General features: G+C 69.4%; 45 protein-coding genes. 16 read left to right on the forward strand and 29 right to left on the reverse strand.

Going from position 1 to position 42,516, the window contains the following annotated elements; genetic code table 11:
• Positions 1-51: 51 nt before the first annotated feature.
• Together BIU91_RS12575 and BIU91_RS12580 are read right to left on the reverse strand one after the other, a co-directional pair.
• Positions 52-1,923, reverse strand: coding sequence for an amidase family protein (locus BIU91_RS12575; protein ID WP_071405726.1), 1,872 nt, complete (start codon positions 1,921-1,923; stop codon positions 52-54).
• The gene (locus BIU91_RS12580) at positions 1,920-2,729 is read right to left on the reverse strand and encodes a hypothetical protein (protein ID WP_071405727.1); all 810 of its coding nucleotides are present in this window, start codon (positions 2,727-2,729) and stop codon (positions 1,920-1,922) included. Before BIU91_RS12580 ends, BIU91_RS12575 begins: the two co-directional genes overlap by 4 nt.
• A gap of 139 nt (positions 2,730-2,868) precedes the next feature.
• Between BIU91_RS12580 and BIU91_RS12585 the strand changes: the two genes are divergently transcribed.
• On the forward strand, positions 2,869-3,480 hold the full coding sequence (locus BIU91_RS12585) for an HD domain-containing protein (protein ID WP_071405728.1): 612 nt from the start codon (positions 2,869-2,871) through the stop codon (positions 3,478-3,480).
• 272 nt (positions 3,481-3,752) lie between these two features.
• Positions 3,753-4,040, forward strand: coding sequence for a hypothetical protein (locus BIU91_RS12590; protein WP_017887091.1), 288 nt, complete (start codon positions 3,753-3,755; stop codon positions 4,038-4,040).
• A 162-nt stretch (positions 4,041-4,202) separates the two neighbouring features.
• Here the strand turns inward: BIU91_RS12590 and BIU91_RS12595 are convergent, their stop codons facing one another.
• Both BIU91_RS12595 and BIU91_RS12600 read right to left on the reverse strand, forming a co-directional pair.
• Positions 4,203-4,667 carry a phage tail protein gene (locus tag BIU91_RS12595; RefSeq protein ID WP_071405729.1) on the reverse strand — a complete coding sequence of 155 codons (465 nt, stop codon included), beginning with the start codon at positions 4,665-4,667 and terminating at the stop codon, positions 4,203-4,205.
• A 213-nt stretch (positions 4,668-4,880) separates the two neighbouring features.
• A complete protein-coding gene (locus BIU91_RS12600; protein ID WP_071405730.1) occupies positions 4,881-5,114 on the reverse strand; it encodes a hypothetical protein in 234 nt (77 codons plus the stop codon).
• A 383-nt stretch (positions 5,115-5,497) separates the two neighbouring features.
• Here BIU91_RS12600 and BIU91_RS12605 point away from each other — a divergent pair, with 383 nt between their 5' ends.
• Positions 5,498-6,013 carry a hypothetical protein gene (locus BIU91_RS12605; RefSeq protein WP_071405731.1) on the forward strand — a complete coding sequence of 172 codons (516 nt, stop codon included), beginning with the start codon at positions 5,498-5,500 and terminating at the stop codon, positions 6,011-6,013.
• A 157-nt stretch (positions 6,014-6,170) separates the two neighbouring features.
• Here BIU91_RS12605 and BIU91_RS12610 read toward each other — a convergent pair whose 3' ends face one another.
• Together BIU91_RS12610 and BIU91_RS12615 are read right to left on the reverse strand one after the other, a co-directional pair.
• The gene (locus BIU91_RS12610; RefSeq protein WP_071405732.1) at positions 6,171-6,629 is read right to left on the reverse strand and encodes a hypothetical protein; all 459 of its coding nucleotides are present in this window, start codon (positions 6,627-6,629) and stop codon (positions 6,171-6,173) included.
• Between the two features lie 25 nt (positions 6,630-6,654).
• Positions 6,655-6,972, reverse strand: coding sequence for a hypothetical protein (locus tag BIU91_RS12615; RefSeq protein WP_139196587.1), 318 nt, complete (start codon positions 6,970-6,972; stop codon positions 6,655-6,657).
• A 213-nt stretch (positions 6,973-7,185) separates the two neighbouring features.
• Here BIU91_RS12615 and BIU91_RS18940 point away from each other — a divergent pair, with 213 nt between their 5' ends.
• Entirely contained in the window at positions 7,186-7,323 is a 138-nt protein-coding gene (locus BIU91_RS18940; RefSeq protein ID WP_171907831.1) for a hypothetical protein, read from the forward strand.
• A complete protein-coding gene (locus BIU91_RS12620; RefSeq protein WP_071405734.1) occupies positions 7,320-7,601 on the forward strand; it encodes an HNH endonuclease in 282 nt (93 codons plus the stop codon). The genes BIU91_RS18940 and BIU91_RS12620 overlap by 4 nt, the downstream gene beginning before the upstream one ends.
• Positions 7,602-7,646: 45 nt before the next feature.
• Here BIU91_RS12620 and BIU91_RS18560 read toward each other — a convergent pair whose 3' ends face one another.
• The 3 genes from BIU91_RS18560 to BIU91_RS12630 form a co-directional block, all read right to left on the reverse strand.
• Positions 7,647-7,829, reverse strand: a complete 183-nt coding sequence (locus BIU91_RS18560; protein WP_139196588.1) for a hypothetical protein — start codon at positions 7,827-7,829, stop codon at positions 7,647-7,649.
• 634 nt (positions 7,830-8,463) lie between these two features.
• Positions 8,464-9,537, reverse strand: coding sequence for a redox-regulated ATPase YchF (gene ychF, locus BIU91_RS12625; protein WP_027464533.1), 1,074 nt, complete (start codon positions 9,535-9,537; stop codon positions 8,464-8,466).
• Positions 9,538-9,596: 59 nt separating this feature from the next.
• Complete coding sequence (locus tag BIU91_RS12630; RefSeq protein ID WP_071405735.1) at positions 9,597-10,166, reverse strand: hypothetical protein; 570 nt, start codon at positions 10,164-10,166, stop codon at positions 9,597-9,599.
• Between the two features lie 74 nt (positions 10,167-10,240).
• Between BIU91_RS12630 and BIU91_RS12635 the strand changes: the two genes are divergently transcribed.
• Complete coding sequence (locus tag BIU91_RS12635; protein WP_051596555.1) at positions 10,241-10,876, forward strand: exonuclease domain-containing protein; 636 nt, start codon at positions 10,241-10,243, stop codon at positions 10,874-10,876.
• Positions 10,877-11,049: 173 nt separating this feature from the next.
• Positions 11,050-11,808: a GntR family transcriptional regulator gene (locus tag BIU91_RS12640; protein WP_071405736.1), complete on the forward strand. Its 759-nt coding sequence runs from the start codon at positions 11,050-11,052 to the stop codon at positions 11,806-11,808.
• A gap of 141 nt (positions 11,809-11,949) precedes the next feature.
• On the opposite strand, the gene BIU91_RS12645 is transcribed toward BIU91_RS12640, so the two are convergent.
• From BIU91_RS12645 to iolC, 11 genes are all read right to left on the reverse strand, one after another.
• Positions 11,950-12,357, reverse strand: a complete 408-nt coding sequence (locus BIU91_RS12645) for a tautomerase family protein (RefSeq protein ID WP_071405737.1) — start codon at positions 12,355-12,357, stop codon at positions 11,950-11,952.
• Positions 12,358-12,418: 61 nt separating this feature from the next.
• Entirely contained in the window at positions 12,419-13,612 is a 1,194-nt protein-coding gene (locus BIU91_RS12650; protein ID WP_071405738.1) for a Gfo/Idh/MocA family oxidoreductase, read from the reverse strand.
• A gap of 218 nt (positions 13,613-13,830) precedes the next feature.
• Positions 13,831-14,943 carry a transaldolase family protein gene (locus tag BIU91_RS12655; protein ID WP_071405739.1) on the reverse strand — a complete coding sequence of 371 codons (1,113 nt, stop codon included), beginning with the start codon at positions 14,941-14,943 and terminating at the stop codon, positions 13,831-13,833.
• The gene (locus tag BIU91_RS12660; RefSeq protein ID WP_071405740.1) at positions 14,940-15,809 is read right to left on the reverse strand and encodes a sugar phosphate isomerase/epimerase family protein; all 870 of its coding nucleotides are present in this window, start codon (positions 15,807-15,809) and stop codon (positions 14,940-14,942) included. The genes BIU91_RS12655 and BIU91_RS12660 overlap by 4 nt, the downstream gene beginning before the upstream one ends.
• A gap of 3 nt (positions 15,810-15,812) precedes the next feature.
• On the reverse strand, positions 15,813-16,886 hold the full coding sequence (locus BIU91_RS12665; protein WP_017887102.1) for a Gfo/Idh/MocA family oxidoreductase: 1,074 nt from the start codon (positions 16,884-16,886) through the stop codon (positions 15,813-15,815).
• A 44-nt stretch (positions 16,887-16,930) separates the two neighbouring features.
• On the reverse strand, positions 16,931-17,884 hold the full coding sequence (locus BIU91_RS12670) for a sugar phosphate isomerase/epimerase (RefSeq protein ID WP_071405741.1): 954 nt from the start codon (positions 17,882-17,884) through the stop codon (positions 16,931-16,933).
• Between the two features lie 33 nt (positions 17,885-17,917).
• Positions 17,918-19,807, reverse strand: coding sequence for a 3D-(3,5/4)-trihydroxycyclohexane-1,2-dione acylhydrolase (decyclizing) (gene iolD / locus BIU91_RS12675; protein WP_071405756.1), 1,890 nt, complete (start codon positions 19,805-19,807; stop codon positions 17,918-17,920).
• A 17-nt stretch (positions 19,808-19,824) separates the two neighbouring features.
• Complete coding sequence (gene iolB, locus BIU91_RS12680) at positions 19,825-20,748, reverse strand: 5-deoxy-glucuronate isomerase (protein ID WP_071405742.1); 924 nt, start codon at positions 20,746-20,748, stop codon at positions 19,825-19,827.
• Between the two features lie 8 nt (positions 20,749-20,756).
• The gene (locus BIU91_RS12685; RefSeq protein ID WP_027464521.1) at positions 20,757-22,268 is read right to left on the reverse strand and encodes a CoA-acylating methylmalonate-semialdehyde dehydrogenase; all 1,512 of its coding nucleotides are present in this window, start codon (positions 22,266-22,268) and stop codon (positions 20,757-20,759) included.
• On the reverse strand, positions 22,265-23,254 hold the full coding sequence (locus BIU91_RS12690; protein WP_035807563.1) for a class I fructose-bisphosphate aldolase: 990 nt from the start codon (positions 23,252-23,254) through the stop codon (positions 22,265-22,267). Before BIU91_RS12690 ends, BIU91_RS12685 begins: the two co-directional genes overlap by 4 nt.
• Positions 23,247-24,287: a 5-dehydro-2-deoxygluconokinase gene (gene iolC, locus BIU91_RS12695; RefSeq protein WP_071405743.1), complete on the reverse strand. Its 1,041-nt coding sequence runs from the start codon at positions 24,285-24,287 to the stop codon at positions 23,247-23,249. Before iolC ends, BIU91_RS12690 begins: the two co-directional genes overlap by 8 nt.
• A gap of 190 nt (positions 24,288-24,477) precedes the next feature.
• Between iolC and rmuC the strand changes: the two genes are divergently transcribed.
• Both rmuC and BIU91_RS12705 read left to right on the forward strand, forming a co-directional pair.
• Entirely contained in the window at positions 24,478-25,740 is a 1,263-nt protein-coding gene (rmuC, locus tag BIU91_RS12700; protein WP_071405744.1) for a DNA recombination protein RmuC, read from the forward strand.
• A gap of 23 nt (positions 25,741-25,763) precedes the next feature.
• The gene (locus BIU91_RS12705) at positions 25,764-26,864 is read left to right on the forward strand and encodes a DUF1266 domain-containing protein (protein WP_071405745.1); all 1,101 of its coding nucleotides are present in this window, start codon (positions 25,764-25,766) and stop codon (positions 26,862-26,864) included.
• A gap of 141 nt (positions 26,865-27,005) precedes the next feature.
• On the opposite strand, the gene BIU91_RS12710 is transcribed toward BIU91_RS12705, so the two are convergent.
• The 7 genes from BIU91_RS12710 to glpX form a co-directional block, all read right to left on the reverse strand.
• Positions 27,006-27,632: a hypothetical protein gene (locus BIU91_RS12710; RefSeq protein WP_071405746.1), complete on the reverse strand. Its 627-nt coding sequence runs from the start codon at positions 27,630-27,632 to the stop codon at positions 27,006-27,008.
• Between the two features lie 192 nt (positions 27,633-27,824).
• The gene (locus BIU91_RS12715; protein WP_071405747.1) at positions 27,825-28,604 is read right to left on the reverse strand and encodes an ankyrin repeat domain-containing protein; all 780 of its coding nucleotides are present in this window, start codon (positions 28,602-28,604) and stop codon (positions 27,825-27,827) included.
• Positions 28,605-28,825: 221 nt separating this feature from the next.
• Entirely contained in the window at positions 28,826-29,365 is a 540-nt protein-coding gene (locus BIU91_RS12720) for an RNA 2'-phosphotransferase (protein ID WP_071405748.1), read from the reverse strand.
• A gap of 3 nt (positions 29,366-29,368) precedes the next feature.
• Positions 29,369-29,734, reverse strand: a complete 366-nt coding sequence (locus BIU91_RS12725) for a hypothetical protein (protein WP_071405757.1) — start codon at positions 29,732-29,734, stop codon at positions 29,369-29,371.
• Between the two features lie 47 nt (positions 29,735-29,781).
• On the reverse strand, positions 29,782-31,344 hold the full coding sequence (locus tag BIU91_RS12730; RefSeq protein ID WP_139196589.1) for a putative T7SS-secreted protein: 1,563 nt from the start codon (positions 31,342-31,344) through the stop codon (positions 29,782-29,784).
• Between the two features lie 68 nt (positions 31,345-31,412).
• On the reverse strand, positions 31,413-32,309 hold the full coding sequence (locus BIU91_RS12735) for a hypothetical protein (RefSeq protein ID WP_071405750.1): 897 nt from the start codon (positions 32,307-32,309) through the stop codon (positions 31,413-31,415).
• A gap of 83 nt (positions 32,310-32,392) precedes the next feature.
• On the reverse strand, positions 32,393-33,382 hold the full coding sequence (gene glpX, locus BIU91_RS12740; RefSeq protein ID WP_017886722.1) for a class II fructose-bisphosphatase: 990 nt from the start codon (positions 33,380-33,382) through the stop codon (positions 32,393-32,395).
• Between the two features lie 159 nt (positions 33,383-33,541).
• On the opposite strand from glpX, the gene fbaA reads away from it, so the two are divergent.
• Both fbaA and BIU91_RS12750 read left to right on the forward strand, forming a co-directional pair.
• A complete protein-coding gene (fbaA, locus tag BIU91_RS12745; protein WP_017886723.1) occupies positions 33,542-34,570 on the forward strand; it encodes a class II fructose-bisphosphate aldolase in 1,029 nt (342 codons plus the stop codon).
• A gap of 105 nt (positions 34,571-34,675) precedes the next feature.
• The gene (locus BIU91_RS12750) at positions 34,676-35,935 is read left to right on the forward strand and encodes a M18 family aminopeptidase (RefSeq protein WP_071405751.1); all 1,260 of its coding nucleotides are present in this window, start codon (positions 34,676-34,678) and stop codon (positions 35,933-35,935) included.
• 219 nt (positions 35,936-36,154) lie between these two features.
• Here the strand turns inward: BIU91_RS12750 and BIU91_RS12755 are convergent, their stop codons facing one another.
• Together BIU91_RS12755 and BIU91_RS12760 are read right to left on the reverse strand one after the other, a co-directional pair.
• Positions 36,155-36,901, reverse strand: coding sequence for a DUF6264 family protein (locus BIU91_RS12755; RefSeq protein ID WP_071405752.1), 747 nt, complete (start codon positions 36,899-36,901; stop codon positions 36,155-36,157).
• Entirely contained in the window at positions 36,898-37,956 is a 1,059-nt protein-coding gene (locus BIU91_RS12760) for a 4-hydroxy-3-methylbut-2-enyl diphosphate reductase (RefSeq protein ID WP_071405758.1), read from the reverse strand. Before BIU91_RS12760 ends, BIU91_RS12755 begins: the two co-directional genes overlap by 4 nt.
• Positions 37,957-38,088: 132 nt before the next feature.
• Between BIU91_RS12760 and xseA the strand changes: the two genes are divergently transcribed.
• From xseA to BIU91_RS12785, 5 genes are all read left to right on the forward strand, one after another.
• Positions 38,089-39,324, forward strand: a complete 1,236-nt coding sequence (xseA, locus tag BIU91_RS12765; protein WP_071405753.1) for an exodeoxyribonuclease VII large subunit — start codon at positions 38,089-38,091, stop codon at positions 39,322-39,324.
• A gap of 71 nt (positions 39,325-39,395) precedes the next feature.
• A complete protein-coding gene (locus BIU91_RS12770) occupies positions 39,396-39,641 on the forward strand; it encodes an exodeoxyribonuclease VII small subunit (RefSeq protein WP_071405754.1) in 246 nt (81 codons plus the stop codon).
• Positions 39,638-40,273 carry a DUF4245 domain-containing protein gene (locus BIU91_RS12775; protein WP_071405755.1) on the forward strand — a complete coding sequence of 212 codons (636 nt, stop codon included), beginning with the start codon at positions 39,638-39,640 and terminating at the stop codon, positions 40,271-40,273. The genes BIU91_RS12770 and BIU91_RS12775 overlap by 4 nt, the downstream gene beginning before the upstream one ends.
• Positions 40,274-40,329: 56 nt before the next feature.
• Positions 40,330-40,944 (forward strand): carbonic anhydrase, encoded by a 615-nt coding sequence (locus BIU91_RS12780; protein WP_027464510.1) that lies wholly within the window; start codon positions 40,330-40,332, stop codon positions 40,942-40,944.
• Positions 40,945-41,070: 126 nt separating this feature from the next.
• Complete coding sequence (locus BIU91_RS12785; protein ID WP_084741224.1) at positions 41,071-42,474, forward strand: class II fumarate hydratase; 1,404 nt, start codon at positions 41,071-41,073, stop codon at positions 42,472-42,474.
• Positions 42,475-42,516: the final 42 nt, after the last annotated feature.

Consider the following 42,516-nt stretch of genomic DNA (forward strand, 5'->3'; position numbering starts at 1 on the left):
GCACCGGGCCTCCCGTCAGTTCCTGTGGTCGCGTCACGCGACCCGCTCAGCTCAGCCGAGCGCCGGGTACAGCGCGGGCGTGGTGCGCGCGTGCGTCTCCTGCTCGAAGGCGTAGCCGAGGCCGATGACCGTGCTCTCGTCGAACGAACGGCCGAGGAACTCCAGGTTCACGCCGGCACCGGTGATGGTGTTGTCGGCAGCGGTCGCCTGGCCCATCGGGACGGTGATCGCCGGCATGCCGGTGTTCGGGCTGAGGCGCATGTTCGTCGACTGCGTGCCGTACGGCGTGCCCGACGGGTAGACGAGCGCGTCGAGGTCCTGGTCGTCGAGCATCTGCGTCACGAGCTGCTTGCCGGTGGCGAGCTGCGTCGTGTGCGACCCCGTCGGTCCGGCCCACGCCTGGTACTGCGTGTCGGTGATCAGGTCGCGCGACTGGTAGGTGCTCTTGCGGCTCGGCACGTACTCACCCGAGGCCAGGATGCCCTGCAGGGAACGCGCGGTGACGTCGGGGTCGAGGTGCTTCGCGACGTACTCGTCCAGGTCGTGCTTGAACTCGTTCGTGCTGCCGCTGCCCTCGGACAGGACCCGGTTGAAGGCCGTCGTCGCGGTGATCGGGACGACGGTGGCACCGGCGGCCTCGAGCTTCGCGACGGAGGCGTCGAACAGGCGCTTCGTCGTGGCGTTCGTGCCGACCATGCTCGTCACGTAGCCGATGCGGGCTCCCCGCAGGGAGTCGGCGTCGAGCGACGACGTGTACGACGTCGGCACCTTGCCGGCCTGCGCACTCGTCGCCGGGTCCGCCGCGTCCACGCCGGTGACGGCGTCGAGCGCGACCGCCGCGTCGGTGACCGAGCGCGTGATCGGGCCGCCGGTGTCCTGCGACAGGGCGAGCGGGATGATCCCGTCACGGCTGGTCAGGCCGACCGTGGGCCGGATGCCGACGAGCTGGTTGTACGTCGACGGCACGCGGATCGACCCGCCGGTGTCGGTGCCGAAGCCGATGCCCGCGAGGTTCGCGGAGATCGCCGCACCGGTGCCGCCGCTCGAGCCACCGGCCGTCTGCGCCGTGTTGTACGGGCTGGCGACCAGGAGCGACGAGCCGGCGGGCTGGTTCGACGAGAACTCGGAGACGAAGCCGAAGGCGAACTCGTCGAGGCTGGCCTTCGCCAGGATCACGGCGCCGGCGTCGCGGAGGCCGGTGACCATGGCGGCGTCGGTGTCGGTCTGGTTGTCGTCCCAGCAGCCGCAGCCACCGGTGGTCGGCATGTCCTTCGTGTCGTAGTTGTCCTTCACCGCGATCGGCACGCCGAGCAGCATGCTCGTCATCCCGTGCTCAGCGCGCTCGGCGTCCGCGGTCTTCGCGGCGGCCAGAGCGTCGGCGTTGGTCGTGACGATAGAGTTGAGCGGGCGCCCGGTCGACGCGGTGTCGACCGTCGTGCGGTCGTACGCGGCGATGCGGTCGAGGTAGTCCTCCGTGATCGCGACCGACGTCGTGACGCCAGCGTTCATCGCGGCCTGCATGTCGATGGTCGACGCCTCGACGAGCTGGAACGGGCCGTCGTCGTAGATCATCCGCTGGGACAACCCGGCCAGGTCGGCGACGGTGATGGTGCCGTCGGCGTCGGTGTCCGCGGCGCTGACCGTCGTCCAGTCGGTGCTCGCGGTCGTCGCACCGAGGTGGTCGGTGAGCACGGCGAGGTCGGCCTTCGTCACCTGGTCGTCGCCGGTCAGGTCGAGGTCCGTGTAGTAGGGCGCGAGCATGGCGGCCGGGCTGGCGTCGACGGCTGCGGGTGCTGCGGCGGCCGTGATCGCGGGGGTCGCGGCGAGGACGGTGCCGACGAGGGCGATGAGCGATCCGCCGGCGACGGTGGTGCGCTTCTTGCTGGAGGCCCGCTTCGTGGCGGCCTGCTTCGTGGCGGTCATGCGGAGGCTCCGGTGCGGTCGCGGCGGGCACGACGGGCCCGCAGGGTGATCAGGGTGCCGCCGGCTGCGAGCAGGGCGATGGACGCGGCGATCCAGGGCGCGACGTCGGCGCCGGTCCAGGCGAGGTCGCCGCCGGTCGGACGGTCGCCCCCGCCGACTCCCGCCACGGCGGTGGCGCCGCTGGTCGGGTCGGTGCCCGGGGCGGTCGGGTCACCGGGGGCAGTGGGTGCATCCGTTCCGCCACCGGCACCGGGCTGTGTGGTCGCTCCCGGGGTCGGCGTGGCCGTCGGGGCGGTGGTCGCGGCCGCGGCGACCACGACGGTGGTGCTCGCCGGGTCGTCGAGGGTCGTCGACGTGCCGTCGGAGCCGACGAGGGTGATGCTCGTGACGTCGAGGTCGACGCTGCCGACCGCGGTCGGGGTCAGCGAGATCGAGGTGGTCAGGTCGCCGTCGAGTGCCGGCGAGGTGCCGAAGCGGGTGTGCACGATCGTCAGGGCGTCGCCGTCCTGCTCGACGGTGTCGAAGCCGCCGTCCGGGCCGGTGACGCTGTCGTCCCGGTACTCCACCGAGTCGGCCTCGAGCGTGATCTCGTACGCGTAGACGTCGGCGGTGTCCGGGATCGTCAGGTCGACGTCGAACGCCGTGCCGACGGTGACGGTGGCCGGGGCGTCGATGGTGGCGGTGGTCGCGGTGGGCGCTGCCTGGGCCGGAGCGGCCGTGAGGACGGCGAGGCCGAACGCCCCGGCGGCGACGAGCGTCGAGGAGACGATCGTCGCGCGTGGGCGCAGCCGTGGTCGGTGCTGCATGGGCGCAGTTCCTTCGGGTGGGGTGGAGGGGTGCTGAGCGGGTACTCAGTGAACCGAAAGCTAACGGGGCGCTGTTTCCGGTTCTGGCCCGGCACGTTTCCGCCCCGTTACGGCTCGTCCCTGCCGCTACTGTCGTGCCATGTCGGTCGACGTCGAAGCCCTGCTCACCCCGCCCTCCCCCGTCGCTGCGCGCGCACTGGACGTCGTGCGGGCATGGTCCGAACCGGCCCTCGTCAACCACTGCCTGCGCTCGTGGGCCTGGGCGGTCCTGCTCGCCCCGACGGTCGACCTCGAACCGGACCCCGAGCTGCTCTTCGTCGCGACGATGCTCCACGATCTCGGCGTGACCCCGTCGTTCGACGCCCACCGGGTGCCCTTCGAGGACGCCGGCGGCGCCGTCGGTTCCGTCTTCGCGCTCGGCGCCGGGTGGGACGCCGTGCGAGCGCGTCGGGTCGGGGAGATCATCGAGCGGCACATGTGGCGGTCCGTCGACCCGGAGCTCGACGCCGAGGGGCACCTGCTCGAGGTCGCGACCTCGCTCGACGTCTCCGGCGTGGGCTTCGACAGGTGGTCGTCGGACGACCTGCGGGTCGTCACGGCCGCGGTGCCCCGTCTGGACTTCTCGGCGTCGTTCGACGGGCTGATCCACGAGCAGGCTTCGCGCAAGCCCTCGTCGGCCGCAGCCCGCCTCGACGGATCGGGCAACGTGGCCGCCGGCGGAGACCGCTGGACGGCGTTCCTGGCGTCCTGACACTCGGTCCGGTCGCTCGCTGGACTTCTCGGCAGGGTGGGCGTATAGTGTCTGGTTGGTGCACTGCAGCGAACCCATCTGACTCGCGCACACCAACCTCTCGACACCGACTCACCCGAGTCGCATTCCACTCGAGACACCGCTCGATCCGAACGGACGAGCTGCACGTTGAAACTCGACGTGCGCGCCCCGCACTCGATGCGTCGCGCTGGACTGAGACGTCCGCCGACACCGAGTCGCCCTGGCGCCGAATGACCAGGAAGTACAGCACCATGACCAGCAACGAACGAATCACCGTGTTCGGGACCGCACTCGCGGCCCCGACGATCACCCCCGACCGCATCGCCGAGTTCCCGGTGCGCGACGACCGCTCGCAGCGCGAGTACCTCGTCCGCATCGCAGCCGACGACCTGGGGACCTTCGTCACCCGGGGCACCCGGCTCGACGCCGTCGGTGAGGCCGGCTGGACCGTCCCGGGCCGCTCCTGGGCGGGCGAGGCCAGCCGCACCCTGCTGCAGGCACAGTCCGTGCAGGCGGGCGAGATGGCCCTCGCGGCCTAGGTCCCACCAGAACCACCACGAAGCGCCGCCGAGCACCTGCTCGGCGGCGCTTCGTCGTGCGTGGGCCGCGGTGCCGCGCTTCGGTGCGAGGTTCCGTGCATGGTGCGGGGCCGCGAGCGTCGCACCATGTACGGAACCTCGCACCGTTCGCGCCGTCCGACGTCAGTACTCGCCCTTCACGACGAAGAACGAGCCGCGGATCGTGCCGGCGAGCTTCGACTTCTGCCGTGCGAACTTGAACTTGTCGGCGAGCTCCTCGGGGACCTCCATGCCGTCGGAGAGCTTGAAGCCGACCGCTCGCTTGCCGCCCGGCCCGAGTGTGTACAGCACGTTGATCGCGAGACCGGATTCGTAGAACACGTACGTCCAGCGCATGCCGTCGACGAGCGCTTCCGTCGCTTCGAGCGGTGGCGACGCGATGACCAGCCCGCGCTCCTCCTCGAGCACCCGCCGCACGTAGGCGACGAGATCCGGCACATCAGCCGCGGCGTGCGTGGTGAACACGTGGTCGTACTTGTTCGCGAAGTACCGTGCCTCGTTGGCCCGGAGCCCGGCGAGTGCTTCGGCGACCGGCGAGGACTCGAGGCCCACCGTGGACACGTTCACGAAGTCGACGACGTACGACATGGGGGCCTCCTCGGGCGCTCGGACGGTCTGAATCTAGCCCTTCGATTCCCGCCCGAAGCCGCCGCGGTCCACCTACAGCCGATGATCGTGACGGAAGTGACGACGCGAATCGACCGTGCCACGGAACTGATCCGCGCTACTCGCGAGGACATCGGGTTCTCGCAGTCCGACCTCGCCGACCCCGCCCAGAGGTGATGCTTCGCAGCGGGCGTGTTACGCCGGGGTGTCGCCCGAAGACGGGTCGGCCGGGCGCGGCCCACGCTTGCCGTCTGTCATGTACCGCCACTCCCCGGTCGCCTCGTACCGGCGGACGGTCTTGTAGTGCGCGTTCATGCCCTGCGTAACGGCTGCGCGGATCAAGACGAACGAAATCGTCAAGCTGACGGCAATGATCAGTATGGTGAACATGAGGCTGCCGAGACCGCTCGTGCCGGAGTTTTCGTACATGGTGGTTCCCCCTTGGAGTCCATCAGACGCTACTAATTTCGCGGGCGAGGGCGCGGCCCCCAGAACTAGGGAAAGCCTTGCCCCTCGCATCGAGGGGCAAGGCTTTGATGTGTCGGAGCGAGAGCCCTCCTCGACCTCCCGAAGGAACCTAAGGGGGTCCGTGGTCTGGCCCCGGGTTGATGAGCGGTGGGCTACCGGCGGTGACGACCGCACCCGCGACATGCCGTGAGAATTGACTTGACAAGGATCGCCGGGCTTCTTGATCGACTTGCGTCGACACCGCATGCCCGCCCGAGATGGCGGGCTTCTGCTTCGCGGAAATCCCGTCAACGATCACTCCTTGCCGGTGGAAGAACGATGCCAATCGGGACTAACGTCGGGTCATGAAGCGATTCGTCGACGCGGTCCGCAGTGCGATCAGTGACAAGAACTACTACGCGGCGCTAGCGCTCGCCCTGACGCTCCCCGACATCGCTTCCAAGCTCGAGAACCCCGCAGTGCAAGGAAGCACCCGGTACAAGGACTGGTGCCGTAAGTACCTGGAGCCGAAGTACTACGATCCGGACTTCGGGCCTACCCGGGATGAATGGTGGTGGCTCAGCGCCGCAGACACCTACGCCTTGCGGTGCGCGCTGTTACATGAAGGCGGCGACGACATTTCTCAGCAGCGGGCGCGGGAGACCTTGGACAGGATCATCTTCGTTCTCCCGACTGAGGACGTGGGACGACACCGTGTCAGGACTGGCACTCGGGTGATGCTGAAAGTCGACGTCTTCTGCGAGGACGTCTGCGTTGGCGTCGAGCAGTGGCTCGCTGACATCGCTGGAGATCCGGCGATCGAGGCGCGGATGAACGAACTGATCCTGATTCGAGATTCGCGCGAAATCATTTCCTTCTGAGCTGTGTCAACAAGAAGCCCCGATCCTCACCGGTCGGGGCTTCTTCCATGAGCGCCCTGGAATGGGGCTGTCGGAGCCACTTCGGGTTGGCTCCGACCAGATGGCGGTTGCACCCACCCGCAGCACATCGCGCCTGCGACAACAACCGCGGTTCTCTTCACCACCGCATCGACCGACGCGACCGAGTGATCCGCTGACGGCGAGCTTTCCCCATGGGTGTCGACCAATAGACAGTCGCGATGAGGATCTCCCGGCGCCACCACGGCGAGCGGTCGCGCAGCTGGTGGCCCACAACCATCATGGAGAGTTCGTCGGGAAGCGCTGCCGTAGGCATCTGGGTGACGCTTGCACCAGCTGCGATCTTCGACCACTTGAAGTCGCCAAAGCCGACGCTGGTGGGGTCATACTCGAAGACCAGGACAACGTCGTGGGCATTGCCCGAGCCGACGTTCTCGAGGGTGAGCTCGCGAGCGGCGTCCCAGTCGGCGTCCTCATCGCGTTCCGCTATCGAGTGCACGAAGCGAGCCTCGTACTGCAGCCGCCGCTTAGTGACCTCGTTCCAGACGGAGTACACCAGCGATAGGGCGCTCAGCGCCAGAGCGATCCAAGCAACCATGGAAAGACCGTAGCGGAGCGATGGCTCAGGAGGTTGACTCGTGCGAATCCCCCGAATCCTCCGAACTCGGCGCGTCCAGCAGCCCGTACTCCACGGCGAGCGCTCCAGTGTTGTCTTTCAGCCGTTCAAAGAACTCGGTGTCGCCGAACTCCTGCTCGCCGTGAACAAGGTGGATGACGTACGTGCTCACCGGAGTGATCAGGTGCGCGGTCGTGAAGGACGTACCGGACGCATCGGTACCGCTGACACGAAGCTGACGCACATCGCCTGATTCGACGATGCGCTCGATGACTGCCCAAGCATCAAGGCTTGGCTTCCCCCCGCATCGACATTTCGACGCCATTGACTGTGATGCTGCTCTGCATGAGCCGATGCGTAGTCACCCCCACCACTTCCTCGTGCCCGCCGACACGTACCAGCACCGCACCTAGCCGCCGGTCCCGCACCCCGCTCTGGGACCGGCCGCACAGCGAACCAACGATCGCGGCGCGAGCACGGGGAACCCCATCAGGCCGAGACCATCGAGGGACCGCACCGATGACACTCACCGAAGTCCGTGCACACCTCAAGGCGCACGGCTACAAAGCCCCCCCAGCTCGACCGCTTCGACGTGAAGCGGGCAGCCGGGCAGATCATCGGCATCGACGTCATGTTCACCGACGGCGCCGTCGCCTACCTGCCCGTCGAACCGTGACAAGCACGGTCCGCAACGGCCACGGCCACCGCGCCTACCGTCGTGCGCAGGCTGCGCTGAAGCGCCGCACGGCTGCCGAGAACCTGCCCTGCTGGTGGTGCGGCAACGCGATCGACACGACGCTGCCCGACACGGACCGCATTTCGTTCACCGCCGACCACCCCGACGCGCTCGCGAACGGCGGCCGCCTCGCTGGCCAGCAACTGCAGCCGATGCACCGGCACTGCAACGCCAGCAAGGGCGACACCGCCGACGTTGAGATCCGGCCCGCCTCCTGAACGCGATGAAGGCCAGACACCGTGAGGTGCCCGGCCTTCGTATCGCTACTTCGTGGACGACTCACTGCCACCGGGCTGCGAGCCACCTGCGACGTATCGGTAGGCACGAGCGAGGGACTCGAGCTGCGGGAACTGCAGGCTGCTGTTCCCAGCCGCCTTCTCGATCCGTTCGAACAGCACCTTCTGAGTGCTGCGCTTGGCTTCGGCTACTTCATGTTCTGTGGGCATGTGGATGCTCCTCTGCTGGTAGGTGAAGGGAACTCAGTTGCTACCGAGCAGCACAGACAACGACGGGCCCAGCGCACACCGCACCCGCACCAACCGACGCCCCGGCCCACCACTGCACCCCGCCACCATGGCCGAGATCAACCAGGTACTGGACGGCGCCACGCACGACCGAGACTGAGGGAGCCGAGCATGGACTACCTCGACGAATCACCTGAGCGCGTCACCTGGTCCGACGAGGGACACGCGTACACGCCACGCGACGAGCCCGGACCGTACGGGACACGGGACACGGGACACGCTGCGCCCTGGTCACCAGTGGTCGCACTACGACGGCAGCGACGACTCGTCATGGCAAGACCGATGGACCGAAGACGTACCCGACCCCGACGACTAACACCCCTGATGGTCGCTACCAACACCGAGCAGCACTCAGGGGGTGCCCCTCACGATCTCACCGCTGCCAATTCGGTCCGCGTCGGTCACGCTGAACACATACAGCCACCTGTGGCCGAACGCGGAGGACCGCCCCCGGTCCGCAATTGCGGGTCTCATGCGAGCCGTTGCCGGAGATTCTGCGGACTCCTTGCGGACTGCGAACGCTGAATCTCGCTAGATCCGCGTCGTCCCAGGCCTGCTAGTTGTTGAAGCGGAACTCCACTACGTCGCCGTCTTGCATGACGTAGTCCTTGCCCTCGATGCGGGCCTTGCCGGCAGCGCGGGCCTCGGCGATCGAGCCGGCTTCCATCAGGTCGTCGAACGAGATGACCTCGGCCTTGATGAAGCCCTTCTCGAAATCGGTGTGGATGACGCCGGCAGCCTGGGGAGCCTTCCACCCCTTGCCGATCGTCCACGCACGGGCTTCCTTCGGGCCGGCCGTCAGGTAGGTCTGCAACCCGAGGGTGTCGAAGCCGATGCGGGCGAGCTGGTCGAGGCCCGACTCGGTCTGACCGGTCGACTCGAGCAGCTCGGCGGCGTCGGCCGGGTCGAGGTCGATGAGCTCCGACTCGACCTGGGCGTCGAGGAACACGGCCTGCGCGGGGGCGACGAGCGCGGCCAGTTCGGCCTTGCGGGACTCGTCGGTCAGGATCGCCTCGTCGACGTTGAAGACGAAGATGAAAGGCTTGGCGCTGAGCAGGCCGAGCTCGGCGATCGGCGACAGGTCGATCTTCGTGGCGGACAGCAGCGTGCCCTGCTCGAGCGCGGCACGGGCCTCGCGAGCGGTCTCGAGCACGATCGGCTCGGTCTGCTTGAGCTTCACGGTCTTCTCGTACCGCGGGAGCGCCTTGTCGATGGTCTCCATGTCGGCGAGGATCAGCTCGGTGTTGATGACCTCGAGGTCGTCCTTCGGGGAGACCTTGTTCGCCACGTGCACGACGTCGTCGTCGGTGAAGCCGCGGACGACCTGCGCGATGGCGTCGGCTTCGCGGATGTTGGCGAGGAACTTGTTGCCCAGGCCTTCGCCCTCGCTCGCGCCCTTGACGATGCCCGCGATGTCGACGAACGACACCGGCGCCGGCACGGTCTTCTCCGAGTGGAAGAGCTCGGCGAGCTGGTCGAGCCGCGAGTCGGGCAGGTTCACCACCCCGACGTTCGGCTCGATCGTCGCGAACGGGTAGTTCGCGGCGAGGACCTGGTTCTTGGTCAGGGCGTTGAACAGGGTCGACTTGCCGACGTTCGGGAGACCGACGATTCCGATGGTGAGAGCCACGGAAGAAGAGCCTACCGGCGGCGGCCTGTCGGAGCCGACCCGGGCCTCCAGTCCGTCCGTCAGATCAGCGGACGCGACCCGCCCATCGGGGGCCGCAGTGCCGTGATGCGGCGTTCGACGACGTCGAAGACGTCGGCCTGCAGCCGCTGCGATCGCCGCCAGTCCCCCGGAACCTGCAGCGAGTGGTCGGCATGGTCGACGGTCTGGAGGCGCGCAGCAGTCCCCGAGACCCGCTCCGGCCGCCACATGGTGTCGTCTCCACCCCCGATCGCCTCGTGCGCGTCGGTGGCGGCGGCGAGCGCCGTGGCCACATCGTCGTGCGTGAGCACCGGGGTGAGCCAGACGCCGGGCACTGCGTGGCGGATCGCCCACGGCAGGGCGAAGCAGCCGAACGACTTCGCGACGACGAGGTCGGGCAGCCGGTCTCCCATTGCCGCGGCAACAGCGGTCTCGACGAACCCGACCGGATCGGCACCGGCAGCGTCGTCGACGTGCCAGCGTGGCGCGACGACCGCACACCCGGCCGCGGCGGCGATCTCGCTCGTCCACCAGAGCAGCGGCGCCTGCTGCCCGTAGCCGGCACCGGCGAGCACCAGGACGAGCGGACGGCGGTCGGCCTCGTTCCCCATGCGCCGAGAGTAGCCACACGCAACGCCGACGGGAACGGAGGGCGATGTCGGCACCCCGTGCGACGATCGGGACCGTGCCGTTGAACTTCACCGCGATCGACTTCGAGACCGCCAACAGCTCGCCCGCCAGCGCCTGCTCCGTCGGGCTCGTGAAGGTCCGAGCCGGCCGGGTCGTCGATCGGGCGTCGTGGTTCATCCGCCCGCCGTTCGGGCACGACGCGTTCCTGGAGTGGAACACGCGGATCCACGGCATCGTCGCCGAGGACGTCACGCACGCCAAGACGTGGGAGCAGCAGTACCCCGACCTGGTGGCCTTCGCCGAGGGTGACGTCCTGGTGGCGCACAACGCCCGCTTCGACATGGGCGTCATCGCCGGTGGGTGCTCCGCGACGGGCATCGACCTGGCCGAGCACCACTCGCTGTGCTCCCTGGCGGTCGCCCGCAAGACCTACACGCTCGACTCGTACCGGCTGCCGGTCGCCGCGATGGCCGCCGGGTTCGAGGGCTTCCAGCACCACGACGCCGCCGCCGACGCCGAGGCCTGCGCCGCGATCGTCGTGCACGCCGCCGGGCACCACGGGGTCGAGACGGTCGAGGCGCTCGGCGCGGTGACCCGGGTGACGATCGCACCGGTCCGCGCGCGTGCCGAGAAGCCGAAGGCCGCGAACCAGCCGCGGCTGTCGAACCGGCCGATGGTGTTCGCCGACTGAGGGTCTGCGCTGACTGAGGGTCTGCGCTGACTGAGGGTGTTCGCCGACTGACGGTGTTTGCCGACTGACGCAACGCCTGCTGCGCGCGGCCGGGGCGTCACATCCCCGGTGGTATTGTCACGACAATGCCGTCGGCACCGACGCCGGCATCTCCGCACGTGTGAAGGACCGCGATGACCAACGAAGGCCAGCTGCCGTCCGACCTGTTCATGGACCTGGACCGGTCGGGTCCCATGCCCCTCTACTTCCAGGTCGCCTCGCGCATCGAGGAGTCGATCCGCTCCGGCGCGATGCCGCCAGGGGCCCGGCTCGAGAACGAGATCGCCCTCGGTGAGCGTCTCGGTCTGTCGCGGCCGACGATCCGTCGCGCGATCCAGGACCTCGTCGACAAGGGTCTGCTGGTGCGCCGCCGCGGCATCGGGACCCAGGTCGTGCACGGTCCGGTGACCCGCAAGGTGGAGCTGACGAGCCTGTACGACGACCTGGCGCAGGGTGCGCAGGCTCCGGCGACGAAGCTCCTGCAGCGCAACGACGTCCCCGCGTCCGACGAGGTCGCCGCGGCGCTCAGCATCGAGCCCGGCACGACCGTCGCGCACATCCGGCGGGTGCGCTTCGCCGAGGACGTCCCGATGGCGATCCTCGAGAACTACCTGCCGCCGGAGTTCCTCGACCTGACCGACGAGGACCTGCAGGCGTACGGGCTGTACCAGCTGCTGCGCGGCCGCGGCGTGACGATGCGGGTGGCGAAGCAGCGGATCGGGGCCCGTGCGGTCACCGACGAGGAGGCCGGCCTGCTCGAGATCGAGGACGGCGACCCGGTGCTCACGATGAGCCGCACCGCGTACGACGCCTCGGGCCGTGCGGTCGAGTACGGCGTGCACTGCTACCGCCCCGACCGGTACTCGTTCGAGGTCACGCTCGTCGACAAGTAGGCCGCTCGGTGAGTGGTCACGACACGCTGTCGGTGATGCGCCGAGGTCACGAACTGTCGCCCGGACGCCCGGCAACCGACAGTTCGTGACCACTCGGCTGAACTGAGCGGGGTGTCGTGACCACCCCGCGACCGCACGGCCTCAACCGAGCGCGGGCACCCCGAGCTCACCGGTGACGTACTGGGCCCGTCCGAAGCCGAACGACCAGTCCTGCGGCCCGTTCTCGACGTAGCCGATGAAGACGTCCTCGGACGCGACACCGATCGCTGCGAGGGCGTCGTGGATCGCCCGGTACAGCGCAGCCTTCGCCTCGTCGGTCCGCCCGCGCTGCGTGAACACCTGGATGACGATGACGCCCTCGGTGCGCTCGAACCCCAGGCCGGCGTCCTCGGCGATGATCTGCTGCGCCGGGTGCTCGGTGATCACCTGGAACCGGTCACGCACCGGGATCCCGTACACGTCGACGATGGCCTGGTGGATGGCGTCGGCGATGCCACGGACGGCCTCCGGCGTGCGGCCGGTGGCGAGGTCGATACGGACGAGCGGCATGGTGCCTCCTGGTTGCTCGGACTTTGTCCTTACATACTAACAAGCAAGCACCGCGACGTGTCTAGAACCTCGGCGTCGGCGCCCCGTACGTCAGCGGCCCGTCGACACGAGCGACGTCGTGCCACGCGCCGTCGACCAGCGAGGCCTCCGCCGCCTCGACGATCGACGCCGCGGCCAGCCCGTCGGCGACCGAGGGTGCGAGCTGCTCCCCGCGCTGCACGCTCGCGATGAACTGCGCCGCCTCGATCGTCTTCAGGTCGTCGTAGCCCATCGCGGTCCCGGCGCCGGGCTGGAAGCGACCGAAGTCACCGTCCCCGGGAGCGACGTAGTGCGTCGCGTACCCGTCGATCTCTTGCCCGTCCAGGTACACCTCGAGCTCGTTGAGGCGTTGGAAGTCCCACCGGACCGAACCGCGGGTGCCGTAGATCTCGAGCGTGTACTCGGCGTGCGGCCCACGCATGACCCGACTCGAGTCCATCGTGCCGACCGCACCGTCCTCGAACCGGAACAGCAGGGCGGCGTAGTCCTCGTTCTCGACGGCACCGAGCTCGCCGGTGGCCGCCGCACTGCGGTCGACGATGCCGGCACCCGGGCGGGGACGCGACTCGATGAACGTCTCGGCGAGCGCACTGACCGAGGCGATCCGGCCGACCACGTACTGCGCCAGGTCGAGTCCGTGCGACAGCAGGTCGCCGAGCACACCCGATCCGGCACGCTCACGCTCGAAGCGCCAGGTCAGCGGTGCAGCAGGGTCGGACGAGTAGTCGGCGAGCAACGATCCGCGCACGTTCGTGATGCGCCCGAGCCGCCCGCTGCGGACGAGTTCACGGGCGCGCTCGATCGCCGGAGCGTGCCGGTAGTTGAAGCCGACGCTCGTGATGACGCCGGCCCGCTGCACCGCCTGGTGGATGGAGCGCGAGTCGCTGGCGTACCGGCCCATCGGCTTCTCGATCCAGAACGGCTTGCCCGCCTCGGCCGCGGCGACGGCCATCTCCCGGTGCAGGAAGTTCGGCGAACAGATCGACACGACGTCGACCGCCGGGTCGGCGAGGACCTCGTGGTAGTCGGCGACGGCCCGCTCGTACCCGAGCCGCGTCACCGCCTGGTCACGTGCCGCCTCGATCGGGTCGGCCGCGACGACGAGCCGCGGCTGGACGCCGAGCTCCGGGAAGTGGTCCGGCAACGCTCGGTAGGCACGCGAGTGCAACCGCCCCATCCAGCCGACCGAGATCAGCCCGACGCCGATGCTGTCCATGGAGAACTCCTTCGTTCAGGTGACGCGCATTGGAGCGCGACAACGAGCGTAGCCGATGCGGCTGACTTTGTCAGCACATGGCGCAACCGCCTGGAGGCCCGGTGCCGGTCTCGGGGACCGGCACCGGGCCTCCAGGCTGGTGCGTCAGCGCGCGGGGCGCGACCCGTGGTTGCGACCGCGGATCGCGCCGCGCATCAGACCGCGACTCGGATCGCGTCTCAGATCGCGGGGACGATGATGTCGCGGACCAGGGCGTCGAGCTTCGCGTCGGCGTCCAGGAACTGCCGGAGCGTCGTCACGGTCGCACCGAAGCGGTCGAACTCGTCGATCGTCATGCCGTCCACGTCGTAACCGCGGGCGAACTCCGGCGTCGCGGCCCGGAGCGCCTCGATGACGTGCACGGGGACCTCGTCGTCGATGGCGTGCGGACGGAACGGGAACGCGTTGTCGTTGATGTCCTTCGTCCACTGGAACGGCGGCGACACCACCAGGTCCCCGCCCTGGAACTCCGACCACTGCAGTGCGTTGCGGAACGCGGCGACCAGCACGCGCGAGCGGAAGCCACGCTCCTGGAAGACGCGGTAGGCGTTCTTCACCGCTGCGACACCGGCCCATTCGAGGATGCCCGGGTCCACCATCACGTGGTCGCGCTTGACGACGGTCTTCAGCCAGTCGTCGAAGCGGCCGGCCATCAGGGTGACGACGTGGCCGAACTCCTGCTCCGGCAGGCCCTCGGCAGCACGGCGGTCGAGGGCGCGCTCGATGGCCTCGCCCACGGCGACGACCTGCGGCACGGTGAAGGACACCGTGGCGTTGATCGAGACCCCGCGGTAGGCGGCTTCCTCGATCGCGGCGATGCCGACCTTGGTGGCGGGGATCTTCACGATGATGTTCGGCGCGAGCTGCGAGAACCGGACGGCCTGCTCGACGAGCGCCTCGGCATCGCGGTGGAACCGGGGGTCGGTCTGCATGGACAGTCGACCGTTCCGGCCGCCGGACGCCTCGAACGCGGGCAGCAGCTGCGCTGCGGCGGCGATGGAGAGCTCCTCGACGGCCTTCCAGCCGATCCAGGACTCCCCCGCCGTCGGGTGCTCCTCGGCGATCTCGCGGATGCGCGGGACCCAGGTCTCCGGGTCCTGCTGGATGCAGGTGTACGCGATCACCGGGTTGCAGGTCGCACCGACGGCACCGTACTCGTGGATGGCGGTCGACAGTTCGCGCGGGTCGGCGGAGTCGTTCCACAGGGCGGTCGGGGTCTGCTCCGCGGCCTGCAGGGTGACGGGACGGGAGTCGGCGTCGGTGGACGCCTGCGTCTCGAGGGTGGTGGTCATCGGTGGAGTCCCTTCGTGATCGTGTCGAGCTGGAACCGTGACACCGCGTCGGCGTTCTCGTCCTCGGCGAAGACGCTCGAGACCGCGACGGTGTCCTCGCGCGCCGAGAAACCGACCCGGTCGAGTGCCGCCCAGAAGGCGTCGAAGTCGACGTCCGCCTGGCCGACCGGCAGGTGCTGGTGCACACGGGCCGGGTTGCCGGGCGGGTTCGTGATGTAGCGCAGGCCGTGCGAGCGACGGTGGTCGTACGCGTCGGCGACGTGGACCAGCTGCAGCGAGTCACCGGCGGCGTCGATGATCTCGTCCATGTTGCCGCCGTAGTGGAACGTGTGGCAGGCGACGTAGACGAAGCCGACGTGCTTCGAGTTCAGGCCGCGGATCACCCGGAGCGCCTCGAGCCCGTCCTCGACGAAGTCGTCGGGGTGCGGGTCGATGAGCACACGGATGCCGGCGTCCTCGATGATCGGCAGCAGTTCCTCCATCGACCGGTAGAACTGGTCCTCGGACTCCTCGGCACGCTCGGGGCGGCCGGAGAACTCCGTGTTGATGGTGTCCACGCCGAGGCGCTTCGTGATCTCGATGACCCGCTTCCACTTCCGCACCGCAGCCTGTCGGGCGTCCTCGTCCGGACCCGACCAGCGCAGCACCGGCAGCACGCTCGCCACCTGGACCCCGGCGTCACGGCAGGCCGCGGCGAACGCGTCGACCAGGTCGTCGTCGGCCTTGGGGTGCCGGTAGAAGGGGATGAAGTCCTTGTGCGGGGTGAGCTGCAGGTACTCGTAGCCGAGCTCCGCGACCTTGCGCGGGAACTCGAGCAGCGACAGGTCGTGGTGGAACGGGGTCGGGTCGAGCGCGATCTTCGGCATCGATCAGGCCCCGGCGAGCGCGGCGGTCGCGTCGCTCGTCGCGTCGCTCGTCTCGTCGTAGAACGCCGGCTTGGTGACCGCGTACTCGACCACTTCGTGCGCGCCGGACTGCTGGGCCCGGACCGCGACCTCGGCGACGACGGAGGCGGTGTAGCCGTCCCAGGCGCTCGGCCCGTCGATGCCGCCGGTCCGGGCAGCGTCGACCCAGCGCTGCACCTCTTCGTCGTAGGCGGCACCGAAGCGCTCCTTGAAGGACGGCGTGACGCCCTGCGAGGTCGCTCCTGCTGCGACGAGCGAGAGCGACGTGTCGCGGCCGATGTAGGCGACACCGGACTCGAACACCGCGTCGGTGGTGACCTGGTAGCCGAACTGGGCGTTGACGTTGATCTCGACGATCGCCATCGTGCCGGACTCGGTGGTGAACAGGACGAACTGCGGCTCGGGCAGGTCGGCCGGCGCGAGGGAGTTCTTGCGCGGCTTCTTCACCTCGACGCTCGTGATCGCTTCACCGGTGAGGAACGGGATGATGTCGATCTCGTGGATCACCGAGTCGTGGATGAGCATCGACTCGCTGAAGTTCGGCGGCGTCGTCGGGTTGCGGTGCGCGTGGTGCAGGGCGAGCAGGGCGCCGTTCGCCCCCGACTCGCGCAGGGCCTTGAGCTCCTGGTACCCGGCGTCGAACCGGCGCATGAAGCCGACCTGGATGACGGGCCGGGCGGCGTGCTGCTGCTCGAGCTCGACGATGCGCAGCGAGTCCTCGGCACTGGTCGTCAACGGCTTCTCGCACAGGACGGTGAGCCCGCGCTCGAGCGCGGTCACCAGGATCGGCTCGTGCAGGAAACCGGGCGTCGCGATGATGACGGCGTCGATCTCGGTCTGCTCGAGCGCCTCGTCGAAGGACGCGGCGGTGATCGCACCGGGCGCCAGGGCGGCTGCCGCGGCCGCACGGGCCTGGTCGGGCTCGACGACGGCGACGACGTCGGCGTTCGAGATCTTGGCGGTGATGCGGCGGACGTGGTCGGCGCCCATCATGCCGGCGCCGACGACGGCGACGCGGAGGTTCTGCGTGGTGGTCATGGTGGTGTTCTCCTGGGGGTTGTTGACGCTGCGTGGACGGCGCGTCAGGAGGCGCGGGCGGCCGAGGTCGAGCTGAAGATGTGCTGGAAGGTGCGCTCGGCGATCGGGCCGGGGGCGTCGACGGAGCAGCCGTACATGTCCTGCTCGACGATGCCGAAGATGTCCGGGTTGATCGCGGCGACGGCCTCGATGATCGGGGCGAGTTCCGGGGTGCCGTGCGGCGGCTCGGTCATGATGCCCTGCGACACGGCGGTGGCGAACGGCACGTCGTTCTTGAGCACGTCGAACAGCAGGTCGGTGTCGACCTGCTTGAGGTGCAGGTAGCCGATGCGCTCCGGGTGGGCGGCGATGAGCTTGAGGTTGTCGCCGCCGTAGTAGGCGAAGTGGCCGGTGTCGAGGCAGAGGTTGGTGTACTCGGGGTTCGTGACCTCGAGGAACCGCACGGTCTCCTTGTAGGTGCCCACGTGGCTGTCCGCGTGGGTGTGGAACTGCTGGTGGACGCCGTACTCCTCGAGCAGCGCCTTGCCAAGCTGGTCGTGGCCCTTGCCGAGTCGCTCCCACTGCTCGTCGGTGAGCGTGCGCGCCTCGAGCACCTCTTCGGTGGCGTCCGAGCGCCACAGGTCGGGGATCGTCACCAGGTGCTCGGCGCCGAGCTTCGCTGCCAGACCGGCGACCGCGACGGCCTGGTCCCACGCACGCTGGAACTGGTCCTCGCCCTTGTGGAACCCGGTGAAGACCGTGCCCGCCGACAGCTTGAGCCCGCGGGACTCGAGCTCGTCGGACAGCTGCGATGGGTCGGTCGGCAGGTACCCGTACGGGCCGAGCTCGATCCACTCGTACCCGGCGGCGGACGCCTCGTCGAGGAAGCGCTGCCACGGCACCTGCTTCGGGTCGTCCGGGAACCAGACGCCCCACGAGTCCGGGGCGGTGCCGATGCGGATCGAGGCGGGCGCCGCGTCGGTGGCGGGGCTGCCGATGGGGGTGGCGGTGTCGGTCATGACGTCGCTGTCGCTTTCTGTCTCGTGAACGGTTCAGCCGAGCAGCGGACGCTGCGTGGCGACCTGCTGCTCGTACTCGGCGCGGGCGGCCTGGGTGCTGGGGAGGGTGGAGGTCTGCGCGACCGGCACGTCCCACCAGCCGTCGCCCTCGGGGGCGTAGACCAGCGGGTCGGAGTTGATGTGCACCAGGGTGGTGTGGTCGTTCGCCTTCGCCTGACGCAGCGCGGCCTTGAGGTCTTCGATGCTGTCCGGGCCGGGCTGCACCTCGATGACGTCGACGCCGTACGAGCGGGCGTTGGCGGCGAGGTCGACGGGCAGGGGCTCGCCGTTCTCGAACGACTCGGTCTCGTCGAGGTACCGGTACTTCGTGCCGAAGCGCTCGGAGCCGACGGTCTCGGACAGGTGCCCGATCGACGCGTACCCGTGGTTCTGGATGAGCACGACGATGATCTTGATGCCCTCGGCCACGGCGGTGACGAGCTCGGTGTGCAGCATCAGGTAGCTGCCGTCACCGACCATCACGATCGCGTCGCGCTCCGGAGCCCCGCGTCGCACCCCGATGCCACCGGCGATCTCGTAGCCCATGCACGAGAACGCGTACTCGACGTGGTACCCGAGCTCGTCGCGCACCCGCCAGAGCTTGTGCAGGTCGCCGGGCAGCGAGCCCGCCGCCTGGATCACGACGTCGCGCGGGTCGGAGACCGACTGCACGGCGCCGATGATCTCGGGCTGGCCGGGCAGGTCCGCGCCGGACGGCGCGAACGCGCCGTCGACGGCAGCATCCCACGCCGCCTTCAGCGAGGCGATCTCGGACGCGTAGCCGGGCTCGACGAAGTACGCCGTGTCCGACGTGAGCGACTCGGTCAGGGCGACCAGCGCCTCCCGGGCGTCCGCGATCAGCGGCAGCTGCGAACCGTGCTTGTAGGCGTCGAACGCGGCCACGTTGACGTTGACGAACGTGACGTCGGGGTTCTGGAACGCGGTCCGCGACGCCGTGGTGAAGTCGCTGTAGCGGGTGCCGATCCCGATGACGACGTCGGCCTGGGCGGCGATCGCGTTGGCGGCCGCGGTGCCGGTCGCGCCGATGCCGCCGAGGTACTGCGGGTGGTCCCAGACCAGGGATCCGCCGCCGGCCTGCGACGTGCCGACCGGGATGCCGGTGGCCTCGACGAAGGCGCGGAGCTCGTCGGCGGCGTCGGAGTACAGCACCCCGCCGCCGGCCACGATGACCGGACGCCGGCCGGCACGGATCGCGGCCACGGCACGCTCGAGCGGGCCGCGCTCGGGCAACGGACGGCGGATGTGCCACTCGCGCGGCTGCAGGAACGCGACGGGCACGTCGAACTCCTCGGCCTGGACGTCCTCGGGCAGGGCGATCGTCACCGCACCGGTCTCGGCCGGGTCGGTCAGCACCCGCATCGCGGCGAGGGCGATCGAGAACAGCTGCTCCGGACGCTCCACCCGGTCGAAGTAGCGCGAGAGCGGACGGAAGGCGTCGGTGACCTGCAACGACGTGTCGTGCGGCAGCTCGATCTGCTGGAGCACCGGGTCGGTGGTGCGCGTGGCGAAGGTGTCCGACGGCAGCAGCAGTGCCGGCAGCCGGTTCGTGGTGGCGAGCGCCGCGGCGGTCAGCATGTTGGCGGCACCCGGGCCGACCGACGCGGTGGATGCGTAGGTCGCACGGCGGCGGTGCATGCGGGCGAAGCCGACGGCCTCGTGCACCATCGCCTGCTCGTTGCGGGCCTGGTGGTACGGCAGCAACCCGGGCTGCTCGACGTGGAGCTGCTTGATGGCCTGACCGACCCCGGCGACGTTGCCGTGCCCGAAGATGCCGAAGATCCCCGGGATGGTGCGTTCGCGGACGTCGCCGTCGACGGTCCACTGGTTGGCCAGGAACTCGACGAGTGCCTGGCCCACGGTCATCTTCCGCGTGGTGGTGGTCACGCCTGCTTCCTTTCGTAGGGCAGTCGTGGGTCGATCGATTCCGATGCCCACGCCTGCCGGACCCACCCGTGGGACGGGTCGTCGGTGATGTTCCAGACGCGCTCCGGGTCGGGCCCGGCCATCACGTTCAGGTAGTACATGTCGTAACCCGGAGCGGCGACCGCCGGACCGTGCCAGCCGTACGGCACCAGGGCGACGTCACCGGTCCGGACCTGCCGGAACTCGTCGATGGCGCGGTCGTCCGAGGCGTACGTGCGGTGCAGGGCGAACGGGTCGGCGGCCTCGGGCGCGATCGACTCGAGCCCGCGGGACACCGCTGCCTCGTAGTAGTAGATCTCCTCGAGGTTCGACTCCGAACCGGGCACGCTCGTGTCGTGCTTGTGCGGTGGGTACGACGACCAGTTGCCGGCCGGCGTGATCACTTCGCACACGATGAACTTGACAGCGTCGAGCGCGGCCGGGGTGCCGAAGTTGTGCACCTGGCGGCTCGACTGCCCGGCGCCGCGGAGTTCCACGGGCACGTCCGGCCGGGCCACGTAGGTGGTCGGCTTGACGGTGTCGGTGGGGGCTTCCGCGACGGCGAACCGGCCGCTGCCAGTGATGGTGGCCGCGGAGCCCGATCCCAGGTAGAGGACGTCGGTGGGGCCGTCGAAGACGCTCCCCCGCCCCTGCAGGGTCTGCTCGCCGTCACCGGCGGCGCCCGAATGGGTCACGTGGAACGACCCGGCGAGCGGCACGACGATGCGCTCCACGGCGTCGGCCGGGAGGCGCAGCTCGCCCCCGTCGGTCAGCGCCCCGGTCCGGAGCCCGGTGTGCGCCCACCCCTCGATGCGACCGTCGACCACGTCGGTCCAGCCCGCCTCGGGCCGGGAGCCCGCCGGGATGAACCACTGGTCGTGCTGGTGCTGTTCGTTCGCCATGCCGCGGGTCAGTTGTTCGACGGGAAGCCGAGGTTGATGCCGCCGTGCGACGGGTCGAGCCAGCGGCTCGTGATCGCCTTCTGGCGGGTGAAGAAGCTCACGCCGTCGGCACCGTACGCCTTGTGGTCACCGAACAGCGAGTTCTTCCAGCCACCGAACGAGTAGTAGGCGACGGGCACCGGGATCGGGACGTTGATGCCGATCATGCCGACCTGCACATCGCGCTGGAACCGTCGGGCGGCGCCACCGTCGTTCGTGAAGATGGCGGTGCCGTTGCCGTACGCGCCGGAGTTGATGAGCTCGAGGCCCTCTTCGTAGGTGGCGACCCGCACGACGCTCAGCACCGGACCGAAGATCTCCTCGGTGTAGACGCGGCTGGTGGTGGGCACCTGGTCGATCAGCGTCGGCCCCAGCCAGAAGCCGTTCTCGTCGCCGTCGGGTCGGACGGTGCGGCCGTCCACCACAACCACCGCACCGTCCTGCTCTGCGACCTCGATGTACGAGGCGACCTTGTCACGGTGCTGCTTCGTGACGAGCGGCCCCATGTCGCACCCGCGACGACCGTCGCCGATGCGCAGGGTCGCCGCGCGGTCCTTGATCTTCTGGATGAGCTCGTCGGCCACCGGCTCGACCGCGACGACGACCGAGATCGCCATGCAGCGTTCACCGGCCGAACCGAAGCCGGCGTTGATCGCGTTGTCGGCGACCAGGTCGAGGTCGGCGTCGGGCAGGACGAGCATGTGGTTCTTCGCGCCGCCGAGGGCCTGCACGCGCTTGCCGTGCTTCGTGCCGGTCTCGTAGACGTACTGTGCGATGGGCGTGGAGCCGACGAACGAGATCGACTCGACGTCGTCGCTGGTGAGCAGGCCGTCGACGGACAGCTTGTCGCCGTTGAGCACGTTGAAGACGCCGTCGGGCAGCCCGGCCTCCTTGAACTTCTCGGCGAGCCAGATGGCGGCCGACGGGTCCTTCTCGCTCGGCTTCAGCACGACGGTGTTGCCCGCGGCGATCGCGATCGGCAGGAACCAGAGCGGCACCATCGCCGGGAAGTTGAAGGGGCTGATGATGCCCACGACGCCGAGCGGCTGGCGGATCGAGTAGACGTCGATGCCGGTCGAGACCTGGTCGGAGAACTCGCCCTTCATCAGGCTCGGGATGTTGGTGGCGAGCTCCACGACCTCTTGCCCACGGGCGATCTCACCCAGGGCGTCGTCGATGACCTTGCCGTGCTCGCTCGTGATGATCTCGGCCAGCTCGGCCTTGTCGCGGTTCAGGATCTCGCGGAATGAGAACAGGATCGCCTGGCGCTTGGCCAGTGACAGGTTGCTCCAGCCGGGGAACGCCGCCTTGGCGCTGCCGATGGCCGCCTGGATCTCGGACTCGTCGGCCAGCGCGACCTGCTTGGTCGCGACGCCGAGCGCCGGGTCGTACACGGGGGCGGTGTTGCCCGACGCGGATTCGACGCGCTTGCCGTCGATCCAGTGCCCGACGGTGGTGGTGGTCGTGTCGGTGAGCGTCATGCGTTGCTTCCTTCCGAGATGGACGAGTCCATGGTGGTGGCGCCCGCGAGCCGAGCGGCTGGGTCGTGGGCATCTGTGGAGAACCCGCCCCGGGCCTCCTGGCTGTGGACGAGACCGGCGGCCACGTCCACGGCGGCGGCGACGTCGCCGTCCGAGGGGTAGAGCAGGGTGCGGCCGACGACCAGGCCGCGGACACCGGGCAGGGCCAGGGCGTCAGCCCACTTGGCGTACGTCTCCAGCGGGCGCGAAGCCGGGTCGCCGCCGAGCAGCAGCGTCGGGAGCGTCGTCGCGGCCATCACGCGCTCCATGTCGTCGACGACGGGGATCTTGAGCCAGCTGTAGGCGCTGGACTCACCGAGTCCCGCCGCGATCGCCATCGAGGTGATCACGGCGTCGGCCGACAGGTCGTTGACGACCCGGCCGTCCCGCCACTCGGACATGAACGGCTCGAGCATGATCGGCAGCTGGAGCGCCGCGGCCTCGCTGACGGCGCGGGCCGTGGCCTCGAGCGTCGGCGCGGTGCCCGAGTCCTCCAGGGCGATGCGCACCAGCAGCTTGGCGAAGTCGAGCCCGGAGTCCTTGATCGCCTGCGCCGAGTACGCCGTGTAACGGTCGTCCATCTCGAACGTGGCGCCGCGGAGTCCACCGCGGTTCATCGACCCGACGACGACCTTGCCGTCGAGGGCACCGAGCAGCGCGAGGTCCTCGAGGATGTCGGGGGTGCCGAGCACGCCGTCGACCCCCGGCCGGCCGAGGGCCGTGACGAGCCGCTCGAGCAGGTCGTAGCGGTCCGCCATCGCGGACTCGTCGTCGCGCACCGCCAGCGCACCGCGTGCGGGGTGGTCGGCGGCGACGATGAAGAGCTTGCCGTCGTCGGCCAGCAGGGAGCGCTTGCGGCGGGCGTCGAGCGTGGCACGCACCAGGTCGGGCTGGCCGGCACGGATGTCGCGGAGGCGCTGGAAGTCAGCGGGGCTGAGCTCAGGCATGGGTCTTCTCCTTGGTGTACGTCTCACCCGTGTGCGTCGCACCCGTGTGCGTCGTGCCCTCGGCCGGGTTGTCGGTCAGGAACTGCTCGATCTCGTCGCTCGTCGGCATCGCCGTCGAGCACTCGAACCGCGTCGCGACGATCGCGCCGGCGGCGTTGCAGAACGCAAGGATCCGCTCGAGGCTCCAGCCCTGCAGCAGTCCGTGGGTCAGCGCGCCGCCGAAGCCGTCGCCCGAGCCGAGCCCGTTCACGACGTCGATGTGGTGCGGACGGAACTCGACGAACTCGTCGCGGGTCTTCGCCAGCACACCCTTCGGCCCCTGCTTGACGATCGCGATCTCGACACCGCGGTCGAGCAGCGCGTCGGCGGCGCGGACCGGGTCGGTCTCACCGACCGCCACCTCGCACTCCTCGCGGTTGCCGACGGCGACGGTGGCGTGCTCGAGGGCGATCGCGACCTCGCGCGTCGCGGCCTCGGGGCTCGACCAGAACATCGACCGGTAGTCCAGGTCCAAGACGGTGTGGGTCTTCGTGCTGTTCTGCGCGGCGGACCGGGCTTCGTACGCGACGTGATGCGCCTGTCGGCTCGGCTCCTCGCTGAGGCCGGTCACCGTGGTCCAGAAGATCTTCGCGCGCTCGATCTCGTGCAGCGGCAGGGACTTCGCCGTGATCATCAGGTCCGGCGCCTTCGGGGCCCGGTAGAAGTAGAGCGGGAAGTCGTCCGGCGGGAAGATCTCACAGAAGGCGACGGGGGTGTTCAGCCCCTCCACCGTCTCGACGAACGCGTTCGCGACCCCGTACTCGGGCAGTGTGCGGGCGATGTACCGGCCGAAGGGGTCGTTGCCCGTCCGGGTGATGACCGCGGCGTCCGCGCCGTGTCGAGCAGCGGCGATGGCGACGTTCGTGGCGCTGCCGCCGACGGACTTCGAGAAGGTCGAGACGTCCTCGAGCGGGCCGGTCTGCTGCGGGTAGATGTCGACGCTGACGCGTCCCATCGTGATCACGTCGTAGGCGTGGGGAGCTTGGTTCGTCATGCGACGCGGTGGACCTTCCGTGCGGCTTCATCGGCGGACGATCACGACTGTACACCCTGTTTGCCCTAATGTCATGACATGGATTCCGTGGTCCGTCACGTTGGTCCCGTGGCGCTGGTCACGCTGGTTCTGCGGGGCGCGCCGGAGTGCCGGGAGGCGCGGTGTCGGTGGGTTCTGCCAGGGTCGCGACATGCAGATCCTCGCCCTGGTCATCGGTCTCGTGATCGGCATCGCCGTCGGTGCGGTCGTCGCCTGGTCGCTCGCCCGCTCGCGCGCGGGCATCGACGCCGCGTCGTCCCGTGCGACGGCCGAGGCGCTCCGCGGCCAGCTCGAGGCGGCCCGACGCGACGCCGAGGAACGCCTCGACGCCCAGGACACGCAGTACCGCCGCCAGGTCGACTCGCTCGAACGGCGCTCCGCCGAGCTCGAGCACCTGGTGCAGCGCATGCACGGCGTCGACGCGGCACGGAACCAGAACGAGTCCAAGGTGCTCTCCGCGCTCAGCCCCGTGGCGCAGACGCTCGACGTGATGCGCACGAAGATCGCCGAGCTCGAGCAGTCGCGGAGCGAGCAGTACGGCGCGCTGTCGGCGCAGCTCCGGTCGGCCGCCGAGTCCGAAGAGCGCCTCCGCACCACGGCCGACACCCTGGCCAGTGCCCTGTCGTCGAACAGCACGCGCGGCGTCTGGGGCGAGACGCAGCTGCGCAACGTCGTCGAGGCCGCCGGGCTGCTCGAACGCGTCGACTTCGACGTGCAGTCCTCCGTCACCACCGCCGTCGGCTCCGCCCGCCCGGACATGGTCGTGCACCTGCCCGGCGGCAAGACCATCGCCGTCGACGCCAAGGTGCCGTTCAGCGCCTACCTGCAGGCCGCCGAGATCCCGGCGACCGCCACCGGTGCCGAGGCTGCCCGACGCGACCAGCTCATCGCTCAGCACGTCAAGGCGCTCCGAGCGCACGTCGACGCCCTCGCCGCACGGGAGTACTGGACCGGCTACGACGCCTCCCCCGAGCTCACCGTCGCGTTCATCCCGTCGGAGTCGCTCATCTCGAGCGCCCTCGCCGCCGACCCCGGCCTGCTCGACCACGCCTTCCGCAAGCGCATCGCCCTCGCCTCACCCGTGACCCTGTGGTCCGTGCTCAAGACCGTGGCGTTCTCGTGGCAGCAGGACGTCGTCTCGCAAGAGGCCCACGAGCTCTTCAAGGTGTCCCGCGAGCTCTACGGCCGGCTGTCCACGATGGCCGGGCACGTCGACAAGCTCGGCCGCTCGATCCGCGGTTCGGTCGTCGACTACAACCGCTTCGTCGGGTCGCTCGAACGCCAGGTCCTGCCGAGTGCCCGTCGGCTGTCGCTGCTCGACGAGTCGAAGGTGATCGCCGACCCGTCCTCGATCGAGGACGAGCCGCGGCTGCTCACGGCGCCGGAGCTCGTCGGCGCCGTCGACGAGGACTGAGCTGCTCGCTACGATCGATCGTCATGGGGGAAGCACTGCAGAACCATCCCGGCGACCGCGAGTTCCCGGTCCGTCCACGCTGGCGGCACCGGGCGATGGTCGCCAAGGCGCGGAAGCAGACCGGGCGACGACGGGACCGCGCCGCAGCGTGGATCACCATGGCGATCGCGATCGTGGCATTCTTCGTCGCCCTCGTCGCCGCCACAGCCGGTCCGTACGACGTCCGGGCGCACTTCGGGTACGGCATCCAGGCGGTGTGGCGCTGCTTCCTGATCGCCGTCGTCGTGTGGTTCGTGCTGACCTTCATCACCTCGCTCCGTGACATCGGGCTGCCGGTGCGGGAACAGCGGCGGTACCGGGAGCGCACCGGTGCCCGCGAGCTGCCCGTCCACCGACTGCAGCAGCTGGCCCTCGCCTCGTTCGGCGACTTCCACGACGGATGGTGGCCGGCGTCGCTCGCCCCGTACGGTTCGCGGGTGGAGCTCGGCGGCGAGTACCTGCAGGACACCACGCCGTCGCCCTTCGTGACCATCCCCCTGCCCCCGCTGACGTTCCTGCGCCGCGAACTCGACGAGACCTACAAGATCGCCAGCGGGCGGGATGCACAGGCCTTCGCCGTCGACCTGCTCGGTCCGAAGAGCGTGTCGTGGCAGTTCCTCGCGTTGAGCCGATCCGCCGAGGGTGAGACCCGGCTCACCCGGCTGTCCTCACTGCTCGGCACCGACCCGTGGGCAGGGTCGAGCCTGCTCGAACGCCGAGCGGACCGCCCGCCGAAGCTGCTCTGGTCGATGGACGTCAAGAACGCGGTCACCGCCGTCAGAGGTGCGTACGCCGCCGGGCTCCTGAGCGAGGACGATGCCTGGTCGTCGATCGACCTGGTCTCCGATGTCGCCTTCACCCTCTTCGACTCGTGGGACGACTACTTCGACAACCTGCGGGCCGCGTACGCCCTGGTCTACGACGAGCTCAAGACGGTGCAGGAGTTCGATGCCGGGCGGCGTGAGCTCTTCGCCTCGAACTGGCCGGTCACGCGGTTGCCGTGGCCGGGGTCGCCGGGGGCGCTGCTGCCGCGGACCGTCAGCGACCCGCTGTGGGCGGACGAGGACGACGCGTCGGTCTCCTGACCACGACAGGATCACCGTCGGGGCGACGGCTCATGCGTCGGAGTACCCGGGGAGCGCGCGGACGGCCTCGGCGTTGCGGGCCCACACATGTTCTTTCGCAACGAGAAGGCCATCGGTCATTCTGCCTGGTCAGCTGACGAATCAGATGAGGGGGTTACCCTCGAGGACCTTCTTCGGTAACGCTTCCCAATCACCAAATTCCGGCGTGTTCGCCCAGTTCGGCTCGACGTCAACTCCGTGGAACTGCTCCAGGTCTTTTGTATGTTTGGAGTGATCGATCCGCGTGCGCTGCCCCTCGCCGTTCGGAGACAGGTGCAATTGATTGGAGAACAGGGGCTTGTTGGCCAGTGCACGTTCCTTCGGTCTGAAGTCATCAGGTTCGGGGAAGATCTTGTAGATCACTTCGCTGAGGAACAGCCGTCCGCCCCACCGGTTCGAATACGTGGCAAGGGTCACATTGCGATTGTTTGCGTCCCAAACGAACACTTGGAAAGCTGGCCCGTCGACGGCAATACCGCCCCGAGGCGTGACCTCCATGGTCCAGGACGGTACAGCGGATGCGGGATCGATTTCAAAGCCGCCGTCGTCCCGCCTCACGAAGGTGCCGACGCTCGGCTCGGCGGGGACCACAGTGAACCAGTCCATCTGATCATCCTGATGCTGGTGCCAACGCCCGCGACACTCTTGCTCGCTCAGGAATCCTCTCGGATCCGGCGTCCGGGTGAAGTGATTCCACTTCTGCATGTAGAGGTATCCGTGCTCGATCACGGGTTCCTCAATTGTCCTCGAGTTCTCGGCTCTACCGAATCTGAACATCAATCACCCTTGGCATTGAAAGAAGCACCGCGCCAATGTGCGTCAGCCCGCGCTGGGGGAAAGTTTCTGGGCACATATCGAGCGCCGACGCCATCCACGCTCTCGTCAAGCCGTAGTTCAGTCAATTGAATGCCTCTAGATCATTCACGCCGTCTGCCTCCGCTCGAGCTTAGCCGCACGATCGAGCACCTTGATCAACGGCTTCGGCGCCAGGAACGCTCGTGCCAGCCCTTGAGCGGTGAAGCCGTCTGCACCGACCAACCTGGCCTTCGCTCCGGCACTCAGCATTGCACTGGCGCCAGCCACCGCGTCGTCCACAGAGACCGGATGTGGGTTCGATCGATTCGGTCGCACGGGGAGAGAACGTCGTACGAGCAGTCGGAGCGGTGTCTCTCCAGCCACGGCAGAGTTGAGCAGAGCCGCATCGGCATGAACTGCTGATTGGATGTCGATGAGGGACCCATGCGTAGCGGCCTCGAACACGACCGATACGCCCGCCTCATCATCCTCGAACACCCGATCCTGCTGCAGCATGGCGATGAGCCCGGCGGGTGCGTCCCCCAAGATTCGGGCATAGCTCAGTGGGGTCGCACCAAGGTCGTTGACATGGAACGGATCAGCGCCGGCGTCGAGCAAGACGGCGACCGGATCAAGTCCGCCGTCGCCCGAGTTCGTCACTGCGAGCTGCAGCGGCGTCGTCCCCCAACGGTCCGGCGAGTCCACCTCCACCCCGAGGTCCAGGAGTGCTCGCATCGCATGCACCGCACCGGTCTGAGCCGCGAAGTGGAGGGGCGTGAGGGCGTCGGCATTGGCGCGTGACGCTGAAGACACTTCGAAGCCTTCCGACGCGATCCTCGTGATCGCCTGCGGATCGTCCGCGATGATCGCATCCCAGAACGCAGAACTGTCCATCGCTGTGCTCATCGGATGATGCTATCCAGGACGTCCACGCCACCCGACTGCAAGCCCAGCTGGTCGGATCTGCGCTTCTTCCGAGCAGTCTCACGTCTGATGAGACGAGACTGCTGTCGCCCCCTTGCACTCGCGGGAGACTGAGAGATCGATCCGTTCGACGGGTGACCGTCTCGAGCGCATCGCCCCAGCAATGCAGGAGCCCCGCTACTCGCGCGGCTGAGGCATGCGCGTCATTCCGCCGAGATGTACCGCGCGGGAACGAGCAAGGCGAGGGTCACCCGGTCGTGGCCCTCCGAGAACTCCACGCCCTCCAGGTGCGCCCGAGCTGCATCGATTCGCAACAGGACGGGAGCGGTGGACTTGCGCCGCCCCGCCTGCATCGCCAGCTCGCGATCGGTCGTCAGATGCGCGTACTGGCGCCCCATCGGCAAGAGCCCGTCGCGCAGGATCGACTCAGCCGCAGCGGGGGAAGTTGCGTGCCAGAGCACCGGCTGCGGAACGATCGACGGCTTCACGATGCGCTCGTCCGTCGAGTGCCCGTACTGAGCACGGATCCGGTCGCCTTCGACGGCGAAGCGCTGCTTGTCGGACTCGGCGACCACTCGGCGCAGATCTTCCAACGATGCCTGAATGCCCGACCGCTCCAAAGCGTCGGCAAGATCTGCGAGCGGGACGCTCCCGTCAGCACCGAGTTCCAGCCCGTACGCACCCGGTTCGTGCCGCAACGCGTGCGACATCGCCTTGCTGATCGACGCGTCCCTACGAGGCATGTCTCAGTCCTCTTCCTGCTCCGCGAGCCACGCTGCTCGATGCTCCTCCATCTCCTCCCACCAGACGTCGAAGGACGTCCACTGCCCCCGGTACTCCGTCCCAGGCGAAGCAAAAGTATGGATGATCAGCACGGGAGGGTCGCCCGAATGGTCGCCACCGTCAAAGCAGAACACATCGTCAGTGTCCTGGTGCTTTGCGAAGGGTACGAGGGAACGGACCGGATACTGCTCCCCAACGATGTCGACCCAGTTCTTTGTCTGGTTCTCGTACTCAGACGTCCACATGAAGGGATCGATGTCGGGAAGCGGGTCTTGTGCAAGGGCACGTTGGAAGCGCTCGGGATACTGAAATCCTTCGGGCGCGATCAAGCGCGCCTCGACTTGCCGTTCCTCAACGGTTGTTAGCCTACGTTCCCTCACTGTGGCCCTCCGGTTATCTTCGGGAGGTCATGAGATCCGGCTGGATTCGCTTTCGACCAATTCGCGCCTTGCGACTTTATCCGAACCTCAGCAGCCTCCCCCCACGTTTTGGGCTCGGTGTGGCCACGCTTCGTGAAGCGTTCAACCTCTCTTGCGGTCAACGCCTCGTTGTGCTCGTGCGCTCGGGCCTGCACCGGAGTGTCAGTTTCGCGCGCCGCCCTGATCCGTGTGTTGTCTATGCTCGTGACAGCTCCGTCGGGCATCTCGACGACATCCACAGGGTCACCGCGCCAGCCGCCGTCACGCATGCTGTTGGTGATGTCGTCGTAGTTGGAAGGTTTGCCGGTAGTTCGGTCGATCCTGTTGAAGGAGACGGTCTTCTGCGAGAACCGAACAGCACCAGGTTCGAACGGCCGAACGACTCGCTGCAGGGGTGTGAACAGCTTGCCCAGCTTGGACGTCGCATTGAAGGCAGTGACCTGCTTTGCGATCACGTCACGTCCACGTGCGAATCGACTGCCGACGTGTAGCAGCGAGGTCGCCCGTCCGCCCTTGCTCGCCATCCGCATCGCCCGAGCCGTGACCCCTAGGCCGCCCGCAAGGGGGACGCAGTCGACGAGGGCCCAAGCGAGGTCCCACCCGTCGGCTTCGCCCTTGCCCATCTTGTACAACGTGTCCACCAACACCACGAGCGCGATCGCCGCGATGACCAACGTCCACGGCCCCGGGATGATCATCGCGATGATCCCACCCACCGCCACGACGACCTTCGCGATGGAGACGATGGCCTCCCATTTCTCGGACCCGAAGATCTTGTCCCACGTGGACTGCTTCCCGAGGCCCGCGTCGGCAGCTTCACCGATCTTCGTCGCGGTCCGCTGCTCCGCGTCCTGCCAGTCACCCTTCGCGTCCGCCACGAGCCGCTTCGCCGCATCGATCCGCGACTGCGCCGCCGAGATGTCCCCCTGCGCCGAGCTCACGGACCCCTGTGCGACGGAAGCGTTGTCGGATGCTGCCCGCAACTGTGCCGGCGAGGGAACATCCACCCCGTCCGGCACGTCGGAACCTGCCGGGTACTTGTCCGCGACCTTCGACAGGTCCTTCGACGTCGACTCGTAGTGCGACAGCGTCGACTGCGCATCCGCCAACCGGTCCTGCGCCGCGGCGAGGTCTCCGGTGGCGTCCTTCGCGTCCGCCAAGGCACCATCGGCCCGGTACTGGGTGTCATCGACCGTGTCAGCCCACCCCGACAACGCCGTCGCGGCGAGTTCGTACGAATCGACGAGCTTCGTCAGGTCCGACGGGGTGTCCTCGATCGCGTCGACGAACACATCCGCGGCCTCACCCTCCCAGTCGGTCAGCCACCCGGACCCCTTCACCGACTTCAGCCGGGTCGAGGCGTCATCGGCCGCGTCGGAGATGCGCTGGTACTCCCGCGCCATCATCCGCAACGTCGACGGATCCCCCTTGACCGGGTCATCACCCTGATCGACAACGTCCCACCCCGACGGTCGCCCCATCATTCCTCCCCAGGTCCGATCTCTCGCGCCGTTGTCCACAAGCGCGCGAGTGTGACCATATCAGGGGGCAGCGACGGGGACGAGTGCCACCGACCGGGGTCGACCCGTCAGAGGGCCGCGCGGACCGACTCGAGATCCGGGAAACCGCGGAGCCGGTAGCGCGTCGGGCGGACCTCGAGTTCCTCGATCAACCCGGAGGCCAGCTCCCGCAGCCGACCGAACGGCACGGGCTGCGTCTGCCCGTCGAGGGTCACGAGCACGATCGTGTCGACCGCGGCGACGACGGTCTCGACGTCCTCCGTCCACGACGAGTACGAGAAGGCCGGGTCGTCCTCGGCCAGCCGGGCGACCGAGACCGCACCGACGTGGACGTCCTCGCCCCGCCGGTCGAACGACTCCTGCAGGGCGTCCTGCTGCAGGTTCGCGGCGGTCGCCGTCCAGAGCGCACGGATCGTCCGGAGCTCGCCGTCGAGTGACGGGTGCTCGAACCGGACCCACCCGTCACCGCGCAGCACCATGGGCGGTCCGCTCAGGACCTCGCCCTCGTCGTCAGCCAGGATCTGCTGGGCGACACCGGCCGCGACCTGGAGCCCGTCCTCGTCCTGGTCGCCGGTGACGATGAACGTCGTCGGCGCGACCGGGAAGACCACTGCGCTGCCGCGGAACTCGATGCCCTGGAACGCCTGCGGTGCGAGCACGAGCACCACGGCGAGGTCGGGGTCCTGGATGACGATCGTGCCGGGCTGGATCACCGCAACGTCGCCTCCGGCCTGCTCCTGCGCGGCGGCGACGGCTGCGCGCAGGACGTCGTCGTCCACCCAGCCCATCTCGGCGAGCGCCGGCGCGGTGAGGATCGCGCCGTCCTCGTCCGCCAGGATCACGCCGAGGTCGGGCGCCACCGGCACGACGTGCGGCAGCCGGTCGGCCGTGCCGTCCGCCTCCGCGTGCAGCGTGCGGATACCCGCGGTGTCCAGTCCGACGATCCGTGCCGTTGTCGCAGTCATGCGTCGAGCCTACGCAAGGGCTCGTACAACGGGGCGCCGCCGGAAGACCGGCGACGCCCCGAAGCGGCGGACGATCGTCCGGCCTAGAACCACTTCTCCGCACGGTGGTCCGCCTGGATGCGGCGGATCGTGTTCGAGCGCGAGCGGAGCACGAGCGAGTCGGTGTGGATGACGCCGCGCGAACGACGGACACCGTCGACCAGGACGCCGTCGGTGACGCCGGTGGCGACGAAGAACGTGTTGTCCCCCGTGACCAGGTCGTCTTGGTCGAGGACCTTGTCCAGGTCGTGGCCGGCGGCGATGGCGCGCTCGCGCTCCTCGTCGTCCTTCGGCTGGAGCTTGCCGAGGATCACGCCGCCGAGCGCCTTGATCGCGCACGCCGTGATGATGCCCTCGGGGGTGCCGCCGACCCCGACGCACATGTCGATGGTCGAGCCGGGCAGTGCGGCGGCGATGCCACCGGCGACGTCACCGTCGAGCAGCAGTCGCGTGCCGGCACCGGTCGCGCGGATGGCGCGGATCAGCTCGTCGTGGCGCGGGCGGTCGAGCACGGCGACGACCATGTCCTCGAGGTCCTTGCCCTTGGCCTTCGCCAGCGCGCGGATGTTGTCGCCGATCGGCTTCTCGAGGTCCAGGACACCGCGGCCCTCGGGGCCGGCGGCGATCTTGTCCATGTAGAAGACGGCGGAGGGGTCGTACATCGAGCCACGGTCCGAGACGGCCATGACGGAGATGGCGTTCTGGCGGCCGGCGGCGGTGAGCGAGGTGCCGTCGATGGGGTCGACCGCGATGTCGCATGCCGGACCGTGACCGTTGCCGACGTGCTCGCCGTTGTAGAGCATCGGGGCGTTGTCCTTCTCGCCCTCGCCGATGACGACGACACCGTCGAAGTTCACCGTGCCGAGGAACTTGCGCATCGCGTCGACCGCGGCGCCGTCGGCGAGGTTCTTCTCACCACGCCCGACCCACGGCTGCGCACGGATCGCGGCGGCCTCCGTCGCACGCACGAGCTCGAGCGCGAGGTTGCGGTCGGGCTGGAGGAACAGGGAGCCGGTCTCAGTCGTGGGAGTCACGACCCGAGCCTACCGACCGGCGGCCGACCGACGGTCCGGACACCGGGCCCGTGCACGCATGTGCACGCCGGACGTGAGCCGACCGCGTAACCCGGACCGCGCCTCCAGAGCTTCTGACTACGATCGGCGGGGACATCACCGAAGTCGAAGGAGATCCACGTGCCCATCGCAACGCCGGAACAGTACGCCGAGATGATCGAACGCGCGAAGGCGGGCAAGTTCGCGTACCCCGCGGTCAACGTCTCCTCCTCGCAGACCATCAACGCGGTCCTCCAGGGCCTGCAGGAAGCCGGTTCCGACGGCATCCTCCAGGTCACGACGGGCGGTGCCGACTACTTCGCCGGCCACACCATCAAGAACCGCGCAGCTGGGGCCCTCGCGATGGCGAAGTTCGCCCACGAGGTCGCCAAGAACTACGACATCACGGTCGCGCTGCACACCGACCACTGCCCGAAGGACGCCCTCGACGGCTTCGTCCTGCCGCTCATCGCGGCGAGCGAGGAAGAGGTCCGGCAGGGTCGCAACCCGATCTTCCAGTCGCACATGTGGGACGGTTCGGCCGTGCCGCTCGACGAGAACATCGAGATCGCGAAGACCATGATCGAGAAGACGCGGAACATCAACGCGATCCTCGAGGTCGAGATCGGCGTCGTCGGCGGCGAAGAGGACGGCGTCCAGCACGAGGGCACGAACGACGCGCTCTACACGACCCCGAACGACGTCGAGAAGGTCGTCGACGCGCTCGGTCTGGGCGACAAGGGCCGCTGGATCGCGGCGCTCACCTTCGGCAACGTGCACGGCGTCTACAAGCCGGGCAACGTCAAGCTCCGTCCCGAGCTCCTCGGCGAGATCCAGGCGTCCGTCGCGGCGAAGCACGGCACCGGCGAGAACCCCCTCGACCTCGTCTTCCACGGCGGCTCCGGCTCGACCGACGACGAGATCCACGAGGCCGTCCGCAACGGCGTCATCAAGATGAACATCGACACGGACACGCAGTACGCGTTCACCCGCTCGATCGCGGACTCGATGTTCCGCAACTACGAGGGTGTCCTGAAGATCGACGGCGAGGTCGGCAACAAGAAGCAGTACGACCCCCGCGCCTGGGGCAAGGTCGCCGAGACCGCCATGGCGGCCCGCGTCGTCGAGGCCGCGAAGGTCCTCGGCTCGGCCGGTCACGCCAAGGGCTGAGCACGTCCGTCCGGCCGGGTCCACCGGCCTGGAGGAACGGGGTGCGTCCGACGGACGCGCCCCGTTCTGCGTCGGGTCGCCTCCACCGCGTGCCACGATGGGCGGGTGACCGTCGACGCCATCGCCTCCGAGTTCGCCCAGTTCGTCACCGAGTCGCCCACCGCGTTCCACGCGGCGGCGGCGACCCGTGACCGTCTCGTCGCAGCCGGGTTCACCGAGCTGTCCGAGCTCGACGCCTGGCCGACCGAACCCGGTGCGTACGTGGTGGTCCGCGACGGCGCCGTCATCGCGTGGCGTCTGCCCGACGGTGCCGTCCCGACGACGCCGTTCCGGATCCTCGGCGCCCACACCGACTCCCCCGGCTTCCGCGTGAAGCCGAACCCCGGCGTGCGCACCGGGGGCTGGGAGCAGCTCAACGTCGAGGTCTACGGCGGCGCGCTCCTGTCGACCTGGTTCGACCGTGATCTGCGGATCGCCGGCCGGGTCGTCGACGCCGACGGCAGCGTGCGGCTCGTCAGCACCGACGCCGTCGCCCGCATCCCGAACCTCGCGATCCACCTCGACCGCGGGGTGAACGACGGCAAGGAGATCGACCGCCAGCGCCACACCCTGCCGATCGTCGGGGTCGACGGCGACGCCGGTGGGACCTCCGTCGTGGAGTGGCTGCTCGCCCGGCTGGGCGAGGGCGCGGTGTCGTGGGACCTGTTCCTCGCCGACACCCAGGCGCCGGCCCGGATCGGCATCGAGCGGGAGTTCCTGGCGTCCGGCCGGATGGACAACCTGACGAGCGTGCACGCCGGACTCCGGGGCATCGTCGACGCTCCGACCGACGGTGACCACATCCCGGTGTTCGCGGCGTTCGACCACGAGGAGATCGGGTCGTCGACGCCGTCCGGTGCCGGTGGTCCGTTCCTCGAGGACGTCCTCGGCCGTGTGCAGGAGGGCCTCGGCGCCACCCGCTCCGAAGCAGCCCGGGCGTTCCGTGGGTCGTGGCTGCTGTCGAGCGACGCCGGGCACCTGGTGCACCCGAACCAACCGGAGAAGCACGACCCGACGAACCGTCCGCGCCCCGGGGCCGGTCCGCTGCTGAAGATCAGCGCGAACCAGCGCTACATGACCGAGGCGAAGGGCGAGGCCGTCTGGGCCGCCGCGTGCGAGACCGCCGGTGTGCCGTGGCAGCCGTTCGTCAACGTGAACACGATCCCCGGCGGCTCGACCATCGGCCCGATCGCGGCGACCCGGCTCGGGATCCCGACGATCGACATCGGCGTCGGACTGCTGTCGATGCACTCGATCCGGGAGCTCGTGCACGTCGACGACCTGGCTGCCCTGCACGGAGCGGTCGCGGCGTTCCTGGCCGGCTGACCTCCGGCCGGCGTCGGCGGGCTGGGGTGGTCGCGACTCCCCGCGCGCGCAGGGCCGAAGGGTCACGAACTGTCGGTTGCGCCGGTGCCAGACGACACTTCGTGACCGCTCGACGGCGGGGCCGCGGCGTGTTCCGACCACTCGGCGCGCGAATGCCGGCGCCGCGAGCAGCCCGACGGTCAGGCGGTCAGGCGGTCAGGCGGTCAGGCGGTCAGGCGGTCAGGCGCCGGACTGTCGCAGCATGAAGTCGACGAAGGCCTGGTCCTGCATGACCACGACGACGAACGCGATCGTGCTGATCGCCGTGGCGACGACCGCGCCGACCAGCGGCACCCAGAACGTCCGCTTCCGTGCGCGGAGCCGACGGATGGACCACCAGGCGACCAGGGCGAAGACGACGACGTTGGTGATCGCGGCGATGGTGGCCGCCGTGCTCAGGGCGCTCGGGTCGTTCAGCGCCGTGTACTGGGTCTCGAGGGTGCGCCGCACGGTGGAGGCGACCTCGCCCACGGCCAGGGACTGCACCACGGAGACCAGCCCGAAGGCGAGCAGCCCGACGGTGAGCACGAAGTCCGCCGGTGTGCGACCGAACCGGCTGCGGGCCATCGACCGCTGCGCCCCAGAAGGGACTGCACCGGAGCGAGCGTCCGTACCGGCGCCTCCGCCACGGACGCCGTCGCTCGGAGCAGCGTCGCGCACGCCGGTGGCGGGGGCCTGGTCCTGCCGCTCCCGTGCCTGACGCTCCCGCTCCTGGCGTTCCTGCTCGACGAGGACCGGGTTCACCCAGCCCTCTGGTGCGTACTCGCCGTACCCGGGGGCGGGACGGCCCTGGGGCCGACCGTTCGCGGGACCGGCGGCCGACGTCGCGGACGCACCCCGGGCCTCCTGGCCGGTAGCAGCGCCGGCGTCGCCGTGGTTCGCCGGGTCGCGACGCGGGACCGAGGACCAGCCGTCCGAGCCGCTCATGCCCGACGCCCGCCGAGCGCGCGCGTCGGGTTGCCCGAGGCGTCGGTGCGGAGCTCCTTGGGGAGCGAGAACATCAGGTCCTCGTGGGCGGTGACGACCTCTTCGACGGCGGCGTAGCCGGCGTCGGCGAGCTGCTCGAGCACCTCGGCCACGAGTTCTTCCGGAACGGACGCACCGCTGGTCACGCCGACCGTCTCGACGCCGTCGAGCCATTCCTGCTGGATCTCCTCCGCGTAGTCGACGCGGTAGGCGGCGCGGGCACCGTGCTCGAGCGCGACCTCGACCAGGCGGACGCTGTTCGACGAGTTCGCGGAGCCGACCACGATCACCAGGTCGGCACCGGGCGCGACCTTCTTGATCGCGACCTGGCGGTTCTGGGTGGCGTAGCAGATGTCGTCCGACGGGGGGTCCTGGATGGCCGGGAACTTCTCGCGCAGCAGCCGCACGGTCTCCATCGTCTCGTCGACGCTGAGCGTGGTCTGCGACAGCCAGACGAGGTTGTCCGGGTCGGGGACCGACAGCGCGGCGACGTCGTCGGGGCCGTTCACCAGGATCGTGCGGTCCGGGGCGTGCCCCATCGTGCCCTCGACCTCTTCGTGGCCGGCGTGGCCGATCAGGATGATGGTGCGCTCGGCCTTGGCGAACCGGGTGGCTTCGCGATGGACCTTGGTGACGAGGGGGCAGGTGGCGTCGATGGCGTGCAGGTCGCGCTCGGCGGCACCCGCGACGACGGCCGGCGACACACCGTGCGCGCTGAAGACGACGTGCGAACCCCGGGGGACCTCGGCCACGTCGTCGACGAAGACGGCACCGCGCTGTTCGAGCGTCGAGACCACGTGCACGTTGTGGACGATCTGCTTGCGGACGTAGACGGGCTCGCCGTACTGCTCCAACGCCTTCTCGACCGCGACGACCGCGCGGTCCACCCCCGCGCAGTAACCACGGGGGGCTGCGAGCAGCACCTTCTTGGGGCCGGCGACCGGTTCGTCACGCAGTCGACCCCGTGCCGCGTGCACACGCGGCGGGGCGAGCGGGACCGTGTGGCCGTTGGTGATCGTCACGTCCCCGATGATAGGTGAGCGGCACGCACGCGACCTGGGCGCGCGGAGTGCCTGTGGAGAACACGACGTCCGTCGCCTGTCACCGGTCTCGGGCACGATGGACGTCCCAGCAGGACGAGGAGCGACATGGCGATCGAACAGGGCCCGCCGACGGCCGACAACCCGTGGCCGGTGGCGCTCCTCGGCGCGAAGCTCCGCGACTGGATCGACCGACTCGGCACCGCGTGGGTCGAGGGCGAGATCACGCAGTGGAACGTCGCCGGCGGCAACGTGTACGGCAAGCTCAAGGACGTCGAGGTCGACGCCACCGTGTCGTTCTCCATCTGGTCGAGCGTGCGCTCCCGGGTGCCGGCGGACATCAAGCAGGGCGACCGGGTCGTCGCCGCACTCAAGCCGAACTACTGGGTCAAGGGCGGCTCGCTGACCATGCAGGTCGTCGAGATGAAGCACGTCGGGCTCGGTGACCTGCTCGAACGCCTCGAGCGCCTCCGCCGCACCCTCGCCGAGGAGGGGCTGTTCGACCCGTCCCGGAAGCGGCGTCTGCCGTTCCTGCCGCACCGCATCGGCCTGATCACCGGCAAGGACTCCGACGCCGAGAAGGACGTCAAGCGGAACGCGCAGCTGCGGTGGCCCCAGGTGGAGTTCCGCACCGTGCACACCGCCGTGCAGGGCGAACGGACCGTCGGCGAGGTCACTGCGGCGATCCTCGAGCTCGACGCCGACCCCGAGGTCGACGTCATCATCATCGCGCGCGGCGGCGGCGACTTCCAGAACCTGCTCGGCTTCAGCGACGAAGGACTCGTCCGTGCGGCGGCCGCGGCCTCGACCCCGATCGTCTCGGCGATCGGGCACGAGGCCGACCGCCCCATCCTCGACGAGGTCGCCGACCTGCGCGCCTCGACCCCGACGGACGCCGCCAAGCGGGTCGTGCCCGACGTCGCCGAGGAGCTCGCCAACGTGCGGGCAGCCCGCGCCCGGCTCGGGCTCCGGCTCTCGCACACGCTGTCGGTCGAGGCCGACCGGCTCGCCGCGCTGCGGTCGCGCCCGGCCCTGGCGTCGACCGCGTGGCTCGTCGACACCCGTGCGGAAGAGGTCGCCCGCGACCTGTCCCGCGCCCGCGAACTGCTCGACCGCCGGCTCGAGCGCGGGCACTCCGAGGTCGGGCACCTGACCGCCCGGCTCCGGGCACTCTCGCCGCGCGACACCCTGCGCCGCGGGTACGCCATCGTGCAGCGGGCCGACGGGGGTGTCGTCCGCGGCACCGACGACCTGTCCGGAGCGACGCCGGTGCACGTCACGCTCGGTGCCGGCACGGCCACGGGCACGCTCGAACCGGACGGCCCCGGCCCGGACGGCTCCTGACCACCACGGGTGTTCTCCACAGCCTGGGTCCGGGCGACGGATCGTCGGTGGACGCTCGGTAGGATCGACCCGTGCCATCCCAGCAGGAACCCGAGCAGACCGACGTCCAGTCGCTGAGCTACGAAGCGGCCCGCGACGAACTCGTGCGCGTCGTGAGCGAGCTCGAACAGGGCTCCGCGACCCTCGAGCGTTCGCTGGCGCTCTGGGAACGGGGCGAAGCCCTCGCCGCCCGGTGCGAAGAGTGGCTCGTCGGCGCCCGCGCACGGCTCGACGCGGCCCGTGCCGCCAGCGACGCCCAGGACGGCGCCGGCCGATGACCGACGCCAACGGCCGCCCGATCGTCGCCGAGCTCGGTCGCCCCGAGACGGCAGAGGAGACGTGGGCCCGCAAGGACGCCGCCCGGACCGCCCGCCGGCAGCACCAGACCGCGTTCAACCTGGTCATCGCGCTCATCGCCTCGCTCGGCATCGTGCTGTTCCTGGTGGCGGTCGTCGTCCGGCCCGACACCACGGTGGACCGCACCGTCGACTACCAGCAGATCGCGGCGAAGGCGAACGTCGACGACGTCACCCTGGTGGCGCCGCCGCTGCCCGACGGCTACAGCGCCAACCGCGCGGACTTCGCCAGCAAGACCACCGACGGCGTGGACGTCTGGACCGTCGGCTTCGTGACGCCGGACAAGCAGTACCTCGGTCTGCAGCAGGGCATCGACGCCAACGCCTCGTGGGTGTCGAACCAGCTCGACCAGCGCCCGTCCACCGGTGACCGCACCATCGGCGACACGGAGTGGACCGTCTACGACCGCCGCGCCGAGGGCACGGATGCCGGCAACCACGCGTACTCGCTCGTCTCGACGTTCGGCAAGAACACGATCGTGCTCTCCGGCACCGCCGACGACAAGGCGTTCCGGACCGTCGCGACCGCCGTCTCCCGAGAACTGACCGAGTAGACGACGGGCACCGCCCCGCCAGTCACCACCCCGTCCCACCCGAACCGAGGAGCCCCATGCCCGACCGCGCCGCCTCCACCCCGTCCGACGCCCTGCGCCTGCTGGTCGACGGCAACGCCCGCTTCGCCGCCGACAAGCGCCGGATGGGTCGCGTGGACCCGGACCGCCGCACCGAGCTCGAAGGATCGCAGTCGCCGTTCGCGACCGTCCTCGGCTGCTCGGACTCGCGGGTGCCGTTCGAGCACGTCTTCGACGCCGGCATCGGTGACCTGTTCGCCATCCGCAACGCCGGCCAGATCGTCGACGACGTCGTGCTCGGCTCGATCGAGTTCGCGGTCGTCGCCCTGGGCACGCCCCTGGTCGTCGTGCTCCGGCACACCCGGTGCGGTGCCGTCGCGGCAGCGCGCTCCGGTGAGCCCGTCCCCGCCCCGCACCTGCAGGCCCTCGTCGACGCGATCGCCCCGAGCGTCGAGAAGGTCCGACTCACCGACGCCGAGCTCCCGCAGGAAGCCGTCGGCGCCGCGCACCTCGAAGCCACCCTCCGCCAGGTGATCGAGCGCTCCGGCGCAGTCTCCGACGCCGTGGCCGAGGGTAGATTGGCCGTCGTCGGGGCGACGTACGACCTCGCCACCGGAGAAGTCACCATCGACACCGTCGTCGGCCAGGTCTGACCGACCCGACGACGACCGAGCCAGACGAAGAGCGACCCCGACGACGACCGCCCCGGCGACCCCGGGGCGCAGGCACGGGCCGGCGCGACCGCGACCGGCGAGCACCCCAGGAAGGACCACGACGACGTGACCGACACCACCCCGACCGAGTTCCGCATCGAGCACGACACCATGGGCGAGGTACGGGTGCCGAAGTCGGCGCTCTACCGTGCTCAGACCCAGCGCGCCGTCGAGAACTTCCCCATCTCGGGCACCGGGCTCGAGTCGGCACAGATCGTGGCGCTCGCACGGATCAAGCGTGCGGCGGCCATCGTCAACGGTGAACTCGGCATCGTCGAGCCCGCCGTCGCCGACGCCATCGCCGGCGCCGCCGACCTGATCATCGGCGGGCAGCACCACGACCAGTTCCCGGTCGACGTCTACCAGACCGGCAGCGGCACGTCGTCGAACATGAACATGAACGAGGTGCTCGCGACAATGGCGTCCGACATCGCGGGCTCGGCGGTGCACCCGAACGACCACGTCAACGCCTCGCAGTCGTCGAACGACGTCTTCCCCACCTCCGTGCACGTCGCCGTGACCGAGGCGCTCCTCCGCACGCTCGTGCCCGCCCTCGAGCACCTCGCCGAGTCCCTCGAGGCGAAGGCCACGCTCTGGGCCGACGCCGTGAAGTCCGGCCGGACGCACCTGATGGACGCCACGCCCGTCACCCTCGGGCAGGAGTTCGGCGGCTACGCCCGCCAGATCCGCCTGGGCATCGAGCGGGTGCAGGCGACGCTCCCCCGCGTCGCCGAGGTCCCGCTCGGCGGCACCGCGGTCGGCACCGGCATCAACACCCCCAAGGGCTTCCCGCAGCGGGTCATCGCCCAGCTCGCGAGCGACACCGACTTGCCGATCACCGAGGCCGTCGACCACTTCGAGGCGCAGGGTGCGCGTGACGCCCTGGTCGAGGCCTCCGGTGCGCTCAAGGTGCTCGCCGTCAGCCTGACGAAGATCAACAACGACCTGCGCTGGATGGGCTCGGGTCCGAACACCGGCCTGGGCGAGCTGCACATCCCCGACCTGCAGCCCGGCTCCTCGATCATGCCCGGCAAGGTGAACCCGGTGATCCCCGAGGCCACCCTGATGGTCGGCGCCCGGGTCATCGGCAACGACGCCACCATCGCCTGGGCCGGTGCCTCGGGTGCGTTCGAGCTCAACGTCGCCATTCCGGTGATGGGCACGGCGCTGCTCGAGTCGATCCGCCTGCTGGCGAACAGCTCGCGCGTGCTCGCGGACAAGACCATCGACGGCCTGCAGGCGAACCTGGAGCGTGCCCGCGCCTTCGCGGAGTCCTCACCGTCGATCGTCACCCCGCTCAACCGGGTCATCGGCTACGAGGCTGCCGCCAAGGTCGCGAAGTACGCCGTCGCCGAGGGCATGACCGTGCGCGAAGCCGTCGTGGCCCTCGGCCACGTCGAGCGCGGCGAGGTCACCGAGGCGCAGCTCGACGAGGCGCTCGACGTCCTGAGCATGACCCACCCGAACTGACGCGACGCTCCTGACGCGCCCACAGGACGGACGGGAGGCCCG

The sequence above is a fragment of the Curtobacterium sp. MMLR14_002 genome (assembly GCF_001864975.1).
GTDB lineage: Bacteria > Actinomycetota > Actinomycetes > Actinomycetales > Microbacteriaceae > Curtobacterium > Curtobacterium flaccumfaciens.

Excerpts from the sequence above, each read along its gene's own strand:
- BIU91_RS12690 (WP_035807563.1), bottom strand. The coding sequence starts at position 23,254 with ATGCCTGAGCTCAGCCCCGCTGACTTCCAGCGCCTCCGCGACATCCGT.
- BIU91_RS12645 (WP_071405737.1), bottom strand. The coding sequence starts at position 12,357 with ATGCCGCTCGTCCGTATCGACCTCGCCACCGGCCGCACGCCGGAGGCC.
- BIU91_RS12585 (WP_071405728.1), top strand. The coding sequence starts at position 2,869 with ATGTCGGTCGACGTCGAAGCCCTGCTCACCCCGCCCTCCCCCGTCGCT.
- iolC (WP_071405743.1), bottom strand. The coding sequence starts at position 24,287 with ATGACGAACCAAGCTCCCCACGCCTACGACGTGATCACGATGGGACGC.
- BIU91_RS12580 (WP_071405727.1), bottom strand. The coding sequence starts at position 2,729 with ATGCAGCACCGACCACGGCTGCGCCCACGCGCGACGATCGTCTCCTCG.
- BIU91_RS12735 (WP_071405750.1), bottom strand. The coding sequence starts at position 32,309 with ATGACTGCGACAACGGCACGGATCGTCGGACTGGACACCGCGGGTATC.
- BIU91_RS12610 (WP_071405732.1), bottom strand. The coding sequence starts at position 6,629 with ATGGTTGCTTGGATCGCTCTGGCGCTGAGCGCCCTATCGCTGGTGTAC.
- BIU91_RS12780 (WP_027464510.1), top strand. The coding sequence starts at position 40,330 with ATGCCCGACCGCGCCGCCTCCACCCCGTCCGACGCCCTGCGCCTGCTG.
- BIU91_RS12655 (WP_071405739.1), bottom strand. The coding sequence starts at position 14,943 with ATGACCACCACCCTCGAGACGCAGGCGTCCACCGACGCCGACTCCCGT.
- BIU91_RS12615 (WP_139196587.1), bottom strand. The coding sequence starts at position 6,972 with ATGGCGTCGAAATGTCGATGCGGGGGGAAGCCAAGCCTTGATGCTTGG.
- BIU91_RS12715 (WP_071405747.1), bottom strand. The coding sequence starts at position 28,604 with ATGAGCACAGCGATGGACAGTTCTGCGTTCTGGGATGCGATCATCGCG.
- BIU91_RS18560 (WP_139196588.1), bottom strand. The coding sequence starts at position 7,829 with ATGCCCACAGAACATGAAGTAGCCGAAGCCAAGCGCAGCACTCAGAAG.
- BIU91_RS12605 (WP_071405731.1), top strand. The coding sequence starts at position 5,498 with ATGAAGCGATTCGTCGACGCGGTCCGCAGTGCGATCAGTGACAAGAAC.
- BIU91_RS12665 (WP_017887102.1), bottom strand. The coding sequence starts at position 16,886 with ATGACCACCACGCAGAACCTCCGCGTCGCCGTCGTCGGCGCCGGCATG.
- rmuC (WP_071405744.1), top strand. The coding sequence starts at position 24,478 with ATGCAGATCCTCGCCCTGGTCATCGGTCTCGTGATCGGCATCGCCGTC.
- BIU91_RS12630 (WP_071405735.1), bottom strand. The coding sequence starts at position 10,166 with ATGGGGAACGAGGCCGACCGCCGTCCGCTCGTCCTGGTGCTCGCCGGT.
- BIU91_RS12755 (WP_071405752.1), bottom strand. The coding sequence starts at position 36,901 with ATGAGCGGCTCGGACGGCTGGTCCTCGGTCCCGCGTCGCGACCCGGCG.
- BIU91_RS12685 (WP_027464521.1), bottom strand. The coding sequence starts at position 22,268 with ATGACGCTCACCGACACGACCACCACCACCGTCGGGCACTGGATCGAC.
- iolB (WP_071405742.1), bottom strand. The coding sequence starts at position 20,748 with ATGGCGAACGAACAGCACCAGCACGACCAGTGGTTCATCCCGGCGGGC.
- BIU91_RS12575 (WP_071405726.1), bottom strand. The coding sequence starts at position 1,923 with ATGACCGCCACGAAGCAGGCCGCCACGAAGCGGGCCTCCAGCAAGAAG.
- BIU91_RS12660 (WP_071405740.1), bottom strand. The coding sequence starts at position 15,809 with ATGCCGAAGATCGCGCTCGACCCGACCCCGTTCCACCACGACCTGTCG.
- BIU91_RS12650 (WP_071405738.1), bottom strand. The coding sequence starts at position 13,612 with ATGGACAGCATCGGCGTCGGGCTGATCTCGGTCGGCTGGATGGGGCGG.
- BIU91_RS12590 (WP_017887091.1), top strand. The coding sequence starts at position 3,753 with ATGACCAGCAACGAACGAATCACCGTGTTCGGGACCGCACTCGCGGCC.
- BIU91_RS12595 (WP_071405729.1), bottom strand. The coding sequence starts at position 4,667 with ATGTCGTACGTCGTCGACTTCGTGAACGTGTCCACGGTGGGCCTCGAG.
- BIU91_RS12775 (WP_071405755.1), top strand. The coding sequence starts at position 39,638 with ATGACCGACGCCAACGGCCGCCCGATCGTCGCCGAGCTCGGTCGCCCC.
- BIU91_RS12670 (WP_071405741.1), bottom strand. The coding sequence starts at position 17,884 with ATGACCGACACCGCCACCCCCATCGGCAGCCCCGCCACCGACGCGGCG.
- BIU91_RS12720 (WP_071405748.1), bottom strand. The coding sequence starts at position 29,365 with ATGCCTCGTAGGGACGCGTCGATCAGCAAGGCGATGTCGCACGCGTTG.
- BIU91_RS12705 (WP_071405745.1), top strand. The coding sequence starts at position 25,764 with ATGGGGGAAGCACTGCAGAACCATCCCGGCGACCGCGAGTTCCCGGTC.
- xseA (WP_071405753.1), top strand. The coding sequence starts at position 38,089 with ATGGCGATCGAACAGGGCCCGCCGACGGCCGACAACCCGTGGCCGGTG.
- BIU91_RS12640 (WP_071405736.1), top strand. The coding sequence starts at position 11,050 with ATGACCAACGAAGGCCAGCTGCCGTCCGACCTGTTCATGGACCTGGAC.
- BIU91_RS12600 (WP_071405730.1), bottom strand. The coding sequence starts at position 5,114 with ATGTACGAAAACTCCGGCACGAGCGGTCTCGGCAGCCTCATGTTCACC.
- iolD (WP_071405756.1), bottom strand. The coding sequence starts at position 19,807 with ATGACCGTGGGCCAGGCACTCGTCGAGTTCCTGGCCAACCAGTGGACC.